At 36.0% G+C, this 57671-nt stretch carries 48 protein-coding genes (2 of these 48 cut by a window edge); 28 read left to right on the top strand and 20 right to left on the bottom strand.

All coding sequences use genetic code 11. The features are described 5' to 3' along the window. From R2Q59_RS07715 to R2Q59_RS07705, 3 genes are all read left to right on the top strand, one after another. A protein-coding gene (locus R2Q59_RS07715) for a molybdopterin-dependent oxidoreductase (protein ID WP_316784934.1) crosses the window boundary here: on the top strand, window positions 1-1097 show its 3' end. Its footprint begins 2488 nt before the window's first position; only the last 1097 of its 3585 coding nucleotides appear in the window; the start codon falls outside the window, past its left edge; its stop codon occupies window positions 1095-1097. Window positions 1098-1181: 84 nt separating this feature from the next. Then, the gene (locus tag R2Q59_RS07710) at window positions 1182-1679 is read left to right on the top strand and encodes a nitrate reductase associated protein (RefSeq protein WP_316784933.1); all 498 of its coding nucleotides are present in this window, start codon (window positions 1182-1184) and stop codon (window positions 1677-1679) included. A gap of 6 nt (window positions 1680-1685) precedes the next feature. Continuing rightward, window positions 1686-3164: a rubredoxin gene (locus tag R2Q59_RS07705; RefSeq protein ID WP_316784931.1), complete on the top strand. Its 1479-nt coding sequence runs from the start codon at window positions 1686-1688 to the stop codon at window positions 3162-3164. A 355-nt stretch (window positions 3165-3519) separates the two neighbouring features. Here R2Q59_RS07705 and R2Q59_RS07700 read toward each other — a convergent pair whose 3' ends face one another. The 5 genes from R2Q59_RS07700 to R2Q59_RS07680 all read right to left on the bottom strand — a co-directional run bounded on the left by R2Q59_RS07700 (window position 3520) and on the right by R2Q59_RS07680 (window position 8054). After that, window positions 3520-4104, bottom strand: a complete 585-nt coding sequence (locus R2Q59_RS07700) for a molybdenum cofactor guanylyltransferase (RefSeq protein WP_316784928.1) — start codon at window positions 4102-4104, stop codon at window positions 3520-3522. Further along, the gene (locus tag R2Q59_RS07695) at window positions 4104-4793 is read right to left on the bottom strand and encodes a Crp/Fnr family transcriptional regulator (protein ID WP_316784926.1); all 690 of its coding nucleotides are present in this window, start codon (window positions 4791-4793) and stop codon (window positions 4104-4106) included. Before R2Q59_RS07695 ends, R2Q59_RS07700 begins: the two co-directional genes overlap by 1 nt. Window positions 4794-4874: 81 nt before the next feature. Further along, window positions 4875-6413 carry an ATP-binding protein gene (locus R2Q59_RS07690; RefSeq protein WP_316784924.1) on the bottom strand — a complete coding sequence of 513 codons (1539 nt, stop codon included), beginning with the start codon at window positions 6411-6413 and terminating at the stop codon, window positions 4875-4877. A 10-nt stretch (window positions 6414-6423) separates the two neighbouring features. After that, window positions 6424-6867 carry a response regulator gene (locus tag R2Q59_RS07685; protein ID WP_316784922.1) on the bottom strand — a complete coding sequence of 148 codons (444 nt, stop codon included), beginning with the start codon at window positions 6865-6867 and terminating at the stop codon, window positions 6424-6426. A 5-nt stretch (window positions 6868-6872) separates the two neighbouring features. Further along, complete coding sequence (locus R2Q59_RS07680; RefSeq protein WP_316784921.1) at window positions 6873-8054, bottom strand: sensor histidine kinase; 1182 nt, start codon at window positions 8052-8054, stop codon at window positions 6873-6875. A 390-nt stretch (window positions 8055-8444) separates the two neighbouring features. On the opposite strand from R2Q59_RS07680, the gene R2Q59_RS07675 reads away from it, so the two are divergent. The 16 genes from R2Q59_RS07675 to R2Q59_RS07600 all read left to right on the top strand — a co-directional run bounded on the left by R2Q59_RS07675 (window position 8445) and on the right by R2Q59_RS07600 (window position 34506). Next, a complete protein-coding gene (locus tag R2Q59_RS07675) occupies window positions 8445-9809 on the top strand; it encodes a glycoside hydrolase family 88 protein (protein ID WP_316784919.1) in 1365 nt (454 codons plus the stop codon). Continuing rightward, window positions 9790-11064 (top strand): DUF2264 domain-containing protein, encoded by a 1275-nt coding sequence (locus tag R2Q59_RS07670; RefSeq protein ID WP_316784917.1) that lies wholly within the window; start codon window positions 9790-9792, stop codon window positions 11062-11064. Before R2Q59_RS07675 ends, R2Q59_RS07670 begins: the two co-directional genes overlap by 20 nt. A gap of 18 nt (window positions 11065-11082) precedes the next feature. Further along, complete coding sequence (locus R2Q59_RS07665; RefSeq protein WP_316784914.1) at window positions 11083-14916, top strand: TIM-barrel domain-containing protein; 3834 nt, start codon at window positions 11083-11085, stop codon at window positions 14914-14916. Between the two features lie 20 nt (window positions 14917-14936). After that, a complete protein-coding gene (locus R2Q59_RS07660) occupies window positions 14937-16430 on the top strand; it encodes an arylsulfatase (RefSeq protein WP_316784910.1) in 1494 nt (497 codons plus the stop codon). 175 nt (window positions 16431-16605) lie between these two features. Continuing rightward, window positions 16606-18006 (top strand): hypothetical protein, encoded by a 1401-nt coding sequence (locus tag R2Q59_RS07655; RefSeq protein ID WP_316784907.1) that lies wholly within the window; start codon window positions 16606-16608, stop codon window positions 18004-18006. Between the two features lie 294 nt (window positions 18007-18300). After that, complete coding sequence (locus R2Q59_RS07650; RefSeq protein ID WP_316784904.1) at window positions 18301-21450, top strand: TonB-dependent receptor; 3150 nt, start codon at window positions 18301-18303, stop codon at window positions 21448-21450. Window positions 21451-21467: 17 nt separating this feature from the next. Continuing rightward, the gene (locus tag R2Q59_RS07645; RefSeq protein WP_316784901.1) at window positions 21468-23339 is read left to right on the top strand and encodes a RagB/SusD family nutrient uptake outer membrane protein; all 1872 of its coding nucleotides are present in this window, start codon (window positions 21468-21470) and stop codon (window positions 23337-23339) included. Between the two features lie 970 nt (window positions 23340-24309). Further along, window positions 24310-24660: a hypothetical protein gene (locus R2Q59_RS07640; protein ID WP_316784899.1), complete on the top strand. Its 351-nt coding sequence runs from the start codon at window positions 24310-24312 to the stop codon at window positions 24658-24660. A 681-nt stretch (window positions 24661-25341) separates the two neighbouring features. Beyond that, complete coding sequence (locus tag R2Q59_RS07635) at window positions 25342-25683, top strand: HopJ type III effector protein (RefSeq protein WP_316784898.1); 342 nt, start codon at window positions 25342-25344, stop codon at window positions 25681-25683. 327 nt (window positions 25684-26010) lie between these two features. Next, entirely contained in the window at window positions 26011-27258 is a 1248-nt protein-coding gene (locus R2Q59_RS07630) for an efflux RND transporter periplasmic adaptor subunit (protein ID WP_316784896.1), read from the top strand. A 1-nt stretch (window position 27259) separates the two neighbouring features. Continuing rightward, the gene (locus R2Q59_RS07625) at window positions 27260-28723 is read left to right on the top strand and encodes a TolC family protein (RefSeq protein ID WP_316784894.1); all 1464 of its coding nucleotides are present in this window, start codon (window positions 27260-27262) and stop codon (window positions 28721-28723) included. 26 nt (window positions 28724-28749) lie between these two features. Continuing rightward, window positions 28750-29415 (top strand): ABC transporter ATP-binding protein, encoded by a 666-nt coding sequence (locus tag R2Q59_RS07620; protein WP_316767535.1) that lies wholly within the window; start codon window positions 28750-28752, stop codon window positions 29413-29415. An 8-nt stretch (window positions 29416-29423) separates the two neighbouring features. After that, window positions 29424-30659 (top strand): ABC transporter permease, encoded by a 1236-nt coding sequence (locus R2Q59_RS07615; protein WP_316784891.1) that lies wholly within the window; start codon window positions 29424-29426, stop codon window positions 30657-30659. 22 nt (window positions 30660-30681) lie between these two features. Beyond that, entirely contained in the window at window positions 30682-31863 is a 1182-nt protein-coding gene (locus R2Q59_RS07610) for an ABC transporter permease (RefSeq protein WP_316784890.1), read from the top strand. A 20-nt stretch (window positions 31864-31883) separates the two neighbouring features. Continuing rightward, entirely contained in the window at window positions 31884-33257 is a 1374-nt protein-coding gene (locus R2Q59_RS07605) for a sigma-54 dependent transcriptional regulator (RefSeq protein ID WP_316784889.1), read from the top strand. Further along, window positions 33241-34506 (top strand): sensor histidine kinase, encoded by a 1266-nt coding sequence (locus R2Q59_RS07600; protein WP_316784888.1) that lies wholly within the window; start codon window positions 33241-33243, stop codon window positions 34504-34506. The genes R2Q59_RS07605 and R2Q59_RS07600 overlap by 17 nt, the downstream gene beginning before the upstream one ends. Before the next feature lie 123 nt (window positions 34507-34629). On the opposite strand, the gene R2Q59_RS07595 is transcribed toward R2Q59_RS07600, so the two are convergent. Further along, window positions 34630-35604: a PAS domain S-box protein gene (locus tag R2Q59_RS07595; RefSeq protein ID WP_316784886.1), complete on the bottom strand. Its 975-nt coding sequence runs from the start codon at window positions 35602-35604 to the stop codon at window positions 34630-34632. Between the two features lie 219 nt (window positions 35605-35823). Here R2Q59_RS07595 and R2Q59_RS07590 point away from each other — a divergent pair, with 219 nt between their 5' ends. Then, window positions 35824-37530 carry a PAS domain S-box protein gene (locus R2Q59_RS07590; RefSeq protein ID WP_316784885.1) on the top strand — a complete coding sequence of 569 codons (1707 nt, stop codon included), beginning with the start codon at window positions 35824-35826 and terminating at the stop codon, window positions 37528-37530. Window positions 37531-37629: 99 nt separating this feature from the next. Here R2Q59_RS07590 and R2Q59_RS07585 read toward each other — a convergent pair whose 3' ends face one another. From R2Q59_RS07585 to R2Q59_RS07560, 6 genes are all read right to left on the bottom strand, one after another. Continuing rightward, a complete protein-coding gene (locus tag R2Q59_RS07585; protein WP_316784883.1) occupies window positions 37630-38739 on the bottom strand; it encodes a D-TA family PLP-dependent enzyme in 1110 nt (369 codons plus the stop codon). 11 nt (window positions 38740-38750) lie between these two features. Further along, window positions 38751-39728, bottom strand: a complete 978-nt coding sequence (locus R2Q59_RS07580) for a Gfo/Idh/MocA family oxidoreductase (RefSeq protein WP_316784881.1) — start codon at window positions 39726-39728, stop codon at window positions 38751-38753. Between the two features lie 304 nt (window positions 39729-40032). Next, entirely contained in the window at window positions 40033-41361 is a 1329-nt protein-coding gene (locus R2Q59_RS07575; RefSeq protein ID WP_316784879.1) for a HAMP domain-containing sensor histidine kinase, read from the bottom strand. 1 nt (window position 41362) lies between these two features. Beyond that, complete coding sequence (locus R2Q59_RS07570) at window positions 41363-42037, bottom strand: response regulator transcription factor (protein WP_316784877.1); 675 nt, start codon at window positions 42035-42037, stop codon at window positions 41363-41365. Between the two features lie 9 nt (window positions 42038-42046). Next, window positions 42047-42859, bottom strand: coding sequence for a hypothetical protein (locus R2Q59_RS07565; RefSeq protein ID WP_316784875.1), 813 nt, complete (start codon window positions 42857-42859; stop codon window positions 42047-42049). 27 nt (window positions 42860-42886) lie between these two features. Beyond that, complete coding sequence (locus R2Q59_RS07560) at window positions 42887-43213, bottom strand: hypothetical protein (RefSeq protein ID WP_316784873.1); 327 nt, start codon at window positions 43211-43213, stop codon at window positions 42887-42889. A 135-nt stretch (window positions 43214-43348) separates the two neighbouring features. Between R2Q59_RS07560 and R2Q59_RS07555 the strand changes: the two genes are divergently transcribed. After that, entirely contained in the window at window positions 43349-44140 is a 792-nt protein-coding gene (locus tag R2Q59_RS07555; protein ID WP_316784871.1) for a DUF4382 domain-containing protein, read from the top strand. 159 nt (window positions 44141-44299) lie between these two features. On the opposite strand, the gene R2Q59_RS07550 is transcribed toward R2Q59_RS07555, so the two are convergent. Continuing rightward, complete coding sequence (locus R2Q59_RS07550; protein ID WP_316784869.1) at window positions 44300-45280, bottom strand: peptidoglycan DD-metalloendopeptidase family protein; 981 nt, start codon at window positions 45278-45280, stop codon at window positions 44300-44302. A gap of 136 nt (window positions 45281-45416) precedes the next feature. On the opposite strand from R2Q59_RS07550, the gene R2Q59_RS07545 reads away from it, so the two are divergent. Next, window positions 45417-45608 carry a cold shock domain-containing protein gene (locus R2Q59_RS07545; RefSeq protein WP_316767507.1) on the top strand — a complete coding sequence of 64 codons (192 nt, stop codon included), beginning with the start codon at window positions 45417-45419 and terminating at the stop codon, window positions 45606-45608. 188 nt (window positions 45609-45796) lie between these two features. Continuing rightward, window positions 45797-46447 (top strand): competence protein, encoded by a 651-nt coding sequence (locus tag R2Q59_RS07540; protein ID WP_316784867.1) that lies wholly within the window; start codon window positions 45797-45799, stop codon window positions 46445-46447. On the opposite strand, the gene R2Q59_RS07535 is transcribed toward R2Q59_RS07540, so the two are convergent. Next, window positions 46425-47642 carry an MFS transporter gene (locus R2Q59_RS07535; RefSeq protein ID WP_316784865.1) on the bottom strand — a complete coding sequence of 406 codons (1218 nt, stop codon included), beginning with the start codon at window positions 47640-47642 and terminating at the stop codon, window positions 46425-46427. The genes R2Q59_RS07540 and R2Q59_RS07535 overlap by 23 nt on opposite strands. A 173-nt stretch (window positions 47643-47815) precedes the next feature. Next, window positions 47816-48325, bottom strand: coding sequence for an RNA polymerase sigma factor (locus tag R2Q59_RS07530; protein ID WP_316767504.1), 510 nt, complete (start codon window positions 48323-48325; stop codon window positions 47816-47818). Between the two features lie 319 nt (window positions 48326-48644). Between R2Q59_RS07530 and R2Q59_RS07525 the strand changes: the two genes are divergently transcribed. From R2Q59_RS07525 to R2Q59_RS07510, 4 genes are all read left to right on the top strand, one after another. Next, the gene (locus tag R2Q59_RS07525) at window positions 48645-48998 is read left to right on the top strand and encodes a response regulator (protein WP_316784863.1); all 354 of its coding nucleotides are present in this window, start codon (window positions 48645-48647) and stop codon (window positions 48996-48998) included. A 90-nt stretch (window positions 48999-49088) separates the two neighbouring features. Beyond that, a complete protein-coding gene (locus tag R2Q59_RS07520) occupies window positions 49089-50165 on the top strand; it encodes a PAS domain-containing sensor histidine kinase (RefSeq protein WP_316784861.1) in 1077 nt (358 codons plus the stop codon). Between the two features lie 26 nt (window positions 50166-50191). Then, window positions 50192-50845, top strand: a complete 654-nt coding sequence (locus R2Q59_RS07515) for a response regulator transcription factor (RefSeq protein ID WP_316767500.1) — start codon at window positions 50192-50194, stop codon at window positions 50843-50845. A 200-nt stretch (window positions 50846-51045) separates the two neighbouring features. Next, the gene (locus R2Q59_RS07510; protein WP_316784859.1) at window positions 51046-53535 is read left to right on the top strand and encodes a PAS domain S-box protein; all 2490 of its coding nucleotides are present in this window, start codon (window positions 51046-51048) and stop codon (window positions 53533-53535) included. Window positions 53536-53606: 71 nt separating this feature from the next. On the opposite strand, the gene R2Q59_RS07505 is transcribed toward R2Q59_RS07510, so the two are convergent. The 5 genes from R2Q59_RS07505 to R2Q59_RS07485 form a co-directional block, all read right to left on the bottom strand. Next, on the bottom strand, window positions 53607-53939 hold the full coding sequence (locus tag R2Q59_RS07505; protein WP_316767496.1) for a hypothetical protein: 333 nt from the start codon (window positions 53937-53939) through the stop codon (window positions 53607-53609). 159 nt (window positions 53940-54098) lie between these two features. Next, complete coding sequence (locus R2Q59_RS07500; protein WP_316767494.1) at window positions 54099-54776, bottom strand: DUF4397 domain-containing protein; 678 nt, start codon at window positions 54774-54776, stop codon at window positions 54099-54101. 243 nt (window positions 54777-55019) lie between these two features. Beyond that, complete coding sequence (locus tag R2Q59_RS07495; protein WP_316767493.1) at window positions 55020-55577, bottom strand: hypothetical protein; 558 nt, start codon at window positions 55575-55577, stop codon at window positions 55020-55022. Between the two features lie 33 nt (window positions 55578-55610). Beyond that, window positions 55611-56210 (bottom strand): hypothetical protein, encoded by a 600-nt coding sequence (locus R2Q59_RS07490; RefSeq protein ID WP_316767491.1) that lies wholly within the window; start codon window positions 56208-56210, stop codon window positions 55611-55613. Next, window positions 56197-56694 carry an RNA polymerase sigma factor gene (locus R2Q59_RS07485; RefSeq protein WP_316767489.1) on the bottom strand — a complete coding sequence of 166 codons (498 nt, stop codon included), beginning with the start codon at window positions 56692-56694 and terminating at the stop codon, window positions 56197-56199. The genes R2Q59_RS07490 and R2Q59_RS07485 overlap by 14 nt, the downstream gene beginning before the upstream one ends. 148 nt (window positions 56695-56842) lie before the next feature. On the opposite strand from R2Q59_RS07485, the gene R2Q59_RS07480 reads away from it, so the two are divergent. Then, window positions 56843-57671 carry the 5' portion of a dicarboxylate/amino acid:cation symporter gene (locus tag R2Q59_RS07480; RefSeq protein WP_316784857.1) on the top strand. Its footprint extends 557 nt past the window's final position, so only the first 829 of its 1386 coding nucleotides appear in the window; the start codon lies at window positions 56843-56845; its stop codon lies beyond the right edge, outside the window.

Genomic DNA, 57671 nt, shown 5'->3' with positions numbered 1-57671 from the left:
GTGGTATATTTACCATGAGGAGCAGAGTAGATGCAGATGGTTTTAGAAAACATATTGATAAAACCACAGGAAGGGTAGTTATTGTTGGTGGTGGTTTATTGGGGATTGAGCTGGCAACTTCTTTGGCAGAAACAGGATCAAAAGTAACAATCATACAAAGGATTTCGAGGTTGATGGGTAGGCAATTGGATGCCTTGGGCAGTCAGCTGTTGCATGAAGAATTGATAAGCAAGGGCATAGAGATATTTTATAACGATGAAGTAGATCGTTTTGTGGGAGACAAGCATATTTCGGGCATTCGTTTAAAAAGCGGTTTACTAATTGATTGCGAAACATTAGTCATCGCCATTGGCACAGTGCCTAACATAGAAATGATCAAGGAAGCTGGAATTGATTGCAAAAGAGGTGTAGTAGTTGATGAATATTTAAGAACCAGCGAAAAGGATATTTTTGCAGTTGGTGAAATTGCAGAATTTGATGGCGAACTTTACGGAATAACTGCTGCTGCAGAACAACAAGCGGCAATTGTTGCCAGATTTCTTTGTGGTGATATTGCTAAATATTACAGTGGAAGTTTGTTAATGAACATCCTAAAAATGCATAGTTTAGCTGTTTGTTGTTTAGGTTTGGCAGAAATACCAAATGATGACCCAACCTACGAAGAAATAGTATTTATAGATCGTGCCAAGCGTTATTACAAAAAATGTATTGTGCACAATGATAAATTGGTAGGTGCCATTTTAATTGGAGACAAGAGCGAGTTTTTAGAGTTTAGGAACTTGATAGAAAATAAAATGGAGTTGAGTGAAAAACGACTTCAACTATTAAGAAGCGGAAATACCGCAGAACCTATTATTGGCAAAACAGTTTGTAGCTGTAACAATGTCGGTGAAGGAAATTTAATCAATAAAATTAAGGATGGTTGTACAGATCATTTGCAGTTATGCCAACTCACGGGAGCAGGTATGGGTTGCGGGAGTTGCAGACCAGAAGTTAAAGCTATTTTAGATTCATTTGTAAATGTGATGAAACCAGAACCTGAAAACCACGTCATTGCGAGGGTCGATTCTTCATCGCCCGAAGCAATCTCCTTATAGATGTTTGCCTACCCTAAGTGCTTTAAGATTGCTTCGTCGGCAATAGAAGCCTTCCTCGCAATGACGACAATAAAAAATATATAAATGAAAAAAGTTATCGAACCATCTGAATTTATAAACCTGAAAGGAATTGAATACTTCAATTTCGAAGAAGATTTTATGGAAGATAATGTTCGTTGCATCCCAATGATTGTTCGCTTTAAGATGGATGCAGTTGGTATCAAGCTAAAACTGGCCGAATGGAGTAAGTTTAATACTGATGAACGGGTAGAACTGGCCATAAAGCCCATTTCAAACTCAACAGCGCTTAATAAATATCATAGTTATCTAGTTGGCTTAATTAAAAAATATACCAATAATGAAGCTACAATTATTGCTGTAGACAAAACACCTGCTTGGAGAGAATTTAACCGGCTTCCAATTGTATTACAAGAAAAATTACAGGAGCTGGATTTGCATATTTCTATAAATCAATGGAAGAATTTATCAGATATACAGCGTTTTGTATTGTTGAAACTTTGTAGGCCTGGTCACGAGAATAAAAACTTTCCAAAAGCAATGTTAGAATTTGGATTAAGCTAGCGAATTATGGAACAGACAGTTATCATCAATTTTCCTGGTGGCATTATTTCTCCTGGAAGCCTTTACAATATCCTTGTTGCAGCTGCAAAAGTAAGGTTAAGGTATGTTCGATTTGGCTTAAGGCAACAATTGTTGATTGATCTAGAATCATATAACGTAGAAACATTTACAAAAGAATTGGATGAACTAGGAATCGATTACGAAGTTGATACCCATCATTTTCCAAATATTATTAGCTCTTATCCGGCCGAAGAAATATTTATTCGCAATACTTGGTTAACCGAAGGTGTTTATAAGGATATTTTTGACGCCATTAATTTTAGACCATCGGTTAAGGTTAATATTTGCGATAATAATCAAAGTTTTACGCCAATGTTAACTGGTAACATCAATTGGGTGGCTTCCTCGCAATCGGCACATTATTGGCACCTCATTATCCGTTTTCCTAAAACCAATGTAGTTTACGAATGGAATCAACTCTGTTATACTAACAATATAGCATCGATAACTCAAAAATTAGAAGCCATCATCAATGACAATCGGGAAGCCTTTATTGATAATGAAAATGCAAATGGAGAAAAGCTTTTTGCTGCATTAGACGTTTCTGGGTTTATCATTAAACCAGCTGAAAGTCCAGTTTCACTTTCTGCTTTCAATTTACCTTATTACGAAGGATTAAACCGTTACAACAATAAATATTGGTTAGGGATTTATAGACGTGATGAACTGTTTGCGGTCGATTTTTTAAAGAAAATCTGCCTGCTCTGTCAAGAAACCAAACTCGGACAACTCTGCTGTACATCTTGGAAAACAATTATCATTAAAGGAATTGATGAGCAACACAAACAATCTTGGAATGCTTTATTAGAAGAATTTGAAGTAAACATGCGCCATGCGGCAAACGAATTAAACTTTCAGGTAGAAGACCATTGTGTGGAAGGATTAGAGCTAAAGAACTATTTGGTTAAACATTTAAGTGTAAATGACACCCGTACCTTTGGGATTTGCTTTGGGATAAAAACTAGAAAGAAAAGTGAGATTTTTAGTAGTATTCTGATCAGAAAAAGGCATCTTCTTAATTTTTTAGGTATAAAGTTATTTGCTGTTTATGATATTTTATGTGCTAAAAACTTTAATCCGAATGAGCGAACAGGCTTTGTGTTTAGCAAGGGAAATCCTAAATCATTATTGCCGGAGCAATTGCGTAGGGCAGTACTTAAGTTTTATCAAACTAGGTTAGCAGTTAAAAATGAACAGCTCATTCCTCAAAAAAAATCAAACCATTCTTTGCCAAAGGAAATAGAATTTTTATATCAATGCGGCGATTGTTTCACTGTTTACAGTGAAGATTTAGGAGACCTCAATCAAGGCATTGCATCTGGTACAAAATTCGATGATTTACCTGCTGATTTTTGTTGTTCACTTTGTGAGAATGATAAGGCTGGTTTTGTTAAGGTGGAGAAAAAGGTACTTCAGTTAGTGTAATTGGTTAAGCATTCGAAGCGCAGTAATAATGCTACAATTTAAGGTAGTCCTACTTTTCGCTCGTATTTTTTTAATGTCCTTCGACACTTCGGCGAGCTCAGTGCAGACTGAGCTCAGAATGACATTAAAAAAGATACCGCTTCAATTAGGGCTATTTAACTTCAGCCAGTGCAGGGAAACCCCTCATAGTAGCACAAACCTATGTATCATAAACCCGATTGAAGTGGAAATCCTTTTTGTCATCCTGAGCTTGTCGAAGTTTCGAGACAAGTTGTGGAAAGACAAAAAGATTGAAACGAAATGCGGGACTAACATTCAAATGGAAAGCAGGTTTTGCTTTTCAAAAAACCTTAAATTATAACTCGTTAATCTCAGTCGGAGAGTTGAAGTTCTTGAAATAACCTTGCTCTGAAGCAGATAGGTGTATTTTATAAGTATTTAACAAATCCAACGTTGCATGCATACTGTGTTTTTTCAAGTTTCCTTCATTGTAAAGCTTCATGATCTTGGCTAAACCTTTTGCTGTATAAATACCGCACAAAGGCTCATAAAAATCATTATTTAAGAAAACGTAAGCATCAAAATCAGGATGTTGTATCTTTTCATTCATCAGCCTGTTCATTAAACTGATGTCCATTTTAATCAAATCGCAAGCTAAAACGAATAAATCTTCAACAGGTGCTGATAAATGAGCCGATAAGATGCCTTTTAGTGGTCCGCCAATCTTTAAAGTAAGATCATCAGGTATGAGGTTTTCCTTTTGAAAGAGGTTGCCATAATCGCTTTCCTGATTTGAGTTAACTGAAAATTTAACATAAAGGTTTAGGGCTTTCAGTTTTTCTTCGGCTAGGCCTGCCCAAGTTTGGCCATCAGCTAATAAGATTCCTTTGTCTGAACCCATTCGCTCACTTTGCCCGCCACAAAGCACTAAACCTATCATTATTTAATCTGGTTGCTTAAGTCTCTTAGACCTTGTTCATCAGCAATGCTGATCATTTTCCCTTTTAACAAAATCAGTTTTTCGGCAATTAATTCGTTCATTGTTCTAAAAACAGTTTCATAGGTAGCGCCGGTGTATGCGGCTAAATCTTGTCTGCTTAGTTCTAAATTTAGACAATCATCTACATTTATTCCAAATTGGTCTCTTAAACTTAATATCGCTACTGCTAATCTGCTTTTTACAGACATTAACGCTAGGTTGCGCATTTTCTTTTCCGATGCATTTAATTCATCAGCAAAAAACATCAGCATGCTATAAGCGAAATCGTGATTAACTTTTAAAGTTGCCTTAAAAAAATCGATAGGCACAAAACAAAACGTAGTGGTCTCTAATGCGGTTGCGGAGATGGGATAAAAAGATAGGTCTGAGGCAATTCCTCTATGACCAAAAATAGCTCCATTATTAGCAAAACGTAAGATTAATTCTTTATCGCCCCACTTTTTATGCACCTTAACATTACCAGAAGTTACAAAATAAACGCCAGTTACCGGATCGCCTTCCTTAATGATGAGTTCGCCTTTTTTAGCTGTGAAGTTTTGTTTATGACTAGCGATAGCTGGATGCCATTCTTGCAAAGAGAGTTTGCACATGAAACAGGTCTGTAAATCGCAGCTTTTATTTTTCTTCATTGTTTGGGCTATTGAACAAAAATAGAATTTAAATGGATAAAATTGATGTTAAAATATGTAGAGGAGTACAGTTTTGTAATGTTAGTTTAAAACAACCTGTTCAATCGGTAAGGTAAACCAAAAGGCAGTACCTTTTCCTAGCTCACTATCTACTCCAATTGTGCCATTGTGTTTTTTGATGATTTCTGAACAAATATAAAGCCCTAAACCCAGACCGTTATACTGACTTTCGCTACTATTTACTCGGTAATAACGATCAAAAAGATGTTTAAGTTTTTCTTGGGGAATTCCAGGTCCGTTATCTATAACAGATATTTTTGCATACTCATCTATCTTTTCTATTAAGATGTTGATGTTTTTAGAATCTGACGCATACTTAATTGCGTTATTTACAAAATTATTAATGATTTGTTCAATTCTTAAAGCATCTGCAACTATCTCTAATTGTAAATCTCCTGTGGTGGTAATTATATATTTGCTACCAGAACGTACATCTAAACAACATTGGTCTATCATTTCAGCTAGGCGAAACTTTTTAACTTTAATATGAAGTTGCCCCTCATTTGCCATGCTAGAATTTAGCAATTCGTTGATTAAGGCATTTACTTTATCCATACTTCTGTTAGCCTGCAATATCAATTTGGGCAACATTGGCGATTGCAAATTTTCTTTAAGTCTATCCAATAACTGTAAAGAACCCTTTAAGGTTGTCATTGGAGTTTTTAACTCGTGGCTTGCAATATTAATAAAATCGTCTTTTTGTTGCTGTAAAAGTCTTAATTCTTGTATGTCTGTAGCGGTTCCTACCCAAAGCTCAATTTTATCTTGTTGATTAAGGATAGGCATTAACCTAATTAAATGCCAACGGTAATCTCCGTCCGCTCTTTTTCCTCTAACTTGAAATTCTCCACCTAAACTTCCTTTTATGATGGCATAATATTTTTCTCCGCTAATTTTTATATCATCGGGATGAATGGCCGCATCAAACCCTAAACTCTTGGTTTCTACTTCGGTTAAACCGGTGTAATCGTACCATCGTTGATTGTAATAAACCACATCGCCATCAACTGTGTTTGTCCAAGAAATTTGAGGTATGGTTTCCATCATATTCCTGAAACGATTTTCACTTTCAGCTAAAGCTTTGGTGCGTTTGATGACTCTATTTTCGAGTTGTTGGTTTAAGGTTTGTAACTCTGCTGATTGGAAGATTAGTTTTTTATCGGTGATGATTTTCTCTTTTCTTATTTTAGCATCATCAAGCGCTCTTTTTATCTTAGTAGTTAAGGTATATAATCTTTCTTTTGAAACGTAGTCGGTAACTCCATTTTTGATTAATTCTACGGCATTTTCTTCTCCGATGAATCCTGAAACAATGATGAACGGAACGTGGGCATGGTTAACTTGCGCAATTCCAAAAGCTGATACCGCATCAAATGAAGGCAGTGCATAATCAGATAATATCAAATCTGGTTCAAATGTTATTAATGCAGATTCGAAATCTTTACGTGTTTGAACATTAAGAGTCCTAAATTCTAAGCTAGTTTTATTTAATTCACGTAAGAGTAAATCAGCATCGCTATCATTGTCCTCAACAATTAGGATTTTTAGGTTGGTAAGCATCGTCTAAAGTTTACAAATGTGGTGGTTGGCTTAAAACCATCCAATACAAACCAATTTCTTTAATTGCTTTTGAGAAATTATCACTCTCCACAGGTTTTACGATGTAACTATTAGCGCCCAATTCGAAACATCTTTCAATATCTGGTCCTTCATTAGACGAAGTTAACATCACTACAGGAATAGATTTCATTCTTTTATCAGCCTTAACCTGTTCTAAAACTTGTATGCCAGAGACTTTGGGCATTTTCAAGTCTAATAAAATCAGTGTTGGAAATTGGTTAGGGTTTCTGGATGCAAAAACTCCTTTGCAATACAAAAAATCTAATGCCTCTGCACCATCTTTAACGTGTAACAATTTTTGGGTAAAACCACTTTTATTTAATGCCCTTATCGTTAAAGCGGCATCATCTACGCTATCTTCTACAAATAGTATTTCTATATTTTCGTATTCCATATTCTTTAATTTATTGCTGGCAAGCTGAAATAAAAACAACTGCCTTTTTCTAATTCTGATTCTGCCCAAACATTTCCATTATGCCTGTGCACAATCTTTTGCACTATTGCTAATCCTATACCTGTTCCTTCAAATTCTTCTTGAGAATGCAAACGTTGAAAAACTCCAAAGAGCTTATCGTAATATTCCATATCGAAACCAGCGCCATTATCTTTTACAAAATAAACAACCATATTTTCTTCTAGATAGGAGCCAATTTCTATATGTGTGTTTGTTTTGTTGCTAGAATATTTAATGGCATTTGAGATGAGGTTTATCCACACTTGTCTAATTAATGATTTATCGCATTTGGCATTTAGCAATACTTCTAAATCAAATTGCGGTATGTGTTCATCTTTATCGAAAATCAATTCTTCCTTAATTAGCTGAACCAGCGCATTCATATCAATTTCGGCAACTGTAACTGGTTTCCTGCCAAGTTTAGAGAAGGCCAGTAAATCATCAATTAACAATCCCATTTTTTTAGAATTGTAAATGATAGATTGAAGGGCTTTTTCTCCATCTACATCTAGCTTTTCTACATAATCTTCTAAAAGAATTTTTGAGTACCCATTTATAGCTCTAATTGGCGCTCTAAGATCATGCGAAACAGAGTATGAAAAAGAACCTAATTCTTTATTGGCGAGTTCTAGTTGTGCAGTTCGTTCAATAACTTTTTGTTCCAACTCTTCATTTAAAATGCGAATATCTTCCTCAGCATTCTTAAGTTCTCTATTTGCGGTAATTAGTTCTTCAGCTCTTTTCTCTTTTTCCTTGTTCTGAAAAGCCAATTCTTTGTTAGCGATAATCAATTCAGCAGCTCTTTTTTCTTTTTCCTCATTCTGAAAAGCTAGCTCTTTATTGGCAATAACTAATTCTGCTGCTCTATTTTCCTTTTCTTCATTCTGAAAAGCTAGCTCTTTGTTTGCAATAACTAATTCTGCCGCTCGGTTTTCTTTTTCTTGGATTTGGAAGAGGAGTTCTTTATTGGTAATGATTAATTCAGCTGCACGATTTTCCTTGTCTTCAATTTGTAAGGCGATTTCTTTATTAGCAATAATTAATTCAGCAGTTTGATTTTCTTGTTCTGAATTTTTTAGGTTAAGCAAATGTGTAGTTTCCTGCCCATCTGAAGTGTGTTTTTTCATTTTTTAAACTTGCAAACGGTTGGTAAGAAATAGACGCTGATATTTTAGCGCAACAACAGGGAAGGTGATTGAGGTTAATTTTCCTTGGTATTTTATAAAGTTAACATAATAAACTGTGTAATTGTTTCAGAAAATAAATAACAATGGTATTTATATCAACACAAACGTTTGATTTTCTAGCGTATTCTTAAATATGTCACAAGAAGGTTAGGTACTCGATTACATAAAACAACAAATTGCGTGTTGTAACAAGGTCTAACTCAAATCGATTCTGATTTTAATATAAAACATCTAAAAAAAATCAAACGTTTGTGTTGTCCTTAACTATGTATATAAAGATTTACATGTTTAATTTGGTAATAATTAATTAACACACAACCAAATAAACCAATGAATAAACGAATATCCTTATTCTTTTTAATTTTCTTTTTTCTAAATGCTGGGGTCGCTAAAAGTCAATTTGGTGCCTTAACAAGCGATTCTATTTTCTTTCAAATGAAAAAAGTTGCCGATTGGCAATGGAAAACTTTAGAGAAAGTGGGTTGGAAAAATCCTAAAAAAGATTGGACAAGTGGAGCCATGTATACTGGTATGGTAGCTTGGGCTAAACTAGCGAATGATAAAACCTATTACCGAAAATTGATTCAGGTTGGAGAAGACAATAAATGGCAAGTAGGCAAATACCGTTATTTTGCTGATGATTACTGTGTTGGGCAGCTCTATTCTCAATTATATAAGATTTATAAAGACCCAAAATACATTGCCGATTTTAAAGCATTGGCTGATACAATTACCACCTTACCACATACCGAAGGTTTGGAATGGAAAAAAAATATCCACTTAAGAGAATGGGCTTGGTGCGATGCTTTGTTCATGGGGCCTCCAGCTTTGGGCTATTTAACTGATGCAACTGGTGATGCTAAATTTTTAGATAAGTCTGCACAACTGTGGATGAAAACAACTGAATACCTTTATGATAAAGATGAAAAGCTTTATTATAGAGATAGCCGTTATTTCAATAAAAAAGAGAAAAATGGCACTAAAGTATTTTGGGGCCGTGGTAATGGTTGGGTAATAGGAGGTTTGGTAAGGGTACTTTCTGTAATGCCAAAAAACCATCCAGAACGCAAAAAATTAGAAGGCTTATTTAAAGATATGTCTAATAAACTGGCAGCTTTACAACAACCAGATGGAAGCTGGCACGCAAGTTTGCTTGACCCTGCAAGTTACCCCTCAAAAGAAACCAGCGGAACAGGATTTATCTGTTATGCAATGGCTTGGGGAATTAACAATGGTTTATTGCCAGCTAAAAAATACCAACCTGTAGTTAATAAGGCTTGGTTGGCATTGGTTACATCTATTCACCCAGATGGTAAATTAGGTTTTGTACAAGCACAAGGTGCAGCACCAGATAAAGTTGGTTATGATGATACTGATGTGTATGGTGTTGGCGCTTTCCTTTTAGCAGGTAGCGAAATGCTTCCTTTATATCTAAACCAAAAAGACAATGTATTTATTAAAGAGGTTTACAACGAAACTGCTAGCTCAAAAAAACAAATTGTTGAGGTAAAATGGTCGGATATTAAAAAAGAAATTAAAAAAGCTGACCCTAAAAACGTAGTAGTAAACGATGCGGCAACCAAAACTTTAATTCCATCGACCATTATCTATAAAGGTAAAACACCTCAATTCTTACAATATACTGTAGATTTTTCTGCAGGAACTAACAGATATTTTGAAATTAGCACAAAATAAAGTGATAAATAAACTTAAATATATGGGCTTGGCAGTAGTTTTATCTACTGTTACCATTCAAGCTCAAGCTCAAAAGAAGGCAAAACCTAATCCAGTTGTTACTGGCGCCCAAGACCGCGAATATTGGGCAAATCTATTATATAAGATGTCTTCGCCAGTTATTTTAAACCTTTCTAACAGTACCTTAAAAAAGAACATGCCAGTGGAAGTGCCTCCTGGTCAGAAAACAGATTTCTTTAAAAAGGTTACTTACTTAGAAGCAGTTGGCAGAACAATGGCTGGTGTTGCACCTTGGCTTGCTTTACCTGATGATGAGACAAAAGAAGGGCAAATGCGCAAAAAACTACGTGAAGCACTTTTAAAAGGTATTGCAAATGCAGTAGACCCAGCAAATCCAGATTACCTGAATTTTAGAACGGAAAGCCAGCCGATAGTAGATGCTGCTTATATGGCGCAAGCATTTTTAAGAGCACCAAAAGCATTATGGGAACCATTAGATGACGTAACTAAAAAGCGCATTGCTGAAGAGTTTAAAGCCTTGCGTACACGTACTGGAGCATATAACAATTGGTTGTTGTTTGCAGGAATTAACGAAGCTTTTTTATTGAGCATTGGCGAACAAGCAGATCCTGTACGTTTAGAGTTTGCAAAAAGAAAAATATTAGAATGGTATCAAGGAGATGGTTGGTATAGCGATGGACCAAGCTTTAGCATGGATTATTATAACTCTTATGTCATTCATCCCATGTTAGTCGATTTTTTCAAGGTACTTTCAGATAAAAAGAGAGTTCCAATAGATATGTATGATACTGCTGTAAAACGAATGGTACGTTATTCTGAGTTTTCTGAAAGAATCATTAGTCCTGATGGTACTTATGTTCCAATGGGTAGGTCTGTTACTTATCGCACTGCGGCTTTTCAAGCATTAGGTCAGGTAGCCTTGATGGAAAAATTGCCGTCGCAAATTAGTCCAGCTCAAGTTCGTTGTGGGGTAACTGCTGTTATGCATCGCATGTTTGATCAATGCAATAACTTTGATGCCAATGGTTGGTTAGTTTTGGGTTTTTGTGGTTCACAACCCGGCATTGCCGATGGCTATACTTCAACTGGTAGTTTGTATATGGCTACATTAGGTTTTTTACCCTTAGGTTTACCGGCAGATAATGTATTTTGGACTGCAGATGCGGCAGATTGGACCGCAAAAAAAGCTTGGAGCGGACAAGCATTTAAAAAAGATTATCACGTAGAATATTAAAAAAGAAATTTTATAAAGATGAAAATATTTTCTCTTCCCAATTACATTAGAACAATAGCACACTTAGTTGTTTTCGTTCTTTTAGCATCGGCCATGCCTTTGTTAGCGCAAAACACAAAAGTAATTAGTGCCAAAAAAATCAATGATACTTCTGTTGAACTCTTACTACCAGATAACCAAAAACTGACTTTAGATTTTTACGGAGAAAACATCTTTAGGTTGTTTCAAGACAATGCAGGAGGGATGCTTAGAGATCCTGAAGCAAAACCTGAAGCTAAAATATTGGTAGAAAATCCAAGAAGACCTGTTACTAGCTTAAACATAGTTGATACGAATAACCAAATCACGGTTTCAACAGCAAAAATTGATGTTCAAGTAGATAAAAATACATCATTGATAAAAGTAATCAATAGAGCTACAAAAGCTGTTGTATTAACAGAAGTATCTCCTGTCAACTTTGAAAAAGACAAGGTGACTCTTACTTTAAAAGAAAATGCTGATGAGTATTTTTATGGAGGTGGTGTACAAAATGGTCGTTTCTCTCATAAGGGCAAAAAAATAGCCATAGAAAATCAAAACAGCTGGACAGATGGTGGTGTAGCATCTCCAACACCTTATTATTGGTCTACAAAGGGTTACGCAATGATGTGGTACACCTTTAAAAAAGGAAGTTATGATTTTGGGGCAAAAGAAAATGGAATAGTAAAATTAGCTCACGAAACAGATTATTTAGATGTCTTTTTGATGGTTGATGATGGAACTGTTGCCTTATTAAATGATTTTTACCAATTAACAGGTAATCCAATTTTATTGCCAAAATTTGGTTTTTACCAAGGTCACTTAAATGCTTATAACAGAGATTATTGGAAGGAAGATGAAAAAGGATTATTGTTTGAGGATGGAAAAAGATACAAGGAAAGTCAGAAAGACAATGGAGGTGTAAAAGAATCTTTAAATGGCGAAAAGAATAATTATCAGTTCTCTGCCCGTGCAGTAATAGATAGGTATAAAAAGAATGATATGCCGTTTGGTTGGTTGTTGCCTAATGACGGTTATGGTGCAGGTTACGGACAAACAGAAACTTTAGATGGCAACATTGCTAATCTTAAAGATTTTGGCGATTATGCTCGTAAAAATGGAGTAGAAATCGGTTTATGGACACAATCTAATCTTCATCCAAAAGAAGGTGTAAGCGCTTTGTTGCAACGTGATATTATTAAAGAAACTAGAGATGCTGGTGTTAGGGTTTTAAAAACTGATGTGGCTTGGGTAGGTGCTGGATATTCGTTCGGTTTAAATGGCATTGCCGATGTTGCTCAAATTATTCCGAAATACGGGAACAACAGCAGACCTTTTATTATTTCTTTAGACGGTTGGGCAGGTACACAGCGTTATGCAAGCATTTGGTCGGGCGACCAAACTGGCGGTGTTTGGGAATACATTCGTTTCCATATTCCAACTTATTTGGGTTCAGGCTTATCTGGTCAGCCAAATATTACTTCAGATATGGATGGTATTTTTGGAGGAAAAAATACTACTATAAACACAAGAGATTTTCAATGGAAAACCTTTACGCCAACTCAATTAAATATGGATGGATGGGGTTCAAATGAGAAATACCCACACGCATTGGGTGAGCCAATTACTTCTATAAATAGAACTTACTTAAAACTAAAATCACAATTAATGCCGTATGCTTATAGCATTGCTAAAGAGGCGGTTAATGGTTTGCCAATCATCAGGGCAATGTTTTTAGCCGAACCGAATGCTTATACAAACGGAACGGCAACACAATACCAATATTTATACGGACCATCGTTCTTGGTAGCACCAATTTATCAGGCAACTAAATTAGACGAAAAAGGTAATGATATTCGCGATAATATCTATTTGCCAACTGGTACTTGGTTTGATTATTTTACGGGAGATAAATACGCAGGAAATAGCATTATCAATAGTTTTGATGCGCCGTTATGGAAGTTGCCGGTTTTAGTTAAAGAAGGAGCAATTATCCCGATGGCTAACCCGAATAATAATGTTTCTGAAATTAACAAAGGCAATAGAATTTATCAATTTTATCCGGCAGGAAAAACCTCATTTACTGAATATGATGACGATGGTAAGACCGAATCTTATAAGTTAGGCAAAGGCGTTTCTAGTTTAATCGAATCAGAGGTTAATCAAAAGCAAATTGCCACTTTAACCATTCATCCTGCCAAAGGCGATTTTGATGGTTTTGTAAATGAAAAAGCAACAGAGTTGATTGTTAATGTTACCGCAAAACCAACAAAGATTATTGCTAAAATAGGAGGTAAAAAAGTGAAATTAACCGAGGTAAGCTCGATGCAAGATTTCTTGAAAAAAGAAAATACCTTTTTCTATGATGCAACGCCAAACTTAAACAGGTTTGCTACAAAAGGCAGCGAGTTTGAAAAAGTTGTCATCGCTAAAAATCCTCAGTTATTGGTTAAATTACCAGTTACAAATATCACGGTAAATCCTGTAACGGTAAGTATTGAAGGATTTAAGTTCGAACCTGCTGATAAACTACGCATCTCTACAGGAAAATTAGCAGCGCCATTAAATGCTGGTGTTACCGAAAAAAATAGAGAAGCTTATACGCTTAAGCCAACTTGGAAAAAGGTAGAAAATGCAGATTTTTATGAGATAGATTTTAGCAACATGCATTATACAACCATCAGAGATACCACTTTATTGTTTGAAGGTTTAGCTGCAGAAACTGCTTATTCATTTAAATTACGTGCTGTAAATAAAGATGGCTTTTCAGATTGGACAACCATCACAGCTAAAACAAAGAACAATCCTTTAGAGTTTGCGATTAAAGGAATTGTAGCACAAACCACAGCAGAAAATCAAGGTGGAGAAGGACCAACTAAATTGTTCGACTTTGATGAAGCAAGCATGTGGCATACAAAATATGGCGTTAAAGCTGTTCCATTTGATATGGTTATCGACTTAAAATCAATTAATCAATTGGATAAGTTTCATTACCTGCCTCGTTCTGGAAGAGGGAATGGGGTTATCCTAAAAGGAAGTGTTGCTTACAGTAACAATAAAGAAAACTGGACTGAAGTAAGCCCATTTGAATGGCCAAGGACAGATGATGTTAAAATATTTAATTTCCCAACTCATCCAACTACGAGGTACATCAAAATCTCAGTTACTGAAGCTGTTGGCGATTATGGTTCTGGTCGCGAATTATATGTGTTCAAAGTTCCAGGTACAGAAAGTTACCTGCCAGGCGATATTAACAACGACCGTTTGATTGATAAAAACGACTTTACTTCTTACATCAATTACACAGGTTTAAGAAAAGGTGATGCTGATTTTGAAGGTTACATTAGCAATGGCGATATCAACAAAAATGAATTGATTGATGCTTATGATATTTCAGTTGTGGCAACACAATTAGAGGGCGGTGTAAAAGTGAATAAAGCTGATGCTAAGGTTGCAGGTAAACTTGAGTTAAGTACTTCAAAACAGAATTATAACAAAGATGAAATTATTGAAATTAAGGTTAAAGGTATTGATCTTAAATCGGTAAACGCATTAAGTTTTGCCCTACCTTATAACTCACAAGATTATGAATTTGTAGCCGTACAGAGCTTAAATACAAAACAAATGGATAACCTAACTAATGATAGGTTGCATACCAATGGTGATAAAGTTTTGTATCCAACATTTGCGAATTTAGGTAATAAGGAAACCTTATCTGGTACTAGCGATTTATTTGTAATCAAACTAAAAGCAAAACGTAAGTTAAAGTTCGACCTTAAACTACGCAATGGCTTATTGGTAGATCAACAGCTAAATACTGTTAAAATTGATTAGTCTCCTTACAGAAAAATAAAATGATTGATTCCTTCTTCATTAAAAAAGTGGTGAAAGTAAACCTAATTCTAATGGGTTTACTTTTCACTTTCTTTTCATTGCAAGCGCAGCAAAAACCAAACGTAATTATCATTTATGTTGATGATTTAGGTTATGGAGACTTAAGTTGTTATGGCGCTACAAAAATTGCAACTCCAAACGTAGATAAACTTTCAAAAGCTGGCGTAAGGTTCACCAATGGCCATACTACTTCTGCAACCTGTACACCATCTAGGTATGCCTTAATGACTGGCGAGTATCCTTGGAGAGAAAAAGGACGCAATATTTTACCAGGTGATGCTGCATTGGTAGTTTCAACAAAAAACATAACCTTACCTAAAGTTTTTAAAACTGCTGGTTATCAAACAGGTATTGTAGGTAAGTGGCATTTAGGTTTAGGAGATAAGGTAACTAAGGACTGGAATGGAGATATCAGTCCTGGTCCAAATGAAATTGGTTTCGATTATTCTTTTATTTTTCCGGCAACGGCAGATAGGGTACCGACAGTATTCATGGAAAACCATAAGGTAATTGGCCTAGAAAAGAATGATACGATTAGAGTTGATTATCAGAAGAAAATTGGTAACGAACCAACCGGAAAAGAAAACCCAGAGCTACTTAAATTAAACTCCTCAGTTGGACATAACAATACCATTGTAAACGGAATTGGTCGTATTGGATTTATGGAAGGTGGTAAAAAAGCTCGTTGGACTGATGAAGAACTGGCTCCAACTTTCCTTTTCAAGGCGATGAATTTTATTGAAGAGAATCAAAAAAAACCATTTTTCCTGTATTACGCATTACATGATATTCACGTACCTCGTATGCCTGCAAGTATGTTCAAAGGTAAAAGTTCATTGGGTTATAGAGGAGATGCTATCCTAGAAATGGATTGGGCAGTTGGTGAACTTACCAAACAACTAGATCGATTGGGTTTAACTAAAAATACCATTATCATATTTAGCAGTGATAATGGGCCTGTGTTAGATGATGGTTACGCAGATGAAGCGGTCAGTAAAAATGAAGGGCACCTACCTGCTGGTCTGTTAAGAGGCGGTAAAATGCAAGTGTACGAAGGAGGTACAAGAGTGCCATTCATTATATCATGGCCAGCACAGATTAAACCTGCTGTATCAATGGCGATGGTTAATCAGGTAGATTTTTTAGCCTCCTTTGCCAGTTATTTAAAGGTGCCTATTAAAAATGGTGAAGCTGCAGATAGCGAAAACCACTTTAATGCTTTTGTGGGTAAACAACAATTCGGTAGAAGTGTAATGATAGAAGAGGGTTTCAATAACTTAGCTATTGTAAAGAATAACTGGAAATACATAGCGCCTTTTGGAAAACAAGGCGAACAACTGTATGACTTAAATACCGATATCGTCGAAAAAAATAATGTAGCTGATAAATTTCCTTCAAAAACTAAAGAGTTAAAGGATTTATTGACGCAAATGGATGGAAGAGGTAAGAGGTAAGGTGTAAGATGGAAAATGGAAGGTGTAAGATGGGAAATGGGAAGGTAAAATGGGGGAGCCTGAAAGTCTGAAAGTCGAGAAAGTCCAAAAGATAAGAAGCAAAAGGATTTAAAATGTAAGATGGAAGAGGGGAATTTAACCTATTACGAAACTCTCAGTGCCAAAATATAAAAGCATGATGAAATATCATTTAAAGATAATGATTGCCATTTTATTGGTAATTACAGAAGTTAATCTGGCGAAGGGACAAGTTAATACTGACGCTTCATTAATGGTTCAGCCAATTAATTGGGGAAAGTTTAACAAAAAAGCACCTAATAATAAAATAGCAAATAATGTAAAAACAACATTGCTTCATGCGAATAGATTTGCCCTTACAACTTGGTACAAGGATTTAAAAAATTATCAACAAGACTCGACTGGTTATCTTGATTTGAAAAGTAAATCTAAGGTTAATGAATACCGTTACCGTTTTCCGGCTGCCATGTCTTTTGGTATCGCGATAGCTATAAAAACAGGGATATACGATCAAACTGTTACTGGTGTTTCATTGCAGGGAGCTAAAGAAAAAACATTGTTAATGATTCGCTCTATAGCTTATGACCATAAAATTAATAATACCCGAAAAGTTTGGGGTGGCGATTGGCAAGCTGCTCACTGGGCTTATTATACAGGCTACGGGGCTTGGCTTTTATGGGACGATTTTTCTCCAAAGGATCAATCTAATATCCTAAAAATGATGATTGCCGAAGCAGATCGTTTTTTGCCAACAGCTCCACTTTATTATAAAGACAGTACTGGAAAAGTAATCTTTAAAGGTGATTCTAAAATTGAAGAAGATGCATGGAATGCAGAGTTATTGTACTTGGCTGCGGTTATGCTGCCTAACCATCCAAATTCTAATAAATGGTTGCATAAGGCGGTTGAGTATTTAATCGCTGCAACATCTCTTCCTTCCGATTTAAATAACTTAAGAATCATACACGGACAGCCTGTTAGCAGTTGGGTTAAAGGTTATAACATGGAAGAGCCAGGTTTTGTAATTAACCATGGCATCATTCACCCGATGTATAATGCACTTGCTTCCATGATTAATGCACCTATAGTGTTCTCCTTGGCCAAAAGGCCTACGCCTGAAGCAGCACGTTTTAATTTAGATAAAATTTACTATTCAGTAACTACCCATCGCTTTTCATCGCCTCCTTATAAAGCTCCTGGTGGCACCATGTATCAAGAAGGCAAAGCCGATGTTTATTATCCAGAAGGTTCAGATTGGGGATTGGGTGTTTATGATACTTACGCCAATTTAGATATCGCTGCATTTACGTATGGTTGGGACAACCTATCCTTAAAACATAAAGGAGAATACTGGGCTAAATTACACGTTGATAAAGTATTGGAACAACAACAACGTTTTGCAGATAGGCATACCTATATGGGTGATCAAGAGAATAGCTATTTAGGAAGAGAAGAAGCTATTGCCAGTAGAATGGGTTCAGCTTGGATGACCATTTGGTTACAACAACAGGTTCCTGTGGTTTATGAAGATAAGCCAATTTTAAACTCAATAAAGTAAACTGAAAGATCAAAACTCAACAAGCCAAAACCCTTGTAATATTTTTAATAAAATTAAATGATATTAATTTTTAATTATTTAAGTTTGTTAACAAGGATCCCGTTTTATTCGGAACTTAAAAACCAAGTATAAATACCTCTCACGTATTAAAAATCAACGTTTTTTGCTTTTTAAGTAAAAAAATTACTTTTATTGATGAACGTTTTATTCATAAATGAAAGATTTTTAATTCTTTTTTTGGTTAATAAGTGATGAATTTTTCGCCCTGCAAGAAAAATATTAACCAAATCATTGATGAACATTATGCAAAAAACACTACTTAGCAAATGCCATTGGAGAGCATTTTCTGGTACCCAATTGCTATTAGCCATGGCAATGTTACCGATCTCTTCTTTCGCAGCAGAAAAATCTGCACTTGCTACCACAAACAGCACCGTTTTTTTTGTGCAACAAACAATAAGCGTTAAGGGAACGGTTGTTGATGAAAAAGGACTTCCCTTGCCAGGAGTAGGTATCAAGGTGAAAAATGGTACAGCTACCACTACTACAGATGGAAAAGGGCAATTTAGCATCAATCTCGAAAATGCTAACGCCACCTTGGTTTTCACCATGGTAGGTTTTAAAACCAATGAAGTTGCGGCAGCGAACAACATGAAGGTGGTATTGGCCGAAGAAGTTTCAAATTTGGATAATGTAGTGGTAATTGGTTATGGTACGGTAAAGAAAAAGGACCTTACTGGTGCAGTTTCTTCTGTGAAGAGCGAAGACATTACACTTAATCCAGTGAGTAGTCCGATGGAAGCTTTACAAGGCAGGGTAGCAGGTTTAGATATTCAGCGTACAAGCGGCCAAGCTGGGCAAAACCCTAGCGTGTTGTTAAGGGGTAACCGTTCCATTACGGTGGGTGCCATTCCGGGTGCTTCACAAAATCCATTATATGTTATTGATGGGATTATTGGTAGCATTACTAGCTTAAACCCAAATGACATTGAAACCATCGATGTGTTAAAAGATGCATCTTCTACCGCAATTTATGGGGTTGCAGGTGCAAATGGCGTGATCATGATTACCACAAAAAAGGCAAAAGCAGGTAAGGTTCAGGTAGATGTGAACAGTTATTATGGCATTAATGGTAGGGCAGAATTTCCAAAGGCTTTATCGGGTGATGCTTGGTTAACTTACATCAACGAACGTTATTTTACGGCAAATAATAAGTATCCAGCAAGTTTAACCGATGCGGGCATTCCTGCAGCAGGTGTTACGGCCATTAACAATGGGCAATGGATTGATTGGGTAGATGAGACCTTACGTGATGGTTCACAACAAAATCACCATATCTCTGTTCGGGGAGGTTCTGAAAAAACACAGGCTTACATGTCATTAGGTTATATAGACGAAAAAGGGATTTATCAAGGCGATGAGTCGAAGTTTTACAATATTCGTGGTGGTGTAGATGTTAATTTCAGTAAATTCTTTAAGGCTGGTTTGCAAACAACGGCTAACTTAAGAAATGGCGATCAAACCAATAGCCGTATCAACAAGGCTTATGGTGTATATCCATTAGGTTCAGCTTATAATGCAGATGGTACTGTAAATGCATTGCCATTGACTGGTGTATCTGCGGTGAGTCCGATTGCCAATTATGCTAATGGGGTATTCATTAACAATACAAAAAGTCTTTATTTGGCGGTGAACCCTTATGTAGAGTTTACGCCGATTAAAAACTTATCTATTCGTTCTAACTTGGGTCTAACGCTTTCGTCTGGCCGACAAGGTACTTTTGCGAATGAGCGTTCGTACAATTTACTTTCTGAAGGTAGAACTGCAAAAGAGGCGAGTTACGAAAACAGCATCAGCTATAATTACTTATGGGAAAACATCATTAATTATAATTGGACATTGGCCAACGATCATCAATTTACCGTTACGGGAATTACTTCTTTGGAAGACAAAAGGAGCGAACGTTCTTTCATCTTCGGCACTGGACTTGAATTTGATGATTACAGTTTCTATAACCTGAGTGCTGCAACACTTTCTACAACTAAATCAACTGGTTATATTCAACAAAATAGAATGTCTTTTGCGGGAAGGATCAACTATAACTACAAAGGAAAATACCTTTTCCAAGCTTCTAACCGTTGGGATGGGGTATCACAGCTGATTGACAAATGGTCATCGTTCCCATCAGTATCTGCCGCTTGGCGCATCAGTGAGGAGAAGTTCATGGACTTCAGTAAAGCATACATCAGCAATTTGAAGTTAAGAGCTGGTTATGGTGTTGCGGGTAACCCGAATATTCCGGCTTATACCAATAGTACTTTAGTTGCTTCTAGGTCTGGAGAATTTCCATTGACTTTAGGTGGATCTACTGCCTTGCCATTGTATTCTACCAACCGTGCCTTGGGTAATGACGATTTAACCTGGGAGCGTTCTTACAATTTTAACTTAGGTTTAGATGTGAGCTTGTTTAACAACAGAATCGATTTAACTGGAGAGTATTTTAATACCAAATCTAAAGGTGTTTTGTATCCAAGAAACTTGCCACCTACAGATGGAGGATTTGATGCCAAAAACCAATATTACATTTACGCCAACATCGCTGAAACCAAAAATGCTGGTTTCGAGTTAACTATTTCAAGTAGGAACATCGAAACAAAAGGTGGCTTTAAATGGAACAGCGCATTTACTTTTACAAGAGCTACAGAAGAGCTAACCAAACTTGATTTGGGTAATTCTATTGCGACTACTGCCTTAATTACCAATAACCTATTTGTGGGCAGTCAGTTACCACAGAGTGTGCTTTTTGGTTATAAAAAATTGGGTGTTTGGCAATTGGGCGAAGAAGTGGAAGCGGCTAAATATGGTGCAAAACCTGGAGATGTTAAATTGGCTACTGTACCAAAAATTGATGTAGCAGGTGTGAGCGATAACGGGGTGCATGCTTATTCGGCAGCAGATAGAATGATCCTTGGTCACAATACGCCTAACTTTAGCATGGGTTTACAAAATACCTTTACTTATAAAGGATTTGATTTAACAGTATTCATGACCATGCGTTACGGACAAACCATCAATGCGCAGTTATTGGGTTATTGGAATCAGATTGGTCAACCAGCTTCTTATAACTATTGGACGCCATCAAATCCAACAAACGATTTCCCAAGACCAACTACAGGTACAAGTTTGAGTAATACTTATATCAGTTCACTTTCAATTGTAGATGGTTCTTACTTTAAAGTAAAAAACATCACCCTTGGGTATTCGTTACCAGCGAAAATTAGTAGCAAGGCAGGATTTAGTCGCATTAGGTTATATGGTACGGCTTACAACAGTTTTGTGTTTGCGAAAAGTTCTTTGTTGAAAGACATCGATCCTGAAACAGCTGGAAGTGATAGTTTCCCGTTATACAGACAAATGGTTTTTGGATTGAACGCATCATTTTAATATTTTAAGAAAAGAAAATGAAAAGATTATATAAATATTCGCTGGGCTTAGTTGTAGTACTTTCGCTTAGCACCACTTCATGTAAAAAATTTTTAGATGAAGTAAATCCAGGGGCAACTACCTTAGAAACTGCTTATGGTAATAAATCTGGTTTCGAAGGTTTGATCAATACCATTTACGTAGACAATTATTTTTTCTATGGTAAGGTAGATTTTATCGGTCCATCTGAAATGGGTACAGACCTTTGGATTAATTATGCAGGTTCTGATATTGGTATCACCACCTACGACAATACTTTAACTACGGGCTTGGGTACCTTAAAAACCATTTGGGGAGGCTGTTATTCGGCCATTGGTTTAGCCAACACGGCGATAGAGTTTAGCACAAAAGTGAAAGGTTATAGCAGCCAGACAGAGATTGACACCAAGGTAGCTGAAGCTTATTTTTGGAGAGCTTGGGCTTATTTTAACTTGGTAGAGCAATTTGGTCCGGTTTATTTAACTACTAAATCTGCCGCTACAGAAGGTAATAACATTGCTCCGAAAAGAAGCACAGAGAAGGAAATTTACGATGTGATTATTTCAGATTTGAAATTCGCGACCGAGAAATTGCCATTAACTCAAGGTGCATTAAGAGGTCGTATTGCTAAAAAGGCGGCTTATGCATTGTTAGCGAAGGTATATCTTCAACGTACGCGTTTAGGAGAAGCTGCACAATATGGTGCTTTGGCTTTGGCAGCGGCCGAAGAGTTGATCAATAACCAAGCAAAATACAATTGCGCACTTTACACTAGTGATGCTACACGTTCAGGTTTTGCAAAAGCATTTGATTTAAAGAACAACAAAAGCAACACTGAGTTTTTGTTCTTACAGGCTATTGATGTAACTGGATTAAATCCTGAAGGTTTTAACAGAGGTCGTACTCGTCAGTATTACTTGCCAGATTTAGGTGGTAGAGGAGCAGATTGGGGAACAATTGAAACCACTGTGCTTTATGGCAGGTCGAATGCTAAACAATACAAACCAACCAAATATTTGTTGACTAGCATTTTCGATCCGAGGGAAACCACACCAGATACCAGGTTTGCGAATACCTTTACCTATAAGTTCTATGCTAGTGCTGATAAAGTAATTACGGCAGCTTTAGCTACTACTTATCAAAAGGATGCTTCTATTGTGGGTAAAACCATTTTGAGTACCAGACAGGCTTATACTGGTCCAGATTATTTCTTAGCAGCAGGCGGTACTTTTGAGGAAGAGAAAAACATGACCAATGATGTGGGTTTATCGGTGTTTACACCAAACTGGACTATACCTACTGCAACTAAAAAAGCAATGCCTTGTTTAGTTGCCGATCCAAGTGATTTATTTGATCCAGCAACCAATAATTACAAGTTGCCAGCATCTTTTCCTAATGAGCCAAGTTTGATCAACATCTTCCCAGCGTTCAAGAAATTCTCTGGAAAAATGTATGCGCAATCTAACCAGAATTGGTTAGGTGATATTCCAATTATCCGTTTGGGTGAAGTTTATTTAATTGCTGCAGAAGCTGCTTTGTTAGCTAACAACGATGCGTTAAAAGCGTCGACTTATGTTAATGTAATTCGTAAGCGTGCTGCCCTTACTTCTCGCGAAAGTGAAATGTTGGCAACTCCTGCAGAGATGAACGTAGCTTATATCTTAAAAGAACGTGGTCGTGAATTAGCAGGAGAGCATACTCGTTGGATTGATTTAAAAAGAACTGGAAATTTAAGCAAAACTTATTTCCAACAAACCAATCCAGCTATTGCAGCTAACTTTGATCCAGCAAAACATACACAACGTCCAATTCCACAATACTTTCTGGATGCGATTACCAATGCAGCAGAATTCGGAAATAACGGATACTAAGAGAAATATTAAAATTGCAAAAGCGTCATTCCTTTTTAGGGTGGCGCTTTTTTGTTGGGGAGAAGTGAGGGGGATAGGGAATAGGGAATAGGGAATAGGGAATAGGGGTGGTTCGAAAGTGGGGTAAAATGGAAGATGGAATGTAATTCCCCTCCTGGCGCAAGTCTTGTGTTTAGGGTAAAGCGATGGAGACTTGTGCCTTAGATTAATTCATAAACTTAACGATAGGCCCAAGTCGGCCTTAATCAATGCCCCTGGCTTTAAGACTTAAGCCAGTTATGGGATTTGTAGATTGTCGTTAGGCTTATGCCCTTCTGGCGCAAGTCTTGTGTTTAGGGTAAAGCGACGGAGACTTGTGCCTTAGATTAATTCATGAACTTAACGATAGGCCTAAGTCGGCCTCAATCAATGCCCCTGGCTTTAAGACTTGCGCAAGTTATGGGATTTGTAGATTGTTGTTAGGTATATGTACCCTTCTGGCGAAAGTCTTGTGTTTAGGGTAAAGCGACGGAGACTTGTGCCTTAGATTAATTCATGAACTTAATGACAGGCCCAAGTCGGCCCTAGCCAATGCCCCTGGCTTTAAGACTTGAGCCAGTTATGGGATTTGTAGATTGTTGTTAGGTCTATGTACCCTTCTGGCGCAAGTCTTTTGTTTAGGGTAAAGCGACGGAGACTTGTGCCTTAGATTAATTCATGAACTTAACGATAGGCCCAAGTCGGCCTTAATCAATGCCTCTGGCTTTAAGACTTGAGCCAGTTTGTGCAAGTCTTGTGTTTAGGGTAAAGCGACGGAGACTTGTGCCTTAGATTAATTCATGAACTTAATGACAGGCCCAAGTCGGCCTTAATCAATGCCCCTGGCTTTAAGACTTGAGCCAGTTATGTGTTATCATAGATTAATTATTGTATTTTGGTTTTCTGTTTTATAGATAAGTGATCTAACAGGCAAAATGAAAACACAAACACTTTGAAAATAAAAATTGAGAAATTAGGATATGCTGTTCCTGTAATCTTAGTTATGGCAATTGCGATTTATATGTTTTTAACCAGAAATGATATGTCTGGTTCAATGAAAAATGATCTAGAAGAGCAATTTGAAGGAAAAGTTGACAGCTTGTTTCAGGATGATCGAGATCATAATATAAAAAAAGCAGTAATTGGTAGTCGATACGTTTATTCAATGCCTCGGAAATGGGAAGGGATTATAGAAGTTGGCGACTCTCTTGTAAAAAAGAAAAATACCTTGGAATTGAGTGTCTATAGACAAGGGCAACTTAAGCGGGTGCTTAACTATCGAGATACCTACAAAAAGGAATAAGAAAATGAACAACAACATAAAGCTAATTGATTACCTCGTTGCAATAAGTTGGTTTTTATATTTTGTCACAGGCATTATGCTTGCGCCAAGGTGGGAGTTTTAAACTTAACGTTAGGCCCAAGTCGGCCTTAATCAATGCCCCTGGCCTTAAGACTTGCGCCAGTTGTTTGGAACTTTGCTTTGTTACAGGCCGCTGTTCCCTAAACCCGACATTAGTGGAAATCCTTTTTTGTTCTTGTATTTTAATGTTGAGTAACAAAAAAGATTTGAACGTTGGCGGGGCTGCAGACGCCATTAGCACTGCCCTTTCATTTTCAAGAAAAGCTAGATCTTGTTTAGTGGTTTTGTTATAAAGTTAACGATAGGATAGGCCCAAGTCGGCCTTAATCAATGCCCCTGGCTTTAAGACTTGAGCCAGTTTGTGCCTTAGATTAATTCATGAACTTAACGTTAGGCTCAAGTCGGTCCCAACCAATGCCCTTGGCTTTAAGACTTGCGCCAGTTATGGGTAAAGCGACGGAGACTTGTGCCTTAGATTAATTCATGAACTTAATGACAGGCCCAAGTCGACCCTAATCATTGCCCCTGGCTTTAAGACTTGAGCCAGTTTGATGATTTCTGTGTTTTATAAAAATAATATGATTAGGTATTTGTAATTTTAAGCCTTTAAAAAAAACATAAATGAGATCTCAATTAACCACTTTACTAGCCGATTTAAAGACAAACTCAATAACCTTTAGTCAAGTTATTGCATTTATAGAAAACTATTACCAACATCAACCTACTGCATTTAAAAATGGTGATGCTTATAACGAGACAACGCAGAATCAAGGCAGTGCAAAGGTGTTTGCTTTTGCTCAACTGAATGAGCTAAGCGAGGCTGATACACTTCTTTTATTTGCAGAACATTATCAAGCGGTGCTGGCTAGTCCAGAGGGAACAGATCATCAAAACATCAGGCAGTTCATGGCCAATGGATGGGATGGGATTTTGTTTGAAGGGGATGCTTTGGCAGTGAGGTAAGGGGGTGAGATGGGGAGTTGGTAAGTCGTGGAGTTGTTGAGTAGGAAAGACCGGAGGAAAGCTAAAAGACTAAAGCTGAAAGACCAAAGAATATCTACATTACTCAGTGCGCTCAGTGTTTAGGGAAAGCCTAAACACTAAAGCTGAAAGACCAAAGAAATAAAAACTAATTCCGCTCGGAAAAATATTCATATTTAATTTTGCCCGATATAAAACAAGATGTTCGATATCGGGCATTTTTTTGTTTTACATTTTATGTAACTGCTTGATATTCAATAATTAAATATTGGCATCGCTCTTGTAAAAGCTGATGTAAATATTATTTAAATGGACAAGCTCATTGAAGAAGAAGTTACTGCAAAAAAGAAGAAGAAAACTTATCTCCTGATTTTTATCTCACTGGTTATACTAGCCAGCAGCATTTGGTTAATCAGGTATTATTTTAAACCATCCTTAACCACTGCTGATATTACGACCGCCAAAGTTGAAACCGGTATCATTGAAAATACAATTAATGCCACAGGCGAGGTATTGCCTGAATTTGAAGAGGTTTTAACAAGTCCGATTAGTGCCTCTATAAAGGAGGTTTTGTTAGACGCAGGCAAAAAAGTAACAAAAGGGCAGTCTATTCTTACACTTGATAAATCTTTAAGTCAGACAGAATACGGAAAACTCCAATTTCAAATGGAATCAAAGGAGAATGAGATTCGTAAACTGAAACTAGACCTTGAAAAGAGCTTTTTTGATATCAAATCTAACAACAGCATTAAACAATTGCGCATCAGCAATTTTAAAGATGCGGTTTCGTCTGCCAAAAGATTGTTAAAAGCTGGTGGTGGCACAAAGGAAGATGTAGAACGTGCTGAGCTCGACCTGAAAGTAGCGGAACTAGAGAAACTACAATTAGAGAACGAGATCAAAAGCAAACAGCAAACCATGAAGATCGAGATCAGGGAAGCGGAGATTGCACTGGCCATACAACGCAACGACCTCGATGCCTTAAAGCGTAAGTTAGATTTAGCAAATGTAACGGCTACTAGGTCTGGTGTGGTTACCTGGGTTAATAAAAACATAGGCTCGAGCGTACACGAAGGTGATGCTTTGGTTAGGATAGCTGATTTAAGTGGATTTAAGGTGGCGGGTAGCATGTCTGATAACTTGCTCGACAAGATTCACAACAACATGACAGCTATCATTCGCATCGGCGATACGCAATTGCGTGGTAGTATTGTTAACATTTCTCCGGCCGTAAGCAATAGCATTGTTTCGTTTGATATTCAATTGAATCAAAAAGATAGCAAAGAGTTAAGGCCAAACCAAAAGGTAGATGTTTTTCTAGTCACCGATACCAGAAATGGCGTCTTAAGAATAGCTAACGGACCAGCATTTAATGGTTCTAACCTTCAAGAAGTTTTCGTTTTGAAAAATGGAAAAGCAGAACGGAGAACGGTTAAAACTGGGTTAAGCAATTTCGATTTCATAGAGATTATTAGCGGTTTAAAACTGGGAGAAGAAGTGATTACCTCAGATATGGCCGAGTATAAGAACACGCAAACCATCACCATAAATAATTAAGATGATGTTGAGGAAAATATTATTCACTAAGCTCTTGTTATTGACCACTTATGGTGCATTTGCTTTGGCCAAGGTAGATACCTTGAGGTTAACGTTGCCACAAGTAGTAGAAATGGCAAAATCTAATTCCATTTCGGCTAAACAGGCCATTACGGTAAAGGAAACAAAATACTGGGAATGGAGAACTTTTAAATCTAACTATCATCCTCAATTGGCTTTGGAAGGTGTATTGCCAGGTTATACCAAAACATATACCCAAGTACAACAACCCAATGGAACTATTCTTTTTCAGCCTATTCATTATGATAACTCTTCGTTAACCTTAAATTTTAGTCAGAGCATTGCCGCAACAGGTGGAACAGTTTATGGAACCACACAATTGCAACGTTTTGATGATTTCGACAGGAACAGTGTGCTCTATAATGGTATTCCTTATGGTATTGGTTATACACAGCCTTTGCTAAAGTTCAATAGCTTAAAATGGGACAAAAAGATAGAACCTTTAAAGTTTAACGAAAGTAAACAGGTTTTTATAGAAACGCAGGAAAAGATAGCCATCACAGTTACGGAGTATTTCTTCGACCTCTTGTTGGCACAAGTGAATTTAGACATTGCCGAAATCAATAATGCCAATACCAAGCGTATTTTAACAATAGCTGATACAAAATTTGAGTTGGGTAAAATCTCTAAGAATGAAATCCTGCAGTTGCAGTTAGAGGTACTGAACTCGCAAAAAGCAGTGGGGACTGCTAAAAGAGATGTAGAAATTGCTACTTTAAACCTACGCAGTTATGCAGGGATAGAAGGCGATGATAGGATTAAACTAGATGTACCTGCAATTGTAGCGCAGATGTCGGTGGCGGCAGATAAAGTATTGGCAGAAGCTTTTGAGAATAGATCAGATGCCATTGCCTTCATCAGACGTTTGGCCGAAGCCAAAAGAGATGTGGCCAAGGCGAAAGGAGAAAATGGTTTAACCGCTACTTTAAGAGCTAACCTTGGTTTTTCAAATGCGGCTACCAATGCTTTTGATATTTATCGTTCGCCAAAAAATCAACAATCGGTAGAGTTGCAACTTTCTATTCCCATAATGGATTGGGGGAGGTCTAAATCGAGAACTAAAACCGCACAAGCAAATGAACAATTCATCACCTATTCCGTAGAACAAGATAAACAAACTTTTAAGCAGCAAATCATCACACAGGTAACGCTTTTTAACATGATGAAAGAGCAAATTGGCTTAACCGATCAGGCAGAGAAAATTGCAGCAGAAAAATACAAAATAGCAGGTGAACGATATGTTTTAGGTAACCTGAGCATTACCGATCTCAGCATTGCTTTTCAGGAAAACGACAGGGCGAAAAGAGATTATATTTCATCACTACGCGATTTCTGGGCTGCCTATTATCAGCTCCGCTACCTTTCGCTTTACGACTTCGAAAAAAACAAAAAAATAACCTATTAACCAATCAAAATTATTAATTATACGATATGATACAGTTACAAAGTATTGAAAAAGTTTACAGGACCGATACGGTCGAAACCCTAGCCATTAACGGGGTTAATCTTTCTATTGCCAAGGGCGAATTTCTTTCTGTCATGGGGCCATCAGGTTGTGGTAAAAGTACCTTGCTTAATATCATTGGACTATTAGATGAGCCATCTAAAGGAAACATTAAAATAGATGATCAAGACATTAGTCGGTTTTCTGATCAGCAATTGGCCAAGTTCAGGAACCAAAAACTGGGCTTTATCTTTCAAAGCTATCACTTGATTAACGACCTAAGAGTTTTGGATAATGTAGAATTGCCATTGTTGTACCGCAACTCATCAGCAAAAGAACGCAAAATGTTGGCCACGGCTGCACTGGAGAAAGTAGGTTTAAGTAATCGTTTAAAACATTTTCCTACGCAGTTGTCTGGTGGTCAGCGCCAGCGTGTTGCCATTGCAAGGGCGATAGTGGGCAATCCGCAGATTATTTTAGCTGATGAGCCTACAGGAAATTTAGATAGTGCCATGGGTAATGAGATCATGGATATCTTGATCAACTTAAACAAAAACGAAGGTACTACCATTGTAATGGTTACCCACGATGAAAGTATGGCACACCGTACCCACAGATTGGTACGCCTGTTTGATGGTTCACAAGTTCAATAAATACAGCCATGTTAAAAAACTATTTTAAAATTGCCATTGCTGTGCTCAAGCGAAGAAAATTCTTCACTTTCATCAGCTTGTTCGGTATCAGCTTTACCCTTACCATTTTAATGGTGGCTACCGCTTTCATGGATAAAGTGATCAGTCCTGATTACCCAGATTACAAAAGAGAACGTTCCTTATATGTGGCAACAATGGAGTTTAAAAACACCAAGGAAGGTTGGTTAAACAGGAGTGATGTTTCTTATTATTTTTTCGACCATTATGTATCTACCTTAAAAACGATAGAGAAAATGGCTATTTCTACTAATGCAAAGGCATCGAATGCTTATGTAAACAATAAAAAGATTGTGATTAAGTATAAATATACCAATGCCGATTATTGGAATGTACTCGAATACAAATTCCTGGAAGGAAAACCTTTTGGGCAACAAGAAATAAACAATGCCGAAAAAGTGGCGGTCATTTCTGAAGAAACAAAAACAGCTTATTTCGGTGATGCGAAAACGGTAGTGGGTCAATACATTTCAGCAGATAATGTGAATTACAGGGTAATTGGGGTGGTAGAAAATGTATCAGAAACACTTTACAACTTTGCAGGCGATATGTATTTGCCTTATACCGTATCTAAAGAAAACTATAAAAGACCAGAGTTAATGGGCGGTTATAATGCTGTTCTTTTGGCAAAAAGCAAGGCTGATGTACCTAAAATGCAAAAGGAATTTGACCAGATGATGAAAAGAGTTCCCATACCGAAAGACTTTGACAAGGTATATAGCAATGCCGATTCATTTTTTGCCAGTATGACCAGAAGGATTGCTGGTGATGGAACTAACAATGGTTTAACTGTAGTTGTATCTATCTTAAGCGTATTTGTGCTGTTGTTTTTATTGCTGCCAACCATCAACTTGGTAAACATTAACATCACTAGAATTTTAGAGCGTTCCTCGGAAATAGGGGTGCGTAAAGCTTTTGGCGCTTCGTCTAAAACCTTGGTTTATCAATTCATCGTAGAAAACTTAATCCTTACTTTTTTGGGAGGATTTATTGGTCTGCTATTCTCTTTTCTGGCCATTTATCTCATTAATGACGCAAACTTGATTTCTAACATGCGCCTATCGATGAATTTCATGGTCTTGTTTTACAGCTTGATAGCCTGTATCTGTTTCGGTTTAATTTCGGGTGTTTATCCAGCTTGGAGAATGTCTAAGTTAAATATAGTAAAGGCACTAAAAGCACAATAAACCCAGCTAAAAAGATAAAATTATGTTTAAACACTTATTTAAATTAATATGGAACAAGAGAAAGCAAAACTTTCTGTTCCTTTCCGAAATCCTGGTTTCTTTTCTGGTGATATTCGCGGTTTTTTCCTTCCTTACTTATTACTACCAGAATTACAGTAAACCATTGGGGTTTGAATATAAAAAAGTATGGTCTATTAATTACGACAATGGCTTGTTGACTAAAAACAATGATTCCTTAGCCATATTTTACGATAACCTTTACAAATCCTTAAAAGCAATGCCTCAAATAGAAGAGGTAAGCTATACCGGCGGAAATTTTCCATACTCTAACAGCAACATGAGTACAGGGGTAAACTTTCATGGTAAAAAGTTTGATCATGTGAATAATTATATGGTTGGAAATGATTACAAAAAAGTATTAGATGTTAACCTAATAGAAGGAAGATGGTTTTTGCCTGAAGATGCGGTTACCAAAAATAAGTATGTTATTATTAATGAAACGCTGAAAAAGGAGATGTTTGGTAAAGAAACGGCGGTAGGAAAATTGATTGGCAATTACGATGACAAGGAAAAAATGAAAATTGTTGGCGTGGTACAAGATTTAAAAGCCAATGGCGATTTCTGGCCTGCTGGTAATGCAATGTTCAACCAATTAGATACAGGTTACTTAAAATACAATAGTTATATCCTCGTTAAAGTGCGTGAAAGTGCTGATGCTACTTTTGAAAGCGAGCTTTACAAGTTCATGGCAAACACCATGAAAAATTCAATAGAAATTGAGCACATGGATGAAATGCGTGACTCAAAAAATGAAGTTACAATTATCCCAATGGTTATTTTTATCATCATTGCCAGCTTTTTAATTATCAATGTTGCTTTAGGCTTATTTGGTGTTTTATGGTATAACATCAATAAACGAAAGGGAGAAATTGGTTTGCGCAGGGCGATTGGTGCCAGTGGGAATGCGGTGTCTTATCAGTTGGTAATGGAAGCGATGATTTTAGCCACCATGTCTTTAATTGTAGGTAGTTTTTTTGCGGTTCAGTTTCCACTGTTAAACGTATTTAATATTCCAGCAAGTGTGTATGTGATTGCCATATTGCTTTCTATATTGTTCATTTATTTATTGGTTTTTGCCTGTTCGTTATATCCGGGCAAACAAGCGGCGGGCATACATCCTGCAGTTGCATTACATGAAGAATAATTATATCTTAACTTTGTTATATGATACTGATCATTGATGATGATATTGCGGTAAGAACTTCACTTTCCTTGCTTTTAAAAGGAGCAGGGAATGAAGTGCTTACGGCTAGTAACGCCGCTGAGGCTTTTGAGCTAGTAAAAACTCAAAAGCCTCAGCTTGTTATTTTAGACCTCAACTTTTCTATCGATACATCTGGCATTGAAGGGATGGAATTACTTAAAAAAATCAGGGCCTTTAACACCACGCTTCCGGTTATTTTAATTACAGGTTGGGCAAGCATCGCCTTAGCGGTACAAGGAATGAAATTAGGTGCTAATGATTTTGTAAATAAACCTTGGGACAATACACACTTGCTGCAATCGGTAAATACCTTATTGCAATTGGATGCTGAAAAACCCTTAGCTAGAAATAGAAAAGAACTCGACAAAAAATACAACTTCAAACAAATTATTGGTCAGGATCCCAGCTTATTGGCTATTCTAGAGACTATCGGTAGGGTAGCTTCTACTGGTGCATCGGTATTAATTACAGGAGAGAGTGGTACGGGGAAGGAGCTCATTGCAGAAGCAATCCATGAAAATAGCAATCGCTCTGCTAAACCTTTTGTAAAGGTAAATTTGGGTGGTATTTCTTCTTCTCTATTTGAGAGTGAAATGTTTGGGCATGTTCGCGGTGCATTTACCGATGCTCGTTTTGATAGGATGGGTCGTTTTGAAATGGCCAATAAGGGGACTATCTTTTTAGATGAGATTGGCGATTTAGAAGCCTCAAGTCAGGTAAAACTGTTAAGGGTATTACAAGATAGAACCTATGAAGTACTGGGAAGCAGCAGGACAAAAACCGTAGATACAAGGGTAGTTTGTGCTACCAATAAAAACCTGAACGAAATGGTGGGTTTAGGAACATTTAGGGAAGATTTATTATATCGGATAAACCTGATTAGCATTCATTTGCCAGCATTAAGAGACCGAGCGGCTGATATTCCTTTGCTGGTTAATTTCTTCATAAGTAACATGAAAGAAATTTATAATCGACCGTCTTTATCCGTATCTCCACCAGCCATGCGTTGGTTACAAGCTTTGCCCTTACCAGGAAACATTAGGCAATTAAAAAATTTGGTAGAACGTACGGTGTTGATCAGTTCGAATGACGAATTAAGTATTGATGATTTCCAATCGCAGTTAAACCTATCTCCATTAAAAAATGACAAGGTTAAATTGCCTGGTGTCGGTACCATGACGTTAGATCAAATGGAAGCCGAAATGGTTAAACAAGCTATGAACTTTCATAAAAATAGAATTACCAAAGCAGCAGCTTCCTTGGGCATTACAAGAAATGCACTTTATCGTCGTTTAGAGAAATATCAAATTCCTTTCAATGAAACTGAAGAGTAAATACATTCTCTTTTTGGTTATTCTTCACTTGGTTTGCTTGGTGATGAGTTACTTCATCTTTGAGCATAACAAGTTGTTGTTCATGCTGGTAGAGGTGGTCATCATTATCTCAGTATTGATATCTCTTAATTTATACAAACAATTAATTGCCCCATTAACTTATTTAACACAGGGCATTGCAGCCATAAAGGATAAAGATTTTAATGTTAAGTTTCTAGCTACTGGAAAAAAAGAGGTGGATGAACTCATCGATGTTTACAATAAAATGATTGATGAGTTGAGAACGGAAAGGACCAGGCAACAAGAACAACATTTTTTTCTAGAAAAACTGATACAAACTTCTCCCACAGGGATTATTGTGTTAGATTATGATAAACAAATTAAACAGATCAATCCGAAGGCAAGAGAGATATTACAGGCTATTCCGGGTTTACTAGACAATCATGTTTACGAAATGAAAACTGGTAGCGCTAAAATGTTAAGGGCTAACGGACTACAAACCTTTAAAATCCAGAAATCTAAATTTATTGATACTGGGTTTGAGCGAATCTTTATCATGATAGAAGAGGTGACAGCAGAAATCTTTGAAGCAGAAAAGAATGTGTACAGCAAGGTAATCAGGATGATGGCCCATGAGGTTAACAATACCGTTGGACCTGTAAACTCTATCATCAATTCTGCCTTGTCTCATCAGTCGCTTTGGATAAACGAAGCAGATGCCATGCTCAAGAATGCGATGTTGGTTGCTGTGGATAGAAACCAAAACTTAAATGTATTCATGCGCAACTTTGCTGATTTGGTTAAGTTGCCCCAAGCTAACCTCAAAAAGATTGATTTGACAACGTTACTTAAATCTGTAGCAGAGCTGATGTATTTTCCTGCCAATGAGAAAAACATAAATTTTGAGCTTGATTTGCCTATTAGTTTCATTATTGCTGCGGATGTTGAACAAATGGAGCAAGCGTTAATCAATATTGTTAAAAATGCAATTGAATCTATCGATAGTAAAGGTGTCATTAAAATCAACCTTGATCCGATAAAACGAAATCTCACCATTGCAGATAATGGTAAAGGCATCTCTGAGGAAAATACAGAGCAATTATTTAGTCCGTTTTTTAGCACTAAAAAAGATGGACAGGGTATAGGCTTAACGCTAGTTCGCGAGATTCTCTTGAATCATGGATTTGATTTCTCTTTAAAAACGATTGCCGTTAATGATACGAGGTTTACGATTGAGATGGGGATGTGAGTTGTGGAGATGTTGAGTTGGGAAGTCCGAAAGAAAGCTAAAAGACTAAAGAATATCTACATTACCCAATGTTCTCTGTGGAAACTCAGTGCTCTCGGTGTTAAAATTAATCGTTAATAGCGGTTACTCTTCAATATTTGCTTGGTCGCTAATGTTTTTTACTACACCATCTAATTTTGTGGCGGCGTTATTAAGTAGTTTGATAATTTCTAGTTGTTCGTTGTCAGGTAGTCCATCCTTGTTAAGCAATTGAATTAAACCTAAAATATTGGATAGAGGTGCACGAACTTCATGAGATTGTAACCAAGATATTTTTTTTAATTGCTCATTTTGCTTTTCTATCATCTGCGTATGCTTTTGCTGCGTGGTAATGTCAACAAAATAAACAGATAGACCATCTTTTTTCGGGTATATGCTGATGGATGCCCAAACGCCAAGTGGTGCAAGAAGTGTTTCGAAATGGCTACTTACCTTTTGTTGCATGGCACGCTCAAACTCCGCATAAATAGCTGATTCTTTAACATCTGGAAAAAATTCCCAGATGTTCCTACCAATCAAATCTTCTCTTTTACAGGCTAATATCCGCTCTGCTTCCTTGTTGATATAGGTAACCTCCCATTTTTCATTCATCGCATAAAATCCATCGGTAATACTTTCCAGAATGTCTTCTATTTCTGCATTCTTTTCTAAAAGCTCTTTCTGTGCCTCTACCTTCTGATCAATATCTATGGCCATTACAAATTGAGCTTTTCTCCCTTTATAAATTGTACCATGCGCATAAATGTGTACAAAAAAAGTTTCACCATTTTTCCTGAGGTGTTTCCAGTTACCAAAATCATAGTAGGTATGATGAAAATCTTGGATGGCTACTTTTAAAGAATTAACCTCCTCTTTTGGCCTTATTTGAGTGGCAAGAAGGGTAAGGAATTCGGCTTTCTCATAGCCATATTGAACTAAGGCAGCCTTGTTTACTTCTAAAAATTCTAATGATTGCAAATCAAAAATATACATCGGAACAGGACTTTCTTCAATGATTTTATGGTAGTTGCCATAAGTGTAAACATCATCCTCATTTTGAGGGAGAAGAGGTTCGTTCATATTGAGCTGCTTGGGATTTGGAATTGAATTTAGGAAAAAAAAATGAAAGAGAAATAATTGGAATTCATGAAAGTTCTGAAGGCTGAAAGATGAAGGGTGAAAGATGGTGCTTTTGAAACTATTCTTTGAAATGAATGTTATAACATTTAATTTTATAAGACCTCCATAGTTTTATAAATAACCAAATATAAATGGGGTTGCCAATTAAGTCTAAATCTTATGAAGAACAACGATTTGTATAACCTTTTTTGGCTTTCTCCAGTTCCTATGTGGGTTTTTGATGTTGATAATCTTAATTTCTTAGATGTTAATCTAGCCGCAATTGCCGAATATGGTTACACTCGTGAGGAATTTTTAGCAATGGGCATAAATGATATACGGCCTGAAGAAGATAAAGAAGAATTGTTCAATATCGTTAGGGAAAATTCGATCAGCGGCTTATTCTTTAACAATGTTTTTAGGCATTTTACTAAAAAGGGAGAAGTGATTTATGTTCAAATTGCCAGTAGCAAGATCACATTTGATGGCAAAGCAGCTCGTGTTGTCATGGCAATGAATATGACCGAAAAAATAGAAGCCCAGCAAACGTTATTGGCAACAGAACGCAGGTTTAAAGCATTGGTACAGGATGGTTCAGATATGATTACTATTATTGATGAAGAATTTAGGTATAAATATGTTAGTCCTGCTTCGCAAAGGGTATTCGGCGTAGCTCCAGAGTTTTTTATTGGCAAAAAGGCTTTCGACTTTGTTCACAGAGATGATGTTGAAAGATTGGGAAAGGAAGCAAATCAGATATGGGATAAGAAAAATATTCAATTGTCGCCCTATCGTTATAAAGACATTGCTGGTGGTTGGCTATGGATAGAAACAAGGGCTACTAATCTTTTTGATGATCCTGCGGTTGGAGGAATAGTTTGCACTTCTAAAGATATCACCGAAAGAATTAGGGCCGATCAATTAGTAGCGGAGAATATAGAGCGATACAATATAGTTTCTAAAGCAACAAGTGATGTAATTTGGGATTGTGATTTAGTGAATGATAAGATATTATGGAATAAGGCTTTGAAAGGAATTTTAAAGTATAAGGTAGGCGCAACTACTAGTCTCACATGGTGGAAAAAGCTCATACATCCTCAAGATAGGGAAAGGGTACTGTTAAAGTTGGATCATCATATCTCAAATAAAATTCCGCGTTGGACAGAAGAGTATCGTTTTCTTTGTGGAGATGGTATTTATCGGAATTTTTATGATAGGGGATTTATCACTGTCGATGAAGAAGGTAAAGCTTATAGGATGATTGGGGCTATGCAAGATATTACCTCCAGAAAAAGAGAAGAAGAATGGTCTAAGCTACTGGAGTCTGTGGTAATTAATACCTCAGATGGCGTACTCATTACAGATGCATCCGAATCTAAACCTTTAATTATTTATGTGAACCAAGCCATGGTAGATATGTCTGGTTATACAAAAGAGGAATTAATAGGAAGTGCACCAGATATTTTGCATGGTTCTAATAGTAAGCAAAAAGAATTAATCAAGTTAGAAAATGCTGTCGCATCGAGAACGGCAACCAAGGTAGAACTGATTAATTATACAAAGGCTGGAGATAGTTATCATGTGAGCATTAGTCTTAGTCCGGTTTTTGGTGAAGATGGAGAATTGGTTAGGTGGATTAGTATACAGCGTGATGTTAGCGAGCAATACCGATATGTAGAACAAATTAAATCTCAAAACAAAAAGCTAAAAGAAATTAGCTGGATGCAATCTCATGTGGTAAGGGCACCTTTAGCAAGAATGATGTCGATAGTTGAACTATTAAATACCAGCGACCTTAGCGAAGAACAGAAAGAGTTGTTGGCTATTCTTTGTGAATCATCAAAAGAGCTAGACAATATTATTAAAGAAATAGCGAATAATACATAATTTGATCATCCTAACAGCATTTTGATAATTTGAAAATCATAAGTAAGGGGGTTTGCAATTGCTTGGAATAAAAATGAATTTGCTTTTGGACATGTTAAACTAATCTTCATACAGATCATGATCCCTAGCGTTAATTAACCAAGGCTGATGTAGTTTACCATCCACCACTGTGTAAGCACGATTGTACAAAGCTACACTAGGACAAATGTGCGCTGGCAATGCATAAAATAAATCGCCGATTTGATAAGAATGACTTTCCTTAACTTGCATCACTAAGTGTTCTTCGCTATGGCTATAAGGAATCAAATCGGGTGCATTCAAGAGTTGCACACGTTGTGATAAGTCTTTTTCTGCTGCAACGCCTTTATAACCGAGGTCTAGGCAAATTTTATCTTTTGCTGGTAAGGAAATTACTCTGGTTAAAATTAACGCTGCAAACTCGAATTGATGTTCTGTTATTTGTTCGCGATAAGCTTTGTCCCAAAACACAAATGTACCCGGACTAACCGCTACATTTTTACGTTTAGCGTGAATGGCAAAAGTAGGAGAGCCGCCTGCAATTAACTTTGGGAAGGGAAAACCTGCAGTTTCAATACTGTTCCTGAGTTTTTCTACAAGTTCAAAGCTTGTTTCAACTTGTTTAGTTCTTTCGTCTAAGACTACTTCATTTCTATGTCCATCATAAGCGTGTACACCCGCAAATTCAATACCTTTTAAATCTTGCAATTCGATAAATAAATTAAAAGCATTTGCTGGCTGAATTCCAGTTCTGTTCATCCCTACATTTAAGTCGATGAAAACAGGAATCTTTAAACCGTTTTCTTGAGCAATGTTTGAGATTAGCTGAGCTGATTTGATATTATCCACTAAACAAGAGTATTTAGTTTGTGGATATTTTTTAATCAACTGGATTAATCGCTGTAGTTTTAATTTCGTCGGTTGGTAAGCCAATAGGGCCTTAACAGCGCCAGTCTTCCCCAACATTTCTGACTCTGTAATGGTGGCGCATTTAAAAGAGTTAATCCCCTCACTCATTAGTATCTTGGTAATCTCCGTAGATTTATGCGTTTTAACATGCGGATAAATTTCAATACCCGATATGGTGTTTTTGAGTAATTTGATATTACGTAATACACGCTGTGGATAGATCACCAATGAAGGCGTGTCTAAAGTTTCACTTCCATCAAATAAATACCAGTTTTGATCCATAGCTATATGATTTAGCTTTGTTTTTGAGTAAAAGCATCTAATAACTTCATTGTCTCTAAGGCAGTTTCGCCATTGCAAGGGTTTTCGGCCTTGCCTAAAAAGTAAGCTACCACTTTAGCTATCATAGGTTGCTGTACGTGTGCTAAAGGTTCGGCTTCGTAAATGGTAGTTTCCCCATTTTGAGTAAGGCTAAGTTGATTACCGAAAATAGGAAAACTAATTTTTCCATTTTCACCGTAGATATCACATCGGTCGGTAGTATCTGTTTTGGCAACATTAAAACACCAAGTCCCATTAAATATGGTATTGTTTTTAAATTGGACTTGCCCAGTTACCAAATCATCAGCTATGCTATTAGTGGTTGATGTAGATAAACCAACGGAACGTTCAACCTCACCAAAAAAATAAAGCATCAAATCGAGTTGATGAGGAGCCATGTCATGGAACAAGCCACCTCCAGAAATTGACGGATCAATTCGCCAGTTGGCAGCACTTTTTGCAATTACATCGTTAATGGAAGGTTGTAAAAAACTAAGGTTAACCAAACGAACTTTCCCTATAGTATTTTCATCAATTAAAGATTTAATTTTCAAGAAAAAGGGTTGTTCTCTACGGTAATGTGCGATCACTAATTTTACACCGTTAGCATTTGCGGCATCAACCATTTGTTTACCATCGTTATAACTAAGCGCCATCGGTTTTTCTACATATACAGATTTGCCGGCAGCTATGGCTTTTAAGGCATATTCAGTATGGCTAGAGGGTGGGGTGGCGATATAAATGGCATTAATAGCTGGGTCATTAATCAATTCATCGGCATTTGCATACCATTTTGGTACCTGATGTCTGCTCGCATAATCCTTAGCTTTTTGTGCATCTCTACGCATGACTGCAATTAACTTTGAGTTTGATACTTTGTTAAATGCAGGTCCGCTTTTTACTTCTGTTACATCTCCACAGCCAATTATGCCCCAGTTTATTTCTTCCATATTTCATTAACCGAATTGGCTTACAAGTTATTTATTTTTGTTGAGTTAAGGAAGTAAAGAATAGAGAGTGATACAAGTGGAAATTGAGGAAACATAAATTTGAAGAGATTTTTAATTCAAACAATCCAATCTTTATGATGTTACATTAGTACAATCTAAACAAGAGGGGTAGTCATGCTTTGACTGCCCTTTTTTATTTTGAGGGCTTATGAACGACACTACATCATTTATACTTGGCTTAATCTCTATCTCTGGCGGGCTTTTGGTGTTTTATTCGATATTCAAGAAAGAAAAACAGCGATAATTATTGGGCTTTTTTCCAATTTGAAAATACCACTTTAAAAGCTGTTCCCTCATTTAATTTGCTCTCTACTTTTATATTTAAATGATGATAATCTACAATGCTTTTAACGATCGTTAATCCTAAACCGTAACCATAATTTTCAGCCGCATTAGATTTAATAAAACGGTCAAAAATGTGAGGTAATTGTTCTGCAGAAATACCCATTCCAGTATCTGAAACATTAATTTCATATTCGCCCGTGGTAGTAAAATTATCAGAAATTGAAATGCTACCTCCTTCACGGTTAAATTTGATAGCGTTATGAACAAGGTTAAAAATTAGCTGATATAATAAATCCTTATTGATATCTCTTAACACAACATCCTTGTTGATTTTAATTTGAATATTTAAGTTTTTTTCTTCTAAACGATGACTTATTTCTTCGATAATTAAGTTGAATAAATCTAAAGGTTTAACCTCTTCTTTATCATGGTACTGTTGGTTCTCGATTCTCGCTATTAACAATAAAGAATTTGATATTTTTTTCAAACGATTTAATGTTTTCATCATTTCTATAATAGCCAAGGCAGCACTTTCTGTGAGTCCTTCTTCTGCCAACAAATTTTCCATTTTATGTTGCAAAATGCTGATGGGTGTCATTATTTCATGGGAAGCATTAGACGTAAATTCTCTTTCTTTATAAAAAGCCTCGTTAATTTGGTTCATCAAAAGCGCAAGAGATTCATCAAGGTATTTAAAATCTGTAGTCGAAGTTTTTACGGGATGCTCATCAAACTTGAAGGGAAATTTCATATTGATTAACCTAGACTTAATGATTTTTGATAAAGGTTTAATCACCATTCTGATAAAAGTTAGGTCTATAATAATGGAGAGTAGGATTAATATGACAAGTACATAAGATGCAAATTGTTGTAACTGCTTGTTGTATTGATTAATACTTGCACTCGTTTTACCTATTTCTAAAAGGTAATTTTTGTTTTCGAATTTAAAAGTCTCACTTAATATGCGGTAGGAGAGTGTGTCATTTTCAACAATTCGCTGGGCATCTTTAATGGTGTCTGCCTTAAAATTTCCACTAACGGGCAATAAGGCAACAAATTCTTCTTTTAGCATGGTATAACTACCATAACTTTCATCGCCCTGTAAATAATAGACTATTCCATTTTTGTTAATGTTTTTTAATACCTCTTTGCGCTGTTGTTTTAAGGTGTAATTGGTAAATTGAGAGGCGATTTGTTCTACCAAAAAAGGAAGCGTAATGATAAATAGCAGTACGATGGCTAACTTAGAGCCAGTAATAAATAAGGTTAGTTTTGTTGAGAGTCTCATATTAATTCTTAACCCTGTAACCTACACCACGCACTGTTTCTAGCCAATCTGTATTGGCATGGCAATTTAATTTCTTTCTGATGTTTTTAATGTGAGCATCAATGTAGTTTGAATCATAGTCGTCATTTACAAAAGTGCCCCAAATATGCTCACTTAACTGTACCCGAGTTAGTACTCTGTTTTTATGGAGCAATAAATAACTTAGTAAATCAAACTCCTTACGAGAAAGGTTTATTTCTTCAAGTTCATATTTAATTTGCCTTTTTTTAATATCCACTTTAAAATTTCCAATAGAAAGTAAATCTTCGGCGATGTTAAATTTTCGCCTTGCGATGGCTTGCATTCTAGATTGTAACTCTAATAAGTAAAATGGTTTTGGCAGGTAATCATCTGCACCCAGGTCTAGACCAGTTATCCTATCTTTTAAGTTAGTTCTGGCAGTGATGATGATATAGGCAGCGTCAGCATTGTGTTTTTTAGCTTCTTTCAGTAAGTCAAGGCCATCGCCATCTGGCAAACTTAAGTCGATTAGAATAAAATCATATTGATTGAGCTTTAGCTTTTCTAAGCCAGTTTTAAAGGAATGCGCTAAGTCGCAAAGGTAAAAGGCCTTTTTTAGGGAAGCTTCCATTTCAAAAGCCATTGTTTTTTCATCTTCAATTATTAAGACTTTCATTATAAGCGTTTAAAATTGATAATAAAATGCCAAGCCAAAAATAGAATTGTGCGACTTTAAATCTGAATTTGATTTGCTACCTAATATAGAAAATTGATAGTTCGCTTCAAACATATAATTTGACCTGCTTAAGGTCAATGGGATTTTGAAATTATAAGATAAGAGTTCAAAGCTGTTTTTCGCTACGTCGGTATAAGTAATCACGGTTTGCGTGTTGCCCTGTCCTTTACCATTCCCATTATTGCGCTTTTCTTTTTCTACGATATAAGTTTCAAAAAAATGCCTTGTTCCTGCAACTATCTCTATTGCAGGTTCAATGCTAATGAGATTATTCCCATTTAAAAAGTAACCAAGGTCTATTTCTTTGGAGTTTGTTAAGGTTAGAAAAAAATCTTGTTGTTTTCCAAGGGCATAATCTGCGGCTAAGCTAGTTTTTATCCATTTGCCTTTATAAGTAGAAGTCAAGTTGAAATTATTCTCATTTGCAGCTGCCAAAAGGGGTGAGCTTTTAGGAAAGAAGGATCGAGTATAACTTAAACTTGCGTTCCATTTGTCATTAAAATCATGGTCATAACCAATTCCTAAATCAGCTTCTGATAAACTACCGCCATAATTTAACAATTGATAGCCCCCAGCTGATAGGTATAAACCAAATGGAAAACGAACTGTTGCATTAGCTAAAATATATGGATATCTTTCTGTAGTAGCCTGGCCGTAATAACTGATATCGCTATTGTATAGTAAAGCAACTGTAGCTGTAGTAGTTTTAGTGCTGTCTTGCTGAGCAATTACGCTTGTAGACCATACACAGATAATGAGCATTAAAAAGAATAGCCTCATGGTGATGTGCTATGGTTTCTTTATTTTAGGTTTAATTACCTTGATAGGTTTAACTATCACTTTTGGTTTAACAACTGTAGGTCTATTTTGTTTGCGAGCCTTAGGTACTGTGGCAATTTCAGGTTTTTTGTCTTGAGTTTTAGTTGTGTTGGTCTTCGGGTTTTTCTCGTCCTGCTTTTCTTGCTGCGGCTTAATGCTGTCTATTGTTAAGGCAAAACTTTTGTGCGTTAAGTGAATGCCATCAAACGGTTGTTTAATTTCTACCGCAAGTCCAACTAATGGAAAAACCATTAACGCTAAACAACTGGTTAACTTAAAAATTGATTGCCTGTACATCACCTCAACAAATTACTATACAAATCTCTATTAACAAGATGAAATTTAGATGAAATTTTGAGGCTAAATAAATTTCAGATTTCATATTCATTTCATCATCGCTATGCAAATTTGTGATACTAAAATACAAAACTTATGAAAAATAGAATTTTAACTTATTCGTTGGCACTGTTGGTAACAATGCTGACTATTTTTATCGGTTGTAAAAAAGACAGCGATAGTGCAAGTGGCACAACAAAAATTCAGGTTCGAATGACAGATGCTCCTGGTGATTTCGACAAGATTAACCTTAATGTTAAGGAAATCGTCTTGATATCAGATGATAAATCTTACGTTTTAGCCTCAACTGCATCAATATTTAACATCCTTGATTTTAGGATTGGAACTTCAAATCCTGATATTTTGGTAGCAACAGGGGAAATGCCAAGTGGAGAAATTACTGAGGTTAGATTGGTGCTTAATGATGGTAATACCATTGTTGAAAATGGAGTTGTAAAAACTTTAAAAACGCCAAGCGGTCAAAGTTCTGGTTATAAAGTGAAGTTAACAAGCAATGCTACTTTGGTACCAGGTGTTACTTACTCGTTGGTGCTTGATTTCGATGCGGCTAAATCTATTGTTAAATTAGGAAATGGAGATTACCTGCTTAAACCGGTGGTAAGAGGAATTACTGCTGTTACTTCTGGACTAATCTCTGGAACAGTATTACCCTTAGCTGCAAGACCAGAAATTTTGGTAATTAAAGGAACAGATACAGTGGGTACGTTGGCAGATCCAATTAGCGGTAAATTCACAGTGGGTGGTTTAGCTGCAGGTTCTTATGCCGTTAAATTTGTACCCATTGCTGGTTATAAAGATAGTACCATAAATAATGTTAATGTTTCTTTAGGGCAAAACACTTCCATTGGTACCATTACCTTAAAATAATTCTGGTAGGCTCCTGAAAAATTTATATCGAGGTTTTTTGGGTTGATGTATGTGTAAACCTACCAGTTTACAACCCTCACAAGATGGTTAGGTACAAAATTGTGACGGTGAAAAAGTTCAGCATTTATGCTGAACTTTTTTTGTTTGAGAATGCTTTTATTAATTAGCCATCTTTATTTTGTCTCCCTTAACTGGTGAATAATCTGACTTGGTTATCCCATTAACTTGTAACTTATTGAAATAACATTTCACACCAATTGTATTGTAGAAATCTTCAGCATCTTGAATGTGAAAATGTAGGTGAGGTTCTGAAGAGTTGCCCGAATTACCACAAAGACCTAGTTGTTGACCTTGTTTAACTTTATCTCCTTGTTTTACTTTAATGGTATTTTGTTTAAAATGAGCTAAAAGGATGTATTCGTTGTTTTTAGTTTTAATTAAAACGGAGTTTCCAGTGGTAAACATTGGATTTAGCTTGCCAGGTGTATTGTCTTTTACGCCATCAACTGTTAACACTATTTCTCCATCACAAGGTGATAGCAAGGGTTGCGCAAATGCATAATAATCTTCATTTGTTTTGCCATCGGTTTTATAGCTTTTTCCTTGCGAATTAGTAATGATGATATCAAATGCATTCTTCTGAAAATTAACTGCTACGTGATAGTTTTGTTCTTTAGTATCTCCACCCCAAAAAACGGTCCATTCTCCTTTAAAAGGCAATTGCATTGGGGTTATGTTTCTCGGTATTTTAGCTACAATAGCAACCTCATAAGGTTTGGCAAAGAGACCAGTAATAGCTTTATTGTTATCAACCGCAATACTTATGGTTAGTAAACCTTTGTCTAATTCTGTTTTATAAACACCAAAGCCACTTCGATAAGATTGAAAATCAGCTTGTTTGATATTGCCATACCTGCTTTTCAATTGGGTAAGAAAAGCTTTTGTTTTTTCTAAGGGAAGCTCTTGCTTTGTTTTAGGGGAAAAAATATGGAAAATACTGTCTTGCTGGTTGGAATTATAAAACTTTACAAACTTAGCAACGGTAATTTTACTATTGTTGCTCTCAGTTTGCGCAAAAGTAAAGAGCACAAATAAATTAAATAATAAAGTAAGTGTTATAGCTTTTTTAGAAGTTTTCATTTGGTTTAAAGGTAGTTATATAATTAATGAATCGGTTTTTAAATGTGATTAAAAGGTAAATAATAGCAGATTGTTAATAAATTACTGTTTTTCAAATAATTAACCTATATTTGTACTTTATTTAAAATACAATATAATGCAACAAGGAACAGTAAAATTTTTCAATGAGACAAAAGGTTTTGGATTTATCGTACCAGCTAATGGTGACGCCGAAATTTTTGTACATGTATCTGGTTTAATTGATCAAATTCGTGAGAATGATTCAGTAAGCTACGATATCGAGCAAGGCAAAAAAGGCCTAAATGCAGTTAATGTTAAGGTAGACTAATCGATTATCCTTCATAAATTGAGAGCATTCGTCCATTAGGGCGGATGTTTTTTTTTGCCCTTATTTTTTAAACCAGGATATTTGTGGTTTTTGGAAATATTATTCTAAAAAAGAATGCGTTCCATTTTATAGCTAATCTCATTTCATCTATTTTTGTGTTGTAACATACAAATGCTGATGAATAGAAAATGTCTATAGCAGAATTGCAATTAATTGATGGAGAGATAGGAGCAAAGGCATTGCGATTTTATCCTGGAGAGACGTTATGGCATAGCGATTGGAAAAAAGCATTTCCAGCACACTACCGTGAAAAAACATTCTTAAATAAAGTTGCAGGTTATTACCACAGGGCTGATGTTTTTACGCCTTGCTCTACTGCAATAGAATTTCAAAATTCGCCTATTACCTTAGCCGAGCTTCATAGCAGAGAAGCTTTCTATCCTAATTTAGTTTGGGTAGTTAATGGCACTAAGTTTAAAGGCTTTAAAATACTGAAACATTTACCAGATGTAGAAAGTTCACAGCTTGATGCCTTTGAGTTTTGTCATAAGGCCAACCTTACCATGGTTCGTAAAAGCGATTTACTTTTAGGTTTAGAACAACCAAAGGTGATGACTTTCCATCATCCAGAATTGAGAAATATTCCTTTAACGGCTCACTATTATTCCTTCAGGTGGTCTAATCCTCATCGAGTTTGGTACGAGGCTAAATGCCCCATCATTATAGATTTGGGAGGCTACTTTCTGTATCAACTTAAACAGCGCAAACAATCAAATGGCGATTATGCCTATTTGCACATGATTTCTAGAAAAGATTTTATTGCTCGCTACGTGAAGTAGTTTTTCTTTGGTCTAACTTGAAAATCAGCAACATGATTAGCAAGGATAAGCCAATCAATATACCATAACTGGAAGCTAGATTTTGTTCATCTTCGGCAGGAATAGCTGCGATAACAGCATAGGTTAGAAATGAGACAATAACGTAATTTATTCCGCCAGTAAGCCCACTTGCAATACCAGCATTTTTCGGAAACTTAGATAAGCAGTATGTAAAAAAAGTGTTAAAAGTATAGCCAGAACAAGCGTGAATGATGAAAGCAAAAAATACTAATGAATAAAGGTTTTCAATAAAACCCAGACTAAGAAACATAGCCATCAAGAAAAAGAATTGAAGACCAAGATTTACAGTTAGCTTGCTGAAAAAAGGTTTGTTAATGGTTAATTTCCCTATAAAACCACCTAACATTACCGCGCTACCTAATAATAACGAACTATAACCCGCTACAATGGGCGAATGTCCCAAATGATGTTCTATGATGAAAGGGCCAGTCATGTTGTAAATCATCACCATACCATAAGATAAACCCAGCATAACAATCCCTAAGGTAAAACTACTGGTGCTTATCATTTCTGTGTAAACAGCAGCTATTTTTCGTAGACTAAATTCCATTTTCTGTCTAATGGTTTCTCCACTAAAAGTCAGCTCAAGCACTAAAATGATAAGGGCAAATACAGCTAAGAAATAAAAATTAGATTGCCAGCCAAACCAACTTTGTAGGTAACCACCGGCAAAAGGCGCAATAATAGGTGCAGTTGCCCAAATGATAGAAAACATACTGAGGTAGTTTTTTAGTTGATCGCCAGAAAATACATCTATAAAATAGGCTCGTTTTGATACTACGATAGCACCAACAGTAATACCGTGTACAATCCTCATGGCATAAATGAAATAAATATTTGAAGTGTTGGCTATTAAGACACTTGCCAACGCGAAAACAAAAAGACTTATTAATCCAATTTTATATCTCCCAAAACTATCTAAAAGACTACCTACAAAAAGTTGCGCTACGCCATAACTGATCAAAAACATACCCAATGTTAATTGCACTTGCAATTCTGTTACACCAAGCTCTCTAGACATTGTGGGTAAAGAGGGAATATATACATCGGTTGCAAAACCAGAAAGTGGTATGAGTGCAAATGCCAAAATGGTAGCAATCCCTTGATTTTCGGTTTTTAATCTCTTAGCATCCATGGTAAATTATAAAGCGCCAAAGATAGGAGAAGGCGGCTCAATTATATGTCTTGCTAAAACATTAAATTGTAAATAAAAGCTAAACTGAAAAACGCAGATTTAGTAAAGACAAAAGCCTTGTTATGGTAACAAGGCTTTGTATTAATAGGTAGAAGATATTTTAACAATTTCAATTACTTTTTATAAACTTTTAATTGCTTTTTAAGTATCTGCCGAGCCATGTGGATTCTTGTTTTAACTGTTCCAATAGGAATACCAAGATCTTCTGCAATTTCATGGTATTTATAACCCTCAAAATACTGTATAAACGGGTCGTAATAACATTTAGGTAACTTATCTAATGAACGTTGAATATCTGCCATGGCAAATTTTCCTTCTGCGGTATTGATTGAAGAGCTTTTCATTAAATGTACAGATGAAATTTCCTCTTCTTGAGTAATTAGGGCATTTTTACGAACATCTTTTCTATAATCATTTATAAAAGTGTTGCGCATGATAGTAAAAAGCCATCCTTTAATATTGGTACCTTCCTTAAATTGGTCTACATATCTTAATGCCTTTACCATGGTATCTTGGAAAAGGTCATCTGCAACTGCACTGTCTCTTGTAAACTTAAAGGCGAACGTTTTTAAACTTGGTGAATGGTCGTTAAGTAACTGATTAAATGGTGTAGATGTTTCCATAATGATTAGCTTATTTTTTTGTTTGATGTTATACAAACAATGTTCCTTATGCCAAATCATTGCTAATTACCTAAAATGTTGAGCGTACTGTTTAGAAACTGTACTAAAAATGGATTTGTTGTCTGTAAAATGTACAATTATGCGTGATAATATGTTGGATTTGGTTTCGCACTGTGAAATATCTATTAGCTTTTGTTGTTTTTTGTAATAAATGAAGCGTATTACTACGTGTTTTAATACTTAATCTGTTTGAAAATGGAGGTTAAGTTCGACTATTGCACGTAATTTGTGGTAATGGGCAAACCTAATTTTTACTTGGTTGAATAAGACAATAATCATTGTAGAAACTGATCAATCTATACTTGAAGTACTTGTTATATTGTTAACTGGAGAAGGTTACGATACCAAGGGCACAGTAAAATTTGAAGAAGCAGCAGCTTTAGTAGATAAAGAAAAGCCCAACCTTGTTATAATAGAATATAAATTGAGAGGATTGGAAGCTATTAGTTTGTGTAAGCATTTTAAAAGTAAATACCCAAAAATGGCAATATTAACAATTAGTTGTAATGGGGATATTGATTCTCGTTATAAAACTGTAGGTTTTGATTGTTTCATTGCTAAACCATTTGATATAGATGTACTGGCGCAAACCATACGTTTAATGCTCAATTGATATTCTTTAAGGTTGTGTGTTTTAAAACTAAAATCAAATGCCAATGTTCTATGAATGGATAGTTAGCACTATTCATTTATCATAAAAAATATGGACGAACTCAACAACCAATTGTTTTGCCAAATGGGCGAAATTTCTAACGATGGATATTTTATATTCAATACTTCAAATCACTTTTTTAAATACGTTAATAAAGCTTTTGCAAATATTTGGGATGTCAGTATGGAGATGTTGAAAGAAGATCCTAAAACGTTGATACCGAATATTCATCCTGAAGATAGAGACCATTCGTTTTCTTGCTATCAAGAATGTTTGGAAGACGGAATTCCAAAAAAGTATGAGATTAGGTTAATGATAAGTGAAGTAGAAAAATATATTCGATTCTCGGTATTTCCGCTTCAAACGGAAAATAGCATTGACCTTTGTGGTTCTGTAGAGGATATTACCATTACTAAGCACAATAAAATTCACATCGAACAGATAAATGCGCACAAGAATATAACACTTGAAGTGCTTGCCCATGATTTAAAAGAACCACTCGGAATGATGCGGTTAACGGCAAGTGCAATGGAGAAAGAGGCAACTGAGTTAGGTAGTGAGGTACTGAAAGATTCGTTGATCTTCATTAAGGATATGTGCGAAAGAAATATAAAGCTGGTTAAAGGGATGATTAATCGTGAGTTCTTAAAATCTGCAATAATAGAATTAAAAAAAGAGAGGGCAGATTTAGTTTGGGAACTTCAAGATGTTGTACGTTTTTATAGGCGTTCTCACTTGAGAGAATTAAAAAACTTTCGTTTTAGATGTGTTAGTGAACATATTTTTCTGGCTATTGATAGCATGAAATTTCTTCAGGTTATCAATAACTTAATTTCCAATGCTATCAAATTTACACCTACTGGAGCAACAATAGAAATTGGTTTGCAAGATCAACCTAAAAGTGTTGTAATTAGTGTTGCAGATAATGGAATCGGTATACCAGATGACCTAAAACCTACTTTGTTTGACAAAGGTAGGCAAGGAGTAAAAAAAGGATTAAGCGGAGAGGATACTGGAGGTTTAGGAATGAGCATTATCAAAACAATTGTAGAATTACACGGTGGAGTAGTTTGGTTTGATAGTGAAGTGGGGATTGGAACTACCTTTTACATTGAGCTTCCAAAATAATAATTTAACGTAATCAAAAATATAAAATGATCAGGGTAATTCTGGTAGAAGACCATAAGATAATGCTTGCCTCTCTGGCGGCATTGCTAGATAAGTATGACCATATTGAAGTAGTAGCTGAAGTTAACAGTGCAAAGGAACTATTCACGTTTTTAGAAGATGATCCTAAGGCGGATGTTATCATTGCTGATGTAATGATGCCCAAAATGGATGGCATTGAAATGCTAACAGAACTAAAGCAGAAGAACGTAAAAATACCTGTTGTTTTATTGTCCATGTTAGAAGACGAAAAACATTCTTCTGCGGCATTTTTGGCAGGTGCAAATGCTTATTTATCTAAAAATGTTGAGGTAGAGGAATTACTATTTGCTATTGGAACTGTACTAAAAGGAAAGAGGTATTTCGCTTCAGAACTAGGAATTAACATCTTAGAGCGCTACCATAAACAATTAAAAAACTTTGGCGCTGAAAATTCACAAAACATTTCCTTTTCAGAAAGAGAGTTAAGTGTACTAAAATTGATTGCTGAAGGCAAAACAAACCAGCAGATAGCCGATGATTTGTTTTTGAGTAGAAGAACGGTTGAGGGAATTAGACAATCGATTTTAGATAGAACAGGTGCTAAAAATACAGCGGCGTTAATTAAGTTTGCCATTTTTAAAGGTTATATCGCCTCATAGCTTTTCTTTTCTATATTGTTTAATGGATTATAAAAATTATTAAACAATGTGTTATGTTGCTTGTTCTTGAGCTATTTGTAATGGTATGTTTTTGCTACGGGCTAATTTCCAAAATTTTTTATCTACGAGGTGTAAATATAAACTTGTTAAATTTATAATTTGTAATTATTATCTTTAAAACCATAATAATAATATCCTCAATGAGCGAACAGGCGCCTTTTTTAAGTCTCGAACAATTATTCAAAGTTCTATCTTTAACAAAAACTGCAACAGCTGTACATATAGGCGAAGATGCCAAAATCCAATTTGCAAATGATGCCATGCTTCAGATATGGGGCAGAGATAATAGCGTAATAGGGATGAGTTTAGCAGATGCACTGCCAGAACTCAAAGGTCAGCCTTTTATTGAAATGTTTGCTAAGGTTTGGAAAGAGGGGCTAACTATTTCAGGCAGTGATACTGCAGCTGAATTGGTAATAAATGGTGAGTTAAAGACTTTTTATTTCGATTTTGAATATAGGGCAGTAAAAGATGAAAATGGAAAAGTAATTAGTGTATTGCATAGTGCGGTAGATGTCACTGAACGTTTTCTTAATAGAGAAGAATTAAATCAAGCTAAAGAAAATAAACAATTACTATTAAGAGAACAATCTTTAAACGAAGAGTTAGCTGCTGCCAATGAAGAAATGCTAGCTATTAATGAAGAATTGTCTAAAAGCAGGGAAGAATTAAGCTTGTTGAACGAGGAGTTAGAAAAACGTGTTGAGGTTCGTGTAAAAGAATTTACGGAAAGTGAAGAGCGCTTTAGGACAATGGCAGAAGGAACCGATGTTTTAATTGCAGTAAGTGACGTAGAAGGAAAACCGTTTTATTTTAATAAAGCTTGGTCTAAAACAACTGGTCGGGCACTGAAAAAATTATTAGAAAATGGATGGGTAGATTTACTTCATCCAGATGATAAGGAAGACTATTTGACTACTCATCGAAATGCTTTATTAGAGAAAATTTCTTACACAGGAGAGTTTAGGGTGAGGGATACGGATGATAACTATCATTGGTTGCTGAAGAAAGGTACACCTCGTTTCCTTAAAGATGGCTCCTTTATTGGTTATATTAGCTCATGTGTAGACATTACCGAAAGAAAGTTAGCTGAAAGAGCACTCCAAGAAATACACGAAGAATTGGCAACTTCAAATGAAGAACTGTCTGCACTTAATGAGGAAATTACTTCATCTATGGAAGAATTAGAACTTTCTCATGCAGAGTTAGCTATAAGTGAGGAACGTTTCAGGGGTTTAATTAGGCAAGCACCTTTTGGGATTTGCGTAATTAGGGCAGTTGATTTAATGGTGGTTGAAGTAAATGACGGATATCTTGAAGTGGTAGGTAGAAAACGGGAAGAAATTGAAAACCTAACCATTTGGGAAGCTGTAGCAGAAGCCGCTGAAAGTTATGCGCCAGTATTACAAAAGGTAATAGATACAGCAATTCCATTTAAGGCAATGGAGCATGAGGTAGTGCTTGTTAAAAATGGAATTCCTAAATCAGTTTTCCTTGATTTTGTTTATGAACCAGTTATCAATGGCTTAGGTGTAGTTACATCAATTATGGTGGTTGTAATAGATGTAACTGATAAAGTAAAGGCAAGAAGAGCGATTGAGGATATTGAGGAAAGAATAAGACTTGCGGTAGAGGCCGCAGAAATGGGGACTTATGAATACAATTATATTTCAGATGACTTAACTTCTTCAGATAGGTTTAATCAAATATTTGGTTTTGACCATACTGTCTCTAGGAATCAGATTTTATCAACTTATCATCCTTTGGATAAGCATTTGAGCGATGAAGCTCATGAAAAAGCGAAAAATACAGGTAAATTGTTTTATGAAACCCGTTTATTATTTGCCGACCAATCTTTAAGATGGGTAAGGATTTTGGGCAAGGTTTATTATAATGAGGGTGGTGACAGGACAAGGTTGTTAGGTACAGTTTTAGACATTACGGAATATAAACGATTGCAACAACAAAAAGACGATTTTATTTCTATCGCTAGCCACGAACTTAAAACGCCTATAACAAGCCTCAAGGCGTCATTGCAGCTTTTAGAAAGAATGAAAGCTAATCCAACACCACTTTTACCTCGATTAATTGAACAATCTACCAAAAGCATGGGCAAAATATCTGAATTAGTAGAAGATTTGTTAAATGTAAGTAGAATGAATGAAGGGCAGATTAGGTTAAATAAAAAGCCATTTGTTATTGCTGAGATGTTAGACACTTGTTGTACACATATTAGGCAAGAGGGTAAATATGAATTGGTAGTACAAGGTGACAAAACACTTAAAGTTATAGCAGATGAACATCGAATAGAGCAAGTGATAGTTAATTTTGTGAACAATGCGGTTAAGTATGCTCCAGACTTTAAACAAATATTTATTTCGGTAGAAAAGTTTAGTGAAGTTGCAAGAGTTGCGGTTACAGATAAAGGCCCTGGTATTGCACCAGATAAGTTACCTCACTTGTTTGATAGATATTTTAGAGCAGATGAAACAGGAGCACAAGTTTCTGGTTTGGGCTTAGGCTTGTACATCAGTTCTGAAATTATAAGCAGACATGGTGGAGAAATAGGTGTGGAGAGCGAATTGGGTAAAGGTAGTACTTTTTGGTTTACGTTGCCTTTGATTGTTTAGTGGGTTAATGGGTTAACTGGTTAATTGTTGGAGTTGTTAAGTTGTATGAAAACAAAACCCCAGCCTGAGGGCTATAGGTGACTCAGACTTTCGTTTGCCATCATTTCTGTGATGGAGTTTGATAATGGCGTAGGTATTTTCCATTCCAATCTTCTATCTAAGGGATGTTGTGCAGAGTTGTATTTTTCTATAAAAGTACCAATGCTATTATTAAATTTCAAGTAACCTTCTTCAAAGTAGCGTTCTTCTATTTCCCCAGCGGAGTCCATAGAACTAAAGCTCAATGGCGTAATAGTTAATGTTTCCTTATCTACCATTAACCATTTGAAAATGGCTTCAGCGCCAGCATCTTTAGGTAAATCTGTCCTTTTTATCTCTAATATATAGAGGTAAAAATTTTCCAAAAAATAAAGACATTCAAAATTAGACATTGTTGTTTCATTGGTTTGTTCAAACTAAATTAATGCTTTAAATCCTAGTGCTATAATCTAGTTATCAACATTTAAGGTAAAAAAAAAGCTATTACCAATTCAGGCAATAGCTTTTTCTGGTAATGATATCACTTAATTTTGCACTACAACATGATATTTTACTTTAGTTGTTGTTGAGCTATCAAACCAAACCGTATAAATTTTGCCTGCTTGTAATTCGCTTCCTGCAATGGTAGTTACTTCCAATGAACCAGTCATGTTAACATTTAATGCCGTATTTGCATCAACAGTTTGATATGCCGATGCAGTGGTAAATGTAAGAGCAGAAATTAAAGCAACTCCAGTAGAGGTAGTTACATTTACTGTACTAGTTAATAACGGGGCTACATTAATGAACCTAACCTTAGCTTTACCGCTTACTGCAGTGTTGTCGTTTGCATAAGTATTTATAGCATAATTCCCATTAGCTTGTTTAACCAAGTATAAAGATGTAGAGCTATTGGCAGAAACATTTACGTTAGCGGTGGCTGTTACAGTACTAGTTCCTGTATTCTTAAATGCTACTGTTTTAGAACCTGTTGTTGTACTTAAGTTTGTAGCCGTGCTTCCATAGGCAACTGCTGAAGTGCTAGCTTTTGAATCATCTAAATAAACATCTTGTGCAGCAGAACCGTCAATGGTGTTTACTAGTGTTAAACTTACATTTGATGAAGATGGGTTGTCATCATCTTTTTTACAAGATGAAATTGATAATACCAAAGCGCTCGCTAAGGCAATACCTTTAATGAAATTGTTAGTCTTTGTTTTCATGATAAATTTTAGTTGATGTATTGGTGTTTAAACAAACACTATGCCGTAGGCTTAACTATTTTTATCATTAAAAAGCTATTAATAGCGTCTTTGTTTAAATAAAATGCTGTTTTATAGTTTGTTATGAATTACTTAAACAAGAGGGTTGTGAAAATTTTCTTGATAGTGCGAATCTACAAAGGAAATTTACTGTACAGAAAATGCATCATTTGTGTTACAAAAAAGTGAAAAGGAAAGTTGGTTTTAGTTTTCGTGCTTATTCATCTCGCTTCTAATGTAATCATCCCATCTGGCTTGCGCTTCTAAATCAGTGCCGTGTTTGGTTTCAACATCATAACGATCTTGCATATCGCTGTAATACTTGCCTATTTTATTGGCATTAGCCTGAATAAGCCTTTTATAGTTTGATACTGTATATTTTTGGAAACGAATTTGAATTTCGCCTTCCTTAAGTAAAAGGAAATTAATGTTTACATGGCCTTGCTCATGGTTTAATAATTGCCTGCTAATTTTTTTTATCCTAATTCTATCTGGTTTTACCCAAGATTGAGAAGGAACAACACCACCTGAAAATTTAAAGTCGATATGTAAATTATTGCCACTAATTTTTGAGCTATAGCTATAATGCCAGTTGGTAACGGTTAAAGCAGCATAAGGAGAAAGTTTATCAGGCTTTGCCAAAAAATGAGTTTCCCAATCTATTTGTTCTGGATAAATAGAATCTTGAGTTCTAAATCCACATAAAAATAGAATGATAAAAATTGATATTGTTTTAAGATAGGTGCTAAAATCGTTCTTCATTTGATGGTATAGAACGAAAGCCGTGCCAATAAATTATTCGTGTTCGTGAAACTGTCCGCTAATGCGTTCAAATTTCTCGATCAATAAAGCAATTCTTTCTTTATCTCTTTTGATAACGGCTTTTCTTACTAAGGTAGAGCAGAAAATCATCCAACCAAAACTAACAGTTAATGCTGCTGCTTGCGCCCATAAACTCATGTGGTCTAAAATTTCTACAAAATAGAATATAGTGCCTAAAGAAAGGGCAATGGCATAAAACCAATACAATTTGTTATATAATGCTAGTCGTTTGATTTGATATAACCTCAAACTGCTGATAAATTCAGTTGGGTTTACAGTAATATCACTATTAGAAATAATTCTGTAGTTGTTATATAAAATGATGGTATAAACTGCTATTGCGATGATAATGATGCTAATGCCAGCATGTGTTGTCCAAGTTTGTACATCATAAAATAGCCACAACATCACCATAGCTACAGCAGAAAGTATCATGACACCAATGTTTAAAAGCGATTTAGTGCGCATGCCGTTTACTTCTTTTTTGGCCTGTTTCAGCATGTCATCGGCAGATATTTTTACATCAACCGTATGCTTGGCCCAAAGTGCTTCTATGTGATCAAATTCTTGCATGTTGATTGTATAGTTCTGTCAGTTTTTGTTTAATGCGATGAATTTTAACCCTTAAATTTCCTTCACTAATTCCAGAAATATCTGCTATTTCATTATATGGTAGTTCATCTAAAACCATGGTAATGATTAAACGGTCATTCTCTTCTAATTTAGAGATAGATTTATAGAGCAAAGCCACTTGTTCATTCTTTTCAGAGAATTCCTCAACCTTGGTTTCTATAATGTTTTCCGTTAGTTCATCCTTTGCCTGTCTTTTTTCTGAGCGTAAATAAGTTAAACACGTGTTTACGGCAATACGATAGATCCAAGTAGAGATTAATGATTTGTTTCTAAACTTATCCAGATTTTGCCATACCTTTAAGAATGTCTCTTGTAAAAGGTCGTTAGCAGAATCTTTATCGCCTGTATAACCATAACATAAGTGAAAAATCTTCTTGGAGTTTTTGTCGAAAATTTCCTTAAATAAGACGTCTTTTTGATTCACTTAAGCGATTGTTAATTTGGGTTTAGATGTTGGGGGTTAACTTTTGTTACGCCCAAATATGTAAAATAACTAATGCTTTATCAACATTCTTTAGAGAATAATTTTATTATTGTAGTTTTACACCTTGATATAAACCTAAAACTGAGAAATGTCGAGTAAAAACAAACTAACGCTATTTATTTTCATAGCACTTGTAGTTGGTGTAGCGGTAGGTTATTACCTAAACGTAAACAATTTCAGCACAAATAATAATGCTATAGTTAGCGCTGATGCGCAGGTAAAAAAGATTGAAGCTCAAATGGGCAATTTGCCTGATACTACGGTAGCGCAATATGCAGTTCTAAAAACTCAGAAAGCCGAACAGGTTAAGATCAGGAAGGAAAACGAAGTTGCTAGAGAGAAAGGATTAGAACCATTAACCTTGCTAAGTGATATTTTTTTAAGGTTAATTAAAATGATTGTAGCGCCTTTGGTATTCACTACATTAGTTGTAGGTGTTGCAAAGGTTGGGGATATTAAAGCTGTAGGCCGTATCGGCGGAAAAACGATGTTATGGTTTATCAGTGCCTCATTAATGTCGTTGTTATTAGGGATGCTTTTGGTAAACCTTTGGAAACCAGGCGAAGCGATGAATTTGCCATTACCAAGTAGCCATACTGAAACAGGAATTAAAGCTACAGCCTTATCTGTTAAAGATTTTATATCACATATTGTACCTAAAAGTTTTGCCGAATCAATGGCAACCAACGAGATTTTGCAGATTGTAATTTTCTCTTTGTTTTTTGGCGTTGCTACTGCTGCGATTGGCGAAAAAGGAAAAGTGGTTATCGAATTTTTCGATTCAGTTGCACACATCATTTTAAAAGTTACTGGTTATGTAATGAATTTTGCTCCCTTTGCTGTATTTGGGGCAATGGCAGCAATTGTAGCCAAGCAGGGAATTAGCGTTTTATCAACCTATGCCTTGTTTATTGGCG

This window comes from Pedobacter frigiditerrae, assembly GCF_032678705.1.
Taxonomy (GTDB): Bacteria; Bacteroidota; Bacteroidia; order Sphingobacteriales; family Sphingobacteriaceae; genus Pedobacter; species Pedobacter frigiditerrae_A.
The sequence above is the reverse complement of the archived record's forward strand: the minus strand, read 5'-3'. Positions and strand labels throughout refer to the sequence as shown.

What these genes read in the sequence shown, in the direction of transcription:
- R2Q59_RS07710 (WP_316784933.1), top strand. Translation starts at nt 1,182, where the DNA reads ATGAAAAAAGTTATCGAACCATCTGAATTTATAAACCTGAAAGGAATT.
- R2Q59_RS07705 (WP_316784931.1), top strand. Translation starts at nt 1,686, where the DNA reads ATGGAACAGACAGTTATCATCAATTTTCCTGGTGGCATTATTTCTCCT.
- R2Q59_RS07700 (WP_316784928.1), bottom strand. Translation starts at nt 4,104, where the DNA reads ATGATAGGTTTAGTGCTTTGTGGCGGGCAAAGTGAGCGAATGGGTTCA.
- R2Q59_RS07695 (WP_316784926.1), bottom strand. Translation starts at nt 4,793, where the DNA reads ATGAAGAAAAATAAAAGCTGCGATTTACAGACCTGTTTCATGTGCAAA.
- R2Q59_RS07690 (WP_316784924.1), bottom strand. Translation starts at nt 6,413, where the DNA reads ATGCTTACCAACCTAAAAATCCTAATTGTTGAGGACAATGATAGCGAT.
- R2Q59_RS07685 (WP_316784922.1), bottom strand. Translation starts at nt 6,867, where the DNA reads ATGGAATACGAAAATATAGAAATACTATTTGTAGAAGATAGCGTAGAT.
- R2Q59_RS07680 (WP_316784921.1), bottom strand. Translation starts at nt 8,054, where the DNA reads ATGAAAAAACACACTTCAGATGGGCAGGAAACTACACATTTGCTTAAC.
- R2Q59_RS07675 (WP_316784919.1), top strand. Translation starts at nt 8,445, where the DNA reads ATGAATAAACGAATATCCTTATTCTTTTTAATTTTCTTTTTTCTAAAT.
- R2Q59_RS07665 (WP_316784914.1), top strand. Translation starts at nt 11,083, where the DNA reads ATGAAAATATTTTCTCTTCCCAATTACATTAGAACAATAGCACACTTA.
- R2Q59_RS07660 (WP_316784910.1), top strand. Translation starts at nt 14,937, where the DNA reads ATGATTGATTCCTTCTTCATTAAAAAAGTGGTGAAAGTAAACCTAATT.
- R2Q59_RS07655 (WP_316784907.1), top strand. Translation starts at nt 16,606, where the DNA reads ATGATGAAATATCATTTAAAGATAATGATTGCCATTTTATTGGTAATT.
- R2Q59_RS07650 (WP_316784904.1), top strand. Translation starts at nt 18,301, where the DNA reads ATGAACATTATGCAAAAAACACTACTTAGCAAATGCCATTGGAGAGCA.
- R2Q59_RS07645 (WP_316784901.1), top strand. Translation starts at nt 21,468, where the DNA reads ATGAAAAGATTATATAAATATTCGCTGGGCTTAGTTGTAGTACTTTCG.
- R2Q59_RS07635 (WP_316784898.1), top strand. Translation starts at nt 25,342, where the DNA reads ATGAGATCTCAATTAACCACTTTACTAGCCGATTTAAAGACAAACTCA.
- R2Q59_RS07630 (WP_316784896.1), top strand. Translation starts at nt 26,011, where the DNA reads ATGGACAAGCTCATTGAAGAAGAAGTTACTGCAAAAAAGAAGAAGAAA.
- R2Q59_RS07625 (WP_316784894.1), top strand. Translation starts at nt 27,260, where the DNA reads ATGATGTTGAGGAAAATATTATTCACTAAGCTCTTGTTATTGACCACT.
- R2Q59_RS07620 (WP_316767535.1), top strand. Translation starts at nt 28,750, where the DNA reads ATGATACAGTTACAAAGTATTGAAAAAGTTTACAGGACCGATACGGTC.
- R2Q59_RS07615 (WP_316784891.1), top strand. Translation starts at nt 29,424, where the DNA reads ATGTTAAAAAACTATTTTAAAATTGCCATTGCTGTGCTCAAGCGAAGA.
- R2Q59_RS07610 (WP_316784890.1), top strand. Translation starts at nt 30,682, where the DNA reads ATGTTTAAACACTTATTTAAATTAATATGGAACAAGAGAAAGCAAAAC.
- R2Q59_RS07605 (WP_316784889.1), top strand. Translation starts at nt 31,884, where the DNA reads ATGATACTGATCATTGATGATGATATTGCGGTAAGAACTTCACTTTCC.
- R2Q59_RS07600 (WP_316784888.1), top strand. Translation starts at nt 33,241, where the DNA reads ATGAAACTGAAGAGTAAATACATTCTCTTTTTGGTTATTCTTCACTTG.
- R2Q59_RS07595 (WP_316784886.1), bottom strand. Translation starts at nt 35,604, where the DNA reads ATGAACGAACCTCTTCTCCCTCAAAATGAGGATGATGTTTACACTTAT.
- R2Q59_RS07590 (WP_316784885.1), top strand. Translation starts at nt 35,824, where the DNA reads ATGAAGAACAACGATTTGTATAACCTTTTTTGGCTTTCTCCAGTTCCT.
- R2Q59_RS07585 (WP_316784883.1), bottom strand. Translation starts at nt 38,739, where the DNA reads ATGGATCAAAACTGGTATTTATTTGATGGAAGTGAAACTTTAGACACG.
- R2Q59_RS07580 (WP_316784881.1), bottom strand. Translation starts at nt 39,728, where the DNA reads ATGGAAGAAATAAACTGGGGCATAATTGGCTGTGGAGATGTAACAGAA.
- R2Q59_RS07575 (WP_316784879.1), bottom strand. Translation starts at nt 41,361, where the DNA reads ATGAGACTCTCAACAAAACTAACCTTATTTATTACTGGCTCTAAGTTA.
- R2Q59_RS07570 (WP_316784877.1), bottom strand. Translation starts at nt 42,037, where the DNA reads ATGAAAGTCTTAATAATTGAAGATGAAAAAACAATGGCTTTTGAAATG.
- R2Q59_RS07565 (WP_316784875.1), bottom strand. Translation starts at nt 42,859, where the DNA reads ATGCTCATTATCTGTGTATGGTCTACAAGCGTAATTGCTCAGCAAGAC.
- R2Q59_RS07560 (WP_316784873.1), bottom strand. Translation starts at nt 43,213, where the DNA reads ATGTACAGGCAATCAATTTTTAAGTTAACCAGTTGTTTAGCGTTAATG.
- R2Q59_RS07555 (WP_316784871.1), top strand. Translation starts at nt 43,349, where the DNA reads ATGAAAAATAGAATTTTAACTTATTCGTTGGCACTGTTGGTAACAATG.
- R2Q59_RS07550 (WP_316784869.1), bottom strand. Translation starts at nt 45,280, where the DNA reads ATGAAAACTTCTAAAAAAGCTATAACACTTACTTTATTATTTAATTTA.
- R2Q59_RS07545 (WP_316767507.1), top strand. Translation starts at nt 45,417, where the DNA reads ATGCAACAAGGAACAGTAAAATTTTTCAATGAGACAAAAGGTTTTGGA.
- R2Q59_RS07540 (WP_316784867.1), top strand. Translation starts at nt 45,797, where the DNA reads ATGTCTATAGCAGAATTGCAATTAATTGATGGAGAGATAGGAGCAAAG.
- R2Q59_RS07535 (WP_316784865.1), bottom strand. Translation starts at nt 47,642, where the DNA reads ATGGATGCTAAGAGATTAAAAACCGAAAATCAAGGGATTGCTACCATT.
- R2Q59_RS07530 (WP_316767504.1), bottom strand. Translation starts at nt 48,325, where the DNA reads ATGGAAACATCTACACCATTTAATCAGTTACTTAACGACCATTCACCA.
- R2Q59_RS07520 (WP_316784861.1), top strand. Translation starts at nt 49,089, where the DNA reads ATGGACGAACTCAACAACCAATTGTTTTGCCAAATGGGCGAAATTTCT.
- R2Q59_RS07515 (WP_316767500.1), top strand. Translation starts at nt 50,192, where the DNA reads ATGATCAGGGTAATTCTGGTAGAAGACCATAAGATAATGCTTGCCTCT.
- R2Q59_RS07510 (WP_316784859.1), top strand. Translation starts at nt 51,046, where the DNA reads ATGAGCGAACAGGCGCCTTTTTTAAGTCTCGAACAATTATTCAAAGTT.
- R2Q59_RS07500 (WP_316767494.1), bottom strand. Translation starts at nt 54,776, where the DNA reads ATGAAAACAAAGACTAACAATTTCATTAAAGGTATTGCCTTAGCGAGC.
- R2Q59_RS07495 (WP_316767493.1), bottom strand. Translation starts at nt 55,577, where the DNA reads ATGAAGAACGATTTTAGCACCTATCTTAAAACAATATCAATTTTTATC.
- R2Q59_RS07490 (WP_316767491.1), bottom strand. Translation starts at nt 56,210, where the DNA reads ATGCAAGAATTTGATCACATAGAAGCACTTTGGGCCAAGCATACGGTT.